At 58.0% G+C, this 57,671-nt stretch carries 46 protein-coding genes and 1 tRNA gene (2 of these 47 cut by a window edge); 19 read left to right on the top strand and 28 right to left on the bottom strand.

What is annotated here, in order from left to right:
• Window positions 1-385, bottom strand: partial view of an acyltransferase family protein gene (locus tag SELSP_RS00985; RefSeq protein ID WP_006192905.1) — the beginning only. The gene continues 1,448 nt to the left of window position 1, outside the view; the window shows 385 of its 1,833 coding nt (coding positions 1-385); the start codon lies at window positions 383-385; its stop codon lies off the left edge, out of view.
• Window positions 386-645: 260 nt separating this feature from the next.
• On the opposite strand from SELSP_RS00985, the gene thiT reads away from it, so the two are divergent.
• Entirely contained in the window at window positions 646-1,287 is a 642-nt protein-coding gene (gene thiT / locus SELSP_RS00980) for an energy-coupled thiamine transporter ThiT (RefSeq protein WP_013740519.1), read from the top strand.
• A 40-nt stretch (window positions 1,288-1,327) separates the two neighbouring features.
• Window positions 1,328-2,206: an EamA family transporter RarD gene (gene rarD, locus SELSP_RS00975; protein WP_006192902.1), complete on the top strand. Its 879-nt coding sequence runs from the start codon at window positions 1,328-1,330 to the stop codon at window positions 2,204-2,206.
• A 46-nt stretch (window positions 2,207-2,252) separates the two neighbouring features.
• On the opposite strand, the gene SELSP_RS00970 is transcribed toward rarD, so the two are convergent.
• From SELSP_RS00970 to SELSP_RS00945, 6 genes are all read right to left on the bottom strand, one after another.
• On the bottom strand, window positions 2,253-3,233 hold the full coding sequence (locus tag SELSP_RS00970) for a diaminopimelate dehydrogenase (RefSeq protein ID WP_006192901.1): 981 nt from the start codon (window positions 3,231-3,233) through the stop codon (window positions 2,253-2,255).
• Between the two features lie 20 nt (window positions 3,234-3,253).
• A complete protein-coding gene (pfkA, locus tag SELSP_RS00965) occupies window positions 3,254-4,213 on the bottom strand; it encodes a 6-phosphofructokinase (protein WP_006192900.1) in 960 nt (319 codons plus the stop codon).
• A gap of 29 nt (window positions 4,214-4,242) precedes the next feature.
• Window positions 4,243-4,656 carry a PTS sugar transporter subunit IIA gene (locus tag SELSP_RS00960; protein ID WP_013740518.1) on the bottom strand — a complete coding sequence of 138 codons (414 nt, stop codon included), beginning with the start codon at window positions 4,654-4,656 and terminating at the stop codon, window positions 4,243-4,245.
• A gap of 156 nt (window positions 4,657-4,812) precedes the next feature.
• Complete coding sequence (bioA, locus tag SELSP_RS00955) at window positions 4,813-6,159, bottom strand: adenosylmethionine--8-amino-7-oxononanoate transaminase (RefSeq protein WP_006192898.1); 1,347 nt, start codon at window positions 6,157-6,159, stop codon at window positions 4,813-4,815.
• A gap of 30 nt (window positions 6,160-6,189) precedes the next feature.
• Complete coding sequence (gene bioD / locus SELSP_RS00950) at window positions 6,190-6,873, bottom strand: dethiobiotin synthase (protein ID WP_006192897.1); 684 nt, start codon at window positions 6,871-6,873, stop codon at window positions 6,190-6,192.
• Window positions 6,874-6,915: 42 nt separating this feature from the next.
• Complete coding sequence (locus SELSP_RS00945; RefSeq protein ID WP_006192896.1) at window positions 6,916-7,452, bottom strand: biotin transporter BioY; 537 nt, start codon at window positions 7,450-7,452, stop codon at window positions 6,916-6,918.
• Here SELSP_RS00945 and SELSP_RS12135 point away from each other — a divergent pair.
• Genes SELSP_RS12135 through SELSP_RS00930 form a run of 4 tightly spaced genes read left to right on the top strand, consistent with a single transcriptional unit; the run spans window position 7,451 to window position 11,487 of the window.
• Window positions 7,451-7,639, top strand: a complete 189-nt coding sequence (locus SELSP_RS12135) for a hypothetical protein (protein WP_155813681.1) — start codon at window positions 7,451-7,453, stop codon at window positions 7,637-7,639. The genes SELSP_RS00945 and SELSP_RS12135 overlap by 2 nt on opposite strands.
• A 44-nt stretch (window positions 7,640-7,683) precedes the next feature.
• Window positions 7,684-8,460 carry a DeoR/GlpR family DNA-binding transcription regulator gene (locus SELSP_RS00940; RefSeq protein WP_013740517.1) on the top strand — a complete coding sequence of 259 codons (777 nt, stop codon included), beginning with the start codon at window positions 7,684-7,686 and terminating at the stop codon, window positions 8,458-8,460.
• Window positions 8,461-8,482: 22 nt separating this feature from the next.
• Window positions 8,483-10,492 (top strand): LTA synthase family protein, encoded by a 2,010-nt coding sequence (locus SELSP_RS00935; protein WP_006192893.1) that lies wholly within the window; start codon window positions 8,483-8,485, stop codon window positions 10,490-10,492.
• The gene (locus SELSP_RS00930) at window positions 10,489-11,487 is read left to right on the top strand and encodes a radical SAM protein (RefSeq protein WP_006192892.1); all 999 of its coding nucleotides are present in this window, start codon (window positions 10,489-10,491) and stop codon (window positions 11,485-11,487) included. The genes SELSP_RS00935 and SELSP_RS00930 overlap by 4 nt, the downstream gene beginning before the upstream one ends.
• A gap of 124 nt (window positions 11,488-11,611) precedes the next feature.
• Here SELSP_RS00930 and SELSP_RS00925 read toward each other — a convergent pair whose 3' ends face one another.
• The 4 genes from SELSP_RS00925 to SELSP_RS00910 form a co-directional block, all read right to left on the bottom strand.
• Entirely contained in the window at window positions 11,612-11,911 is a 300-nt protein-coding gene (locus SELSP_RS00925; protein WP_006192891.1) for a helix-turn-helix domain-containing protein, read from the bottom strand.
• 239 nt (window positions 11,912-12,150) lie between these two features.
• The gene (locus SELSP_RS00920; protein WP_013740516.1) at window positions 12,151-12,531 is read right to left on the bottom strand and encodes a hypothetical protein; all 381 of its coding nucleotides are present in this window, start codon (window positions 12,529-12,531) and stop codon (window positions 12,151-12,153) included.
• Between the two features lie 79 nt (window positions 12,532-12,610).
• A complete protein-coding gene (locus SELSP_RS00915; protein WP_006192889.1) occupies window positions 12,611-14,002 on the bottom strand; it encodes an aspartate ammonia-lyase in 1,392 nt (463 codons plus the stop codon).
• Window positions 14,003-14,308: 306 nt separating this feature from the next.
• Window positions 14,309-15,562, bottom strand: coding sequence for a hypothetical protein (locus tag SELSP_RS00910; protein WP_006192887.1), 1,254 nt, complete (start codon window positions 15,560-15,562; stop codon window positions 14,309-14,311).
• Window positions 15,563-15,917: 355 nt separating this feature from the next.
• Between SELSP_RS00910 and amrA the strand changes: the two genes are divergently transcribed.
• A complete protein-coding gene (amrA, locus tag SELSP_RS00905; protein WP_006192885.1) occupies window positions 15,918-17,303 on the top strand; it encodes an AmmeMemoRadiSam system protein A in 1,386 nt (461 codons plus the stop codon).
• Window positions 17,300-18,169 carry an AmmeMemoRadiSam system radical SAM enzyme gene (gene amrS, locus SELSP_RS00900; RefSeq protein ID WP_013740515.1) on the top strand — a complete coding sequence of 290 codons (870 nt, stop codon included), beginning with the start codon at window positions 17,300-17,302 and terminating at the stop codon, window positions 18,167-18,169. Before amrA ends, amrS begins: the two co-directional genes overlap by 4 nt.
• Before the next feature lie 153 nt (window positions 18,170-18,322).
• Here amrS and SELSP_RS00895 read toward each other — a convergent pair whose 3' ends face one another.
• The 8 genes from SELSP_RS00895 to SELSP_RS00860 form a co-directional block, all read right to left on the bottom strand.
• Window positions 18,323-20,272: a polysaccharide deacetylase family protein gene (locus SELSP_RS00895; RefSeq protein ID WP_013740514.1), complete on the bottom strand. Its 1,950-nt coding sequence runs from the start codon at window positions 20,270-20,272 to the stop codon at window positions 18,323-18,325.
• 13 nt (window positions 20,273-20,285) lie between these two features.
• The gene (locus tag SELSP_RS00890; protein WP_013740513.1) at window positions 20,286-21,308 is read right to left on the bottom strand and encodes a glycoside hydrolase family 18 protein; all 1,023 of its coding nucleotides are present in this window, start codon (window positions 21,306-21,308) and stop codon (window positions 20,286-20,288) included.
• 72 nt (window positions 21,309-21,380) lie between these two features.
• The gene (locus SELSP_RS00885; RefSeq protein WP_006192881.1) at window positions 21,381-24,002 is read right to left on the bottom strand and encodes a polysaccharide deacetylase family protein; all 2,622 of its coding nucleotides are present in this window, start codon (window positions 24,000-24,002) and stop codon (window positions 21,381-21,383) included.
• Complete coding sequence (locus SELSP_RS00880; protein ID WP_006192880.1) at window positions 23,999-25,927, bottom strand: glycosyltransferase; 1,929 nt, start codon at window positions 25,925-25,927, stop codon at window positions 23,999-24,001. The genes SELSP_RS00885 and SELSP_RS00880 overlap by 4 nt, the downstream gene beginning before the upstream one ends.
• 8 nt (window positions 25,928-25,935) lie before the next feature.
• Window positions 25,936-26,868, bottom strand: coding sequence for a polysaccharide deacetylase family protein (locus tag SELSP_RS00875; protein ID WP_006192879.1), 933 nt, complete (start codon window positions 26,866-26,868; stop codon window positions 25,936-25,938).
• Window positions 26,869-26,915: 47 nt separating this feature from the next.
• Window positions 26,916-28,217 carry a nucleotide sugar dehydrogenase gene (locus tag SELSP_RS00870; protein ID WP_006192878.1) on the bottom strand — a complete coding sequence of 434 codons (1,302 nt, stop codon included), beginning with the start codon at window positions 28,215-28,217 and terminating at the stop codon, window positions 26,916-26,918.
• A 35-nt stretch (window positions 28,218-28,252) separates the two neighbouring features.
• Window positions 28,253-29,995: a translation initiation factor IF-2 gene (locus SELSP_RS00865; protein ID WP_233275182.1), complete on the bottom strand. Its 1,743-nt coding sequence runs from the start codon at window positions 29,993-29,995 to the stop codon at window positions 28,253-28,255.
• Between the two features lie 365 nt (window positions 29,996-30,360).
• A complete protein-coding gene (locus tag SELSP_RS00860; RefSeq protein WP_006192875.1) occupies window positions 30,361-31,077 on the bottom strand; it encodes an SIMPL domain-containing protein in 717 nt (238 codons plus the stop codon).
• 205 nt (window positions 31,078-31,282) lie between these two features.
• Between SELSP_RS00860 and gltX the strand changes: the two genes are divergently transcribed.
• Window positions 31,283-32,743, top strand: a complete 1,461-nt coding sequence (gltX, locus tag SELSP_RS00855; RefSeq protein WP_013740512.1) for a glutamate--tRNA ligase — start codon at window positions 31,283-31,285, stop codon at window positions 32,741-32,743.
• Between the two features lie 21 nt (window positions 32,744-32,764).
• Window positions 32,765-32,839, top strand: a tRNA-Glu gene (locus SELSP_RS00850).
• A gap of 225 nt (window positions 32,840-33,064) precedes the next feature.
• Here SELSP_RS00850 and SELSP_RS00845 read toward each other — a convergent pair.
• Genes SELSP_RS00845 through SELSP_RS00820 form a run of 6 tightly spaced genes read right to left on the bottom strand, consistent with a single transcriptional unit; the run spans window position 33,065 to window position 40,881 of the window.
• Window positions 33,065-35,083: a TIGR03986 family type III CRISPR-associated RAMP protein gene (locus tag SELSP_RS00845; protein ID WP_013740511.1), complete on the bottom strand. Its 2,019-nt coding sequence runs from the start codon at window positions 35,081-35,083 to the stop codon at window positions 33,065-33,067.
• 2 nt (window positions 35,084-35,085) lie between these two features.
• The gene (gene csx19, locus SELSP_RS00840; RefSeq protein ID WP_006192871.1) at window positions 35,086-35,649 is read right to left on the bottom strand and encodes a type III-D CRISPR-associated protein Csx19; all 564 of its coding nucleotides are present in this window, start codon (window positions 35,647-35,649) and stop codon (window positions 35,086-35,088) included.
• Window positions 35,646-37,013, bottom strand: coding sequence for an RAMP superfamily CRISPR-associated protein (locus SELSP_RS00835; RefSeq protein ID WP_006192870.1), 1,368 nt, complete (start codon window positions 37,011-37,013; stop codon window positions 35,646-35,648). The genes csx19 and SELSP_RS00835 overlap by 4 nt, the downstream gene beginning before the upstream one ends.
• A complete protein-coding gene (locus SELSP_RS00830; protein ID WP_232362372.1) occupies window positions 37,013-38,590 on the bottom strand; it encodes a hypothetical protein in 1,578 nt (525 codons plus the stop codon). The genes SELSP_RS00835 and SELSP_RS00830 overlap by 1 nt, the downstream gene beginning before the upstream one ends.
• Window positions 38,591-38,599: 9 nt before the next feature.
• Window positions 38,600-39,256, bottom strand: a complete 657-nt coding sequence (locus SELSP_RS00825) for an RAMP superfamily CRISPR-associated protein (RefSeq protein ID WP_006192868.1) — start codon at window positions 39,254-39,256, stop codon at window positions 38,600-38,602.
• Window positions 39,253-40,881: an HD domain-containing protein gene (locus SELSP_RS00820; protein WP_013740509.1), complete on the bottom strand. Its 1,629-nt coding sequence runs from the start codon at window positions 40,879-40,881 to the stop codon at window positions 39,253-39,255. The genes SELSP_RS00825 and SELSP_RS00820 overlap by 4 nt, the downstream gene beginning before the upstream one ends.
• A gap of 570 nt (window positions 40,882-41,451) precedes the next feature.
• Between SELSP_RS00820 and SELSP_RS00815 the strand changes: the two genes are divergently transcribed.
• From SELSP_RS00815 to SELSP_RS00785, 7 genes are all read left to right on the top strand, one after another.
• Complete coding sequence (locus SELSP_RS00815) at window positions 41,452-42,189, top strand: Rpn family recombination-promoting nuclease/putative transposase (RefSeq protein WP_006192864.1); 738 nt, start codon at window positions 41,452-41,454, stop codon at window positions 42,187-42,189.
• A 31-nt stretch (window positions 42,190-42,220) separates the two neighbouring features.
• On the top strand, window positions 42,221-42,451 hold the full coding sequence (locus SELSP_RS00810; RefSeq protein WP_006192863.1) for a hypothetical protein: 231 nt from the start codon (window positions 42,221-42,223) through the stop codon (window positions 42,449-42,451).
• Between the two features lie 713 nt (window positions 42,452-43,164).
• Window positions 43,165-45,024 (top strand): TM1812 family CRISPR-associated protein, encoded by a 1,860-nt coding sequence (locus tag SELSP_RS00805; protein WP_013740508.1) that lies wholly within the window; start codon window positions 43,165-43,167, stop codon window positions 45,022-45,024.
• A gap of 10 nt (window positions 45,025-45,034) precedes the next feature.
• Window positions 45,035-45,397, top strand: a complete 363-nt coding sequence (locus SELSP_RS00800) for a hypothetical protein (protein ID WP_006192814.1) — start codon at window positions 45,035-45,037, stop codon at window positions 45,395-45,397.
• Between the two features lie 52 nt (window positions 45,398-45,449).
• Entirely contained in the window at window positions 45,450-47,330 is a 1,881-nt protein-coding gene (locus SELSP_RS00795) for a TM1812 family CRISPR-associated protein (protein ID WP_006192811.1), read from the top strand.
• 12 nt (window positions 47,331-47,342) lie between these two features.
• Entirely contained in the window at window positions 47,343-48,629 is a 1,287-nt protein-coding gene (locus SELSP_RS00790) for a helix-turn-helix transcriptional regulator (RefSeq protein WP_006192810.1), read from the top strand.
• Window positions 48,604-49,545, top strand: coding sequence for a WYL domain-containing protein (locus SELSP_RS00785; RefSeq protein ID WP_006192809.1), 942 nt, complete (start codon window positions 48,604-48,606; stop codon window positions 49,543-49,545). The genes SELSP_RS00790 and SELSP_RS00785 overlap by 26 nt, the downstream gene beginning before the upstream one ends.
• A gap of 359 nt (window positions 49,546-49,904) precedes the next feature.
• Here the strand turns inward: SELSP_RS00785 and SELSP_RS12130 are convergent, their stop codons facing one another.
• Complete coding sequence (locus SELSP_RS12130; RefSeq protein ID WP_006192808.1) at window positions 49,905-50,243, bottom strand: transposase family protein; 339 nt, start codon at window positions 50,241-50,243, stop codon at window positions 49,905-49,907.
• Between the two features lie 264 nt (window positions 50,244-50,507).
• On the opposite strand from SELSP_RS12130, the gene SELSP_RS00775 reads away from it, so the two are divergent.
• Entirely contained in the window at window positions 50,508-52,070 is a 1,563-nt protein-coding gene (locus SELSP_RS00775; RefSeq protein ID WP_324602869.1) for an IS1182 family transposase, read from the top strand.
• Window positions 52,071-52,180: 110 nt separating this feature from the next.
• Window positions 52,181-52,780 carry a hypothetical protein gene (locus tag SELSP_RS11815; protein WP_232362357.1) on the top strand — a complete coding sequence of 200 codons (600 nt, stop codon included), beginning with the start codon at window positions 52,181-52,183 and terminating at the stop codon, window positions 52,778-52,780.
• Between the two features lie 861 nt (window positions 52,781-53,641).
• On the opposite strand, the gene SELSP_RS00765 is transcribed toward SELSP_RS11815, so the two are convergent.
• Complete coding sequence (locus tag SELSP_RS00765; protein WP_006192803.1) at window positions 53,642-55,603, bottom strand: DUF2075 domain-containing protein; 1,962 nt, start codon at window positions 55,601-55,603, stop codon at window positions 53,642-53,644.
• 73 nt (window positions 55,604-55,676) lie between these two features.
• Window positions 55,677-57,671: the 3' portion of a hypothetical protein gene (locus SELSP_RS00760; RefSeq protein WP_013740506.1), read on the bottom strand. Its footprint extends 1,821 nt past the window's final position; only the last 1,995 of its 3,816 coding nucleotides appear in the window; its start codon lies off the right edge, out of view; the stop codon is at window positions 55,677-55,679.

The following is a 57,671-nucleotide window of genomic DNA, read 5'->3' as shown; positions in this document are numbered from 1 at the left end:
CGGCGTTCGCAGCAATCTGCCACCAGTTGTTATAGCCGAGCACGACGGAAAGAACCTCCTCGCGCATGTCCACGACCGTCTCGGGAAGCACGAAGGAATACACGCCGAGTGTCACGAGAATCACGACGACGAGAGCAGGATACATGCGCAAAAGGCGCTTCAAAAAATAACGTCCGAGAGAAAATTCGCCCGCGAGCCGTTCCCGCTCCGTCGTGTAGGCGAGAAGATACCCCGTCAAAACAAAAAACAAGGATACCCCGAGGTATCCCCCTTTCACCACATCGGGAAATATATGAAACAACGTGACCCCGACGATCGCCAAGGTGCGCAGAGCATCAAGCCCTTGAATCCGTGTCGTCGGCCTTCCTCCAACGTAATCTGCCATAAATCCACCATCCTTTGTGTGCCCTCCATTATCGCACAAACGAAAAGTCTCTTCAAGGGATTTTCGTTTGCTTTCGGAAGGGACGAATTGTATAATTAAGAAAGCGATGCTCCCTGCTCGGACTTTTGAAAGAGGCTCCTGCAGATCTAGATGCAGAGTCTATACGAAAGGAGCGTCTGCAGCGTCATGAAGGCTCTCTGTGATACAAATATCATCCTCGACGTACTGTTGGCAAGAGAACAATGAAAGGACGGATAAATATGGACACTCTGCTGCAAAACATCTCAGCCATTCTTGAGCACCCGGCGAGCCTCATCGCGCTTATCGCCGTGCTCTTCGCGATTCTCTCGCACCTCTACTTTAGGCGCGTACGGCTCACGACGCCGATGATCGTGACCATCGCCCTCATGCTCGCGATGACCGTCATCCTGCACCAGTTTCGCCTCTACCACATGCCGCAGGGCGGCAGCGTGACGCTCGGCGCGATGGTGCCCCTGCTCTTCGTTTCCTATCGCTACGGAGTCGGCACGGGCTGCCTCGCGGGCTTCCTCTACGGCATCTTCAACATGATGCAGGATCCGTATCTGCTGCACCCCGTGCAGGTGCTCTTCGACTACCCGCTGCCCTACATGGCGCTCTCGCTCGCCGCGCTCTTTCCCGCACACCGCATGGCGTCGACGGCGCTCGCCTTCCTCGCGCGCTTTTTCTGCCACATCGTGAGCGGCGTCGTATTCTTCGCGTCCTACGCTCCCGCAGGCACAAGTCCCCTCGTCTACTCGCTGACCTTCAACGCGACGTACCTCGTTCCCGAGTGCCTGATCTGCTTCGCCCTCTTGAAGGTCCTGCCCGTAGAAAGGCTCATGGCGGCGATGGATCGCCAAACGGCGCCGCACGCGCACTGATCATCCCATTCACACAAAACGGAAAGAAGTTTTTTATCCCATGGAACAAAAAAAGCGCGGCATGATCGCCGCCCTCTCCACCTATATCATCTGGGGTTTTCTGCCGCTCTACTGGAACCTCCTCACTGCGGCTTCCGCCGCTGAAATCCTCGCGCATCGCATCTCATGGTCGTTCGTCTTCATGCTGCTCGTCCTCGCCGTCTCCAAACGCTGGCAGAACTTCTGCCAGGATTGCAGCGCACTCCGTCAAAACCGACGGCGTGCGCTGCTCCTTTTCGGCGCTTCGATCCTCATCACCATCAACTGGTTGACCTATATATGGGCGGTCAATAACGGTCACGTCATCGACACGAGTCTCGGCTACTACAGCACCCCGCTGATGAACGTCGCGCTCGGCGTCGTGCTCTTCAAGGAACGGCTCACGCCGTCCGCACGCGTCAGCGTCCTCCTCGCCTTCTGCGGCGTCCTGCTCATGACCGTGCAGATCGGCAAACTGCCGTGGGTCGCGCTCGTGCTCGCCCTGACCTTCGGACTCTACGGCGCACTGAAAAAGAAGCTCGCGCTGCATCCCTTTTCGAGCATCACGCTCGAAACTCTGCTCGTACTGCCCGTATTCCTGCCTTACGCCATCTATCTGGCGGGCGAGCCGACGAGTCAGTTCAGCTTGGCGACGCCGCGCGAAATGCTGCTCCTTATCGGCTCCGGCGCCGCCACCGCCACGCCGCTCATCCTCTTCTCCTACGGCGCGAACCTCCTGCCATTGAACGTCCTCGGCTTCTTCCAATACCTGAGTCCGACGATCGCTCTCCTCCTCGGCGTATTCTTCTTTCACGAGCCTTTCGGCGCAGCGCAGCTCTCCGCCTGCGCCTGCATCTGGACGGCTCTTTTGATCTTCACGCTCTCCGAGCGCGTGCGGTGAAAGGGCGCCATCGGATCATGGCGCCCCTTGTGCTTCTATTCACTTCTCACAAAAGCTTCGCCCGAAGCTCCTCTGCCGAAAGCGGCGAGAGGTAGGCGGGGGCGATATCGAGGACGGTCTTGCATCCCGCGACGCCCTCCTGCGCAAGGCGGTATGCCGCCCTTGCATACGCGAGGAGGACGCTCGTCGTGAACTCGGGGTTCGAGTCGAGCTTCAAACTGTACTCGATCGCGTGCTTGTGCTCGCCATGAAGCCCCGTCGCACCCGTGCGGATGACGAAGCCGCCGTGCGCAAGGCCGCTGTGGCTTGCCTTCAGCTCCTCTTCCGTGATGAAGTGCACGGTCGTGTCGTAGTCGGCGAAGTAGTTCGGCATCTCCTTGATTTCCTTCTCGACCTTCGCAGCGTCCGCGCCCTCTTCGAGGACGACGAAGCATTCGCGCGTGTGCTTCTCGCGCGTCGTAAGCTCGGGATTGTCGCCGCGGCGCACGGCGGCGAGCGCCTTGACGACGGGGATGGTGTACTGCTTCGCATCCTTCACGCCTGCGATGCGGCGGATGGCGTCGGAGTGCCCCTGGCTGACGCCGCGCCCCCAGAAAGTGTACTCCTTGCCGTTCGGCAAGACGGCATTCGCATAGACGCGCGCGAGCGAGAAGAGCCCGGGGTCCCAGCCGACGGAAATGACGGCGACATGATTCGTCGCCTTTGCCGCCGCATCCACGGCAGCGAAGTGCGCAGGAATCTTCGCGTGCGTATCGAAACTGTCGACGACGTGGAAGAACTTCGCATACTGCGGCGTCTGCCCAGGCAAATCCGTCGCGCTGCCCCCGCAGAGGATCAGCACGTCGACCTTGTCCTTCCATGCCTCGATGTCCTCGACGCGGACGACGGGCACGCCCTCCGTCCGGATCTTCACATCTTTCGGATCGCGCCGCGTAAAGACGGCGACAAGCTCCATATCGCTGTTTTCGCGCACGGCGCACTCCACGCCGCGCCCGAGGTTTCCGTAGCCGAGAATGGCAATTTTCATATTTCTCTCTTCCTCCCAAATCAGGCGAGAACGCGTGCGAGGCGCACGATCTCGGGATCGAGCGTCTTGCGGTTCGTCACGGCGTCGTGCAGGTTGATGCTCACGACCTTGCCCATGTCAAATCCGAAGACGATGTCGCTCGCGCCCGACATCAGCGCGAGAGCCGCGCGTTCGCCGAGAAGCGACGCCTTCATGCGATCCTCGACCGTCGGCGCGCCGCCGCGCTGGATGTAGCCCAAGACGGATACGCGCGTATCGATCTTCGTCGTCTCGCCGATGAACTTGCCCATCTCGACGGCAGAGCCTGCACCCTGCGCCACGACGATGATGCTGTACTTTTTGCCCGCCTCGTAAGCGTCCATGATTTCCGTGCAGATCTCATCGAGATCGTACTTGACCTCGGGCACGAGGACGTATTCAGCGCCGCCCGCGACGCCCGCCATCATCGCGAGCCAGCCCGACTTCTTGCCCATGACCTCGATGAGGATGATGCGCCGATGCGCCGACGCCGTGTCGCGCAGCTTGTTGATGGCCTCCAGAACTGTGTTCGCCGCCGTGTCGGCGCCGATCGTGTAGTCCGTGCCCCAGACGTCGTTTTCAATCGTCGCCGGCAGACCGACGATCGGCATGCCGTGGCGCGAGAGATGCGCCGCGCCCGTAAGGCTGCCGTCGCCGCCGATGACGACGAGGCCTTCGATGCCATGCTCTTTGAGCTTTTCCATCGCCGCTTTGCGCCCCTCCTCCGTATGGAAGCGCTTGGAACGCCCCGTGCCGAGGAAAGTGCCGCCGCGCTGAATGAGGTCGCTGACGCTACGCGTCGAAAGCTCCTTGATGTCGCCGTCCAAAAGCCCCGTATAGCCGCCGTAGACGCCGAAAATCCTTACGCCCTCGGAAATCGCCGTGCGCACGACGGCGCGCGCCGCCGCATTCATGCCCGGGCTGTCACCGCCCGAAGTCACAACACCAATCGTACTGATCATGTATCTCTCTCCTATCCTATTGCCTTTTCTCAGCTGTTGACTGCACTCGCGTGGAAGAGCCGGATGCCCTTCTGCCCCACGCTCGCTGCCTTCTCCATCAGCGTACGAATGTCCGTCCCCTCGTCCATCGCCTGCGTGTTCGCCATGTCGACGAGCATCGGCATACTCACGCCCGTGACGATGCCGTACTGCTCGTTGTTGATGACGATGCGGCAGGCGGCATTGTATGGCGTGCCGCCGAAGATGTCGACGAGGAAGAGCACGCCGCCCGACGTATCGAGCTTTTCCAAGACGGCTTCGTACTTCGCCGTGATGTCTGCCGGCCCTTCGCCCGGCAGAAACGTGACCGCCGCCGTGTTCTGCACCTCGCCGAAGATCATCTCGACGGAAGAGAGCAGCTCTTCGGCCAGACGGCCGTGCGTGCCAACGATGATTGCAAACATATCCATACCCCCCAGCTGAGCTTTTGCCCAAGCATCAAATCCAGTGCTTATCGTTCTTATTATAGCAAATTTTTTCCTATATGTCTGTAAAAAAAGCCGCCTGTCGCATCTTCTGCGACGGCGGCTTTTTTTCCAATATTTGCGGCAGCTTTCACGCTACGCTTCCAAGACCTCGTCCATCGCCTGTTTCATGCGGCAGATCGCGGTATCGAGTTCTTCCTTCTCGATGTTGAGCGGCGGGTTGAAGTAGAGTACGTCGCCTAGAGGGCGCAGCAGGAGTCCGCTGCGAAGCGCCGCCCGGTAGATGGCATAGCCGAGGCGGCGGCTCGCGTCGAACGGGCGCTTCTCCCGCTTGTCCTCGACGAGCTCTGCGGCATGGATCAGGCCGATATGACGGATCTCGCCGACATTTCGGTGCGCACCGAAGACTTCCTCCATGCGTGCGGTCAGCCAAAGAGCTGTCTCTTCCGCTTTCTCCAGGACGTTTTCCTCGTCGAGGATGTCGAGCACGGCGAGTGCCGCCGCGCAGCCGAGCGGATTGCCCGCGTAGGTGTGGCTGTGCATGAACGCCTTCCCTTCGCTCCAGTCCGCGTAGAAGGCGTCGTAGATCTTCTCTTTGACGACGGTGATGGACATCGGCATGTAGCCGCCCGTCAAGCCCTTGGAAAGGCACATGATGTCGGACGTGATGCCCGCACGCTCCGTCGCGAATAGCCTGCCCGTCCGGCCGAAGCCCGTCGCGATCTCATCGGCAATGAGGAGCACGTCATGCTCGTCGCAGAGCGCACGCAGTTTCTTGAGATAAAGCTCCGGATAGATTCGCATGCCCGCGCTGCCCTGCAGAAGCGGCTCGACGATCATCGCCGCACACTCTTCGGCGTGCTCGGAAAACGCCTTTTCCGCATAGGAAAAACACTCGCAGGAGCACGTCTCGCGCGTCTTTTGAAAAGGACATCGGTAGCAGTCGGGCGCTTCGACGTGGATGTTGTCCATCATCATGGGCTTGTACATCTCGGCGAAGAGATCCATCGAGCCGACGGAGAGCGCACCGATCGTCTCGCCGTGGTAGCCCTCGGAAAGGCACAGGAAGCGCGTCTTCTTCGTGCGTCCCGTCTGCTGGCAGTATTGAAACGCCATCTTGAGCGCTGCTTCGACAGCGGACGAGCCGTTGTCGTTGAAGTGGAACTTCGTGAGCCCGGCGGGCACGAGCGCAGCGAGACGCTCCGCCAGCTCGATGGCGGGACGGTGCGAGAAATTCGCGAAGATGACGTGCTCCAGGCGGTCGAGCTGTGCCTTGATGCGCGCATTGATCTTCTCGTTCGCGTGCCCCAAGAGGTTCGCCCACCACGAGCTGACGATGTCGAGATAGGCTTTGCCGTGCACATCGTAGAGCCATGCGCCCTTCGCATGGTCGATGACCATGGGCAGGAGCTCCTCGTAGTCCTTCATCTGGGCGCACGGATGCCAGATATGGCGAAGGTCGCGTTCTTCAATCGTTGGCATGAAATCCTCTCCCTCTATGATTTCGGATGTTCAGTCGTACAGCGCGGCGAGCGCCGCCGCCGCGAGCGGCAATTCCTCTGCCCCCTTCGCGACGCACGCGACGACGGGCGCGCCCGTCATCTCCTCGACCATCTTCTTGTTGTCCTCCTGCATGACGTCTCCCGCCTGCCAGTTGTTGAAGATGAATCCCTTCAGTGGAATGGCTCGCATCTTCAAGTGCTCGGCGGTCAGGACAGCGGCGTTGATCGTGCCGAGTCCCGCATCGGCAACGACGAGAGCCGAAAGGCCGAGGCGCACGGCGAGGTCGTCGAGCACGACGTGTTCATGCTCGTCCCAGCGCAAAGGGCAGATGATGCCGCCGCTGCCCTCGACCGTCAGATAGTCGAAGCGCTCCTTCGCCGCGCGAAAATCACGCTCGACCTTGCCGAAGTCGATCGGACGGTTTTCGATTCTCGCGGCGAGATGCGGCGATACGGCATCCCGATAGATGTAAGAAACGATTGCCTCGTCTTCTGCCAGAGCCGCCGTGCGTGCGACATGAAGCGCATCGCCGGGCAGGAGCGAGCCGTCCGCGCTCGTCTCAGCGCCCGACAGCGCCGCCTTGTAGTAGCCCGTGCGAACTCCCGCCTCCTTCAGGCGCTTGACGATGAGTCCCGTCACATACGTCTTGCCGATGTCCGTTCCCGTTCCCGTGATGAACAATGCTTTTCCCATGAAAATTTTCTCCTTTGCAAAGACAGCATCGAGCGATGCATCTCAGAGCCAAAGTCCCGCCTTGCGGCAGCGAATGCCGATGAATGCGGCGGCGAGGCACAGCAAAAAGTCCGGCACGACCTGCAAAATGCCGCAGTACCAGAGCGCGAGCCACAGCGTGATGGGCGCGTCGACGATGTAGTTCGACGCGATGTAGAAGTAGGAAATGCCGAACAGATAGACGACCGCCATGCCCGCGAGGCACGCGCCGAGCACGCGCCCGAAGGTCGGCTCGCCGCCGCGCACGAGCGCCCCCGTGAGATACGCCTGACAGATGAAGCCGACGAGATAGCCGAAGGTCGGCTGCAGGACGTAGCTCGGGCCGCCGCCCGACGCAAAGACGGGGATGCCAACGAGTCCCATGAGCACATAAACGCCGACCGCCACAGCCCCGAGCCGCGCCCCGAGCAAGACGCCCGCCAAGAGCGTAAAGAGGAACTGCAGCGTGTAGACATCCGTGCCAACGGGGATGCGGATAAAGGCGCCGACGGCGACGAGCGCGATGAAGAGCGCACAGAGAACGATTTCTCTCACTTTCATGAAATTTGACTCCTCCCTTTGGGAAGCGCTGAATCCGCCAGCGCCCCTTCATATCTATCGTTCCATAAATCTTCCTTATCATACGCCCTTGTATGATTATTGTCAACTTAACATTTTTGAAAAGTTTACCTTGATGCGCTGGCATAAAGAAAATTTAGGGCTTGAAAAACTTTTTCCTTTCGGGTAAAATTGGAAAAAATACGATAAACCAATAGCAACGGAGGCGAGAATATGTTTCTTGTAGAACGCCATGATGCCATCCTTGACATCCTTGCACGCGACGGCAAGGTGCGCGTCAAGGATCTCAGTGACCGTTTTCATGTGACGGAGGACTGCATACGCAAGGATCTCGGTGCGCTCGAAAAACAGGGGCGGCTCAAGCGCACTTACGGCGGCGCCGTCATCCGGCGCGAGAATCCCCACACCATCGAGGTCAGCAAGCACCGCAACATCGACGTCGAGGCCAAGCGCCGCATCGCACGCGCCGCCATGCACCTCATCCATGAGCATGACATGGTCTTCCTCGACATCTCGACGAGCAACCTCGCAATCGCCGAGCTTCTCGTGCACGACGAGCGTGAGCTGACCGTCGTCACGAACATGATCGACATCCTCTCAATCCTCGCCCAGAACCCGAAGATCCGCGTCGTCTTCGTCGGCGGCGTCATCAACAAGAGCCGCGACGGCTTCTGGGGCGGCATGACGCTTGACCTCATCTCGCGCCTGAAGCCCGACATCGCCTTCGTCGGCGCCGTCGGCGTCGATGTCAAGGAAAACAGTGTATCGACCTACGACATCGAGGACGGCATCAACAAGGCGGCGATCATCCGCGTCTCCAAGCGTGCTTACGTCGTCGCCGAAGCGAGAAAGCTCAGCTCGGACGGCAACTACAACTATGTGACGCTCGACACGCTCTCGGGGCTCATCACCGACTCGCGCCCCGCCGCCGATATATGCCAGACGGCAGAGGACTACGGCGTGGACATCATCCTGCCGCAAATCGACTGAAAAAGGAAGGACTCCCTGCTCCATGCAAAACACATCTTTGCGCCTGCCTTCCTGGCAGGCGTTCTCTTCCGTTGCCGCAAAAGGACTCAAGGTGTTTCTTTTCTACCTTGCAGTCCTTTCTTTCTGCCGCGCCTTCTTCATCTTCTGGATGCACGACTACATGGCGGCGGCAACGGGCAGCGCGGACATCGCGCTCGCACTCTGGCGCGGCATGCGCCTGAGCTTTCAGACGGCGGGTCTTCTTGCGCTCTTTTCCCTCGTGCCAGCCGCGATCGCACGTCTTCTTCACACACCGCTTGAAAACCTCGCATGGCGCGTGACGAGCGCCCTTTCCCTCACGGTGCTCTCCATCCTCTACGCCGCAAGCTTCCCCTACTATCGCCAATATCACACGGGCTTTCATCAACTCATCTTCAACACGGTGAACGAGGACGTCTATGCGCTTTTCATATCGCTCGTGCAGGAATTCTACTTGCCCGTGCGGCTCGCGGGTGCACTCCTGCTCGCCTTCCTTCTCTATCGTGCGCTGTGCCTTCTGCTCGCGTGCGATTTTTCCGCTCTCGCCGAGCGACTGCTTCCCTGGCGGTCTCTTCGCCGCGCCCTCTTCCTCCTGATTCTCGCACTCGTCGCCCTGTTGAGCGCCTTCGGCGGCAGTCTGCGCTGGCAGGACGCCGTCAACTGGGAGAATGCCGGCGTCACGAACGACGCCTTCCTGAACGAAGCCATCCTCGACAATTTCCAGGCGCTCTATCGCGCCTATGTGCTGAACAGCCGCTTCCTCGCGTGCAACGGTCTCGACTTCACCGTCGAGGAGATCGAACGCCTCGCCGCGCTCCACGCAGGCCGTCCTGCCGATACGCGCGACCTCGACGTCTACCTCACGCGTGAAGCCGAAGGTGCACAGATCGAAAAGCCGCGCCACATCTTCCTCATCATCTCCGAAAGCTACGCCAACTGGCCACTCTTGGAAAAGTATGCGAGCCTGCACATCGCCGACCCCACGAAAGAACTGCTGGGCGCGGCTGATACCGTTTACTGTGATACCTTTCTGCCGAACGGTTCGAGCACGGTGTCCGCCGTCACGGGCGTTGTCACGGGATTCGCCGACGCCAACCTCTACCTCACGACGATGCCCGAATCTTTCGCTGCGCCCTATCCGACCGCCATCGCACCCACCTTCGCCCGCCTTGGCTACCACACGGATTTCTGGTATGCAGGTCCTGCGACATGGGAGCGCATCGAGCCGTTCTGCCGCGCGCAGGGATTCGAGCAATTCTACAGCCGCGGCGACTTCTCCTCCGACGAGGGAAGCGTCTGGGGCGTCGACGATGAAGTTCTCTACGGGGAAGTTCTCTCGCGCATCGATCCCGAACAGCCCGGGCTTCATGTGCTCCTCAACGTCTCGAACCATTCTCCGTACACGGTCGATCTCGCCGCCAAGGGTTTTCCCGCAGAAGCGGTACGTGCCGCGCTCCCCAAGGAGGCGCAGGGAGATGACGCCCTCCTCAAAGAACTCGGCCACTACTGGTACGCGACGCAGGAGCTCGCCGCCTTCCTCCGCGCGGCGAAGGAAAAATTCCCCGAAGCTCTCTTCGTCATCGTCGGCGACCATGCCGACCGCTACAACATCGAGAAGACGCCGTCGCTCTACGAGCGCTACGCCATCCCCTTCATCCTCACGGGACACGGCGTAAAGAAGGGTCTGCTCGACTCAGAAGCTGCGGGCAGTCAGATCGACATCGCGCCAACACTCATCGAGCTGATTGCGCCTCGGGGCTTTCGCTACGAAGCCGTAGGAAGAAGCCTCACGCGCGGCAACCGGCAGGGCGTCAACTACGGCTTTTGGATCACGCACAGCGCCATCGGCAGGACAGATACCGTTCCGCTCGTCGCCGAACCGATCAAAGACCGCCCGGCCGCTCTCGACGAAGAGGCGATGCAAGACTACATCAACGCCGTACGCGCCCTTTCATGGTGGCGACCGAAATATGGTCCCATGCTCGACGAGGCGAAGCTTGAAGGTCGCGAATGATGGCGGCGGAACGCGAAAAGAAAAGCGTCGCTGACGCGCCAAAAAGCCGTGCAGCAAAGAGCCGCACGGCAAAAATCATAGAGAAAACTCTCGCACCGCTCGCCGCCTGCCGCCTCTGTCCGCGCGGCTGCGGCGCGAACCGCCTGCACGATGCGCACGGCTTCTGCGGCGCTGGCCGATACGCGCGCGTCGGCCTCGTATCGCTTCATGCGTGGGAAGAGCCTTGCCTGGCTGGCGAAAAGGGCGCGGGAACGGTATTTTTCTCGGGCTGCAACATGCGCTGCGCCTTCTGCCAAAACTACGAGATCAGCCGCGAAAATTTCGGCATCGCCGTCACGGAAGAACGCCTTGCCGACATCTTCCTCGAACAAGAAGAGCGCGGCGCGACAACACTCGACCTCGTGACGCCGACACACTTCGCCCCCCAGATCGCCGCCGCGCTTCACCTCGCCAAGGCGCAGGGACTTTCCATACCCGTCGTTTACAACTCCTCCGCTTATGAGACCGTTGATACCATTAAAAGCCTGGCGGGACTCGTCGACATCTTCCTGCCGGACCTCAAATACATGGCGGAAGAGGCGGCTCTTCGCTACAGCACAGCCCCCGACTATTTCAAGACGGCGAGCGCCGCCATACGATGTATGCGCGAGATCGCGGGCCGTCCCATCTTCGATGATACCAATCGTATGCAGCGCGGCGTCCTCGTGCGCCACCTCGTTCTGCCGGGACAGCGCAAGGAAAGCATGAAGATCCTCGACTGGCTCTGGCAGAACTTCTCTGATACCATTTACATTAGCCTCATGAACCAATACACGCCTATAGGCGACCTCTCAAAACTCCCCGAACTCAACCGCCGTCTCACGACCTTCGAATACGAGAGCGTCGTCGACCACGCACGCAGTCTCGGCATCGAAAACTGCTACATCCAGCAAGGCGGCACCGTCTCCACCTCCTTCGTGCCAAAATTCGACGGACGAGGGGTGGAAAAATACTGAACTACACGCACAAACGTCCACTTTGTGGACATTGTGCGCCGCCCTTACATGAAAGAGCCAATCGGTCTGCGCCCTTCGGGCTTGACTTCTTGGACTTTCATAGTAAAAAAGAAGCCATGGCGGCTCACATTTGTGCCGCCATGGCTTCTTTTGGAAATCGCGCAATCGTTCTCAAATACGACACCGCCGTAGCATCGAGCTGCCTGCGTCCCTGCTCCCAATTCTGCAAGGTTGCCAAAGGAATCCCGAAGGCTCGCGAGAACTCTTGTTGTGACATCGCCAGACGCTTTCTCACCGCCTGAGGTTCTATGCGATATACGACGCTTTTTTTCAAGCCTTCCACGATACTGCCTTGCGCATCCAGCAGCGCCTCCTGCAAGCCTTCAAGAATTTCACTTGCCGCGTCTGACATCATCGGCTCCATGCTGCTCCTCCTTCCTGTGAAAAATCGCTTTCATCTCTTCTACAATATCCCGAAATACTCTTTTCTCGTCTTCGGTTAAATCAACCTATGGCATCGTTTCAACGAGCACTTGAGGAATCACTTCATTCTTCATATCTTTATTATACGTCAATGACGCATCTCATGCAATATTGCAATTCAAAAAATATCCCCTTTGTTTCTAGACTGCACCTTGTAGGCAAACAAAGGGGATACGATTTTCAGTTTCTGTTGTTCCTCAGCGTCTTCCACATGGTATCATAGACCGCCATGTAGTGTGCATATCTCTCTGGAACGCCGTCAAAATCTCCGCCGAGTCGGAAAAAGGCGCCGCCGTCGATCGACAGAAACACACCGTCTTCGCTCGCTTTGTACAAGTATTGCGCCGTGTTCTGCAGCGCATCGCCGTGCACGAACTTCACCATCCCGCGATAGCTGGTGGCATTGCCTGTCGGAATCCGCTCTTTCTCCAGGGTTTCCGTCACGACGTAGATGTCCTTGCCATCATAGGAGGTTGCCCAAATATCTTGGGCAAAGGTCTGCGGCATCCATAAGACTTGGGCGAACAAGGCAAAAACGACGGCCAGAAAAATCCGTTTCATGCAAACGCCTCCTTTACTGTACATCTCTCATATTATCGACACTTTCAGGCGACGGCATAAACCCATGTCCTTCCTTCCCTCATTCGTGCGTGATGCCCGGATGCGTCATCTGCTCGGGCGACATGATGTGGTCGAGCAGCTCTTTCGTCAAGAGCTGCTTTTCCAAGATGACCTCGCGAATCGGCCTGCCTGTCGTATAGGCTTCCTTCGCAAGAATCGCCGACTGCTCGTAGCCGATGTGCGGCAGGAGCGCCGTGACGACGCCCACGCTGCGATCGACCCACTGCTGACACTGCTCGCGATTCGGTTCAAGGCCGATGAGCAGCTTATCGACGAAGGTGCGCACGGCATTTGTCAGGTAGTTCATCGAGTTGAAAAGGTTGTACGCCATGATCGGCTCCATGACATTCAGCTCGAACTGCCCGTTCTCGACGCCGAACGATACGGCAAGATCGTTGCCTATGACCTGATAGCACGCCTGGTCGAGTACCTCGGCGATGACGGGATTGACCTTGCCTGGCATGATGGAGGAGCCGGGCTGGCGCTTCGGCAAGTTCAGCTCGTTGAGCCCGCAGCGCGGTCCTGACGCCATGAGACGGAAGTCGTTCGCCATCTTGATGAGCACGAGCGCGGTGTTCTTGAGCGCGGACGACACGTCAACGAAGCCGTCCGTATTGTTCGTCGCGTCGATGATGTTCGTCGACGTCTCGAAATTCTCACCCGTAATCTCGCGCAGCTTGCGCGCGACCGCCTTGATGTAGGCCGGCTCGGCATTGAGTCCCGTGCCGACCGCCGTGCCGCCCATATTGATGAGGCGGATGCTGTCCATCGACCAGCCGACGCGCTTGATGCTGCGGCGCACGGCGGACGCATAGGAGCCCATCTCCTGCCCCAGAGTGATCGGCACGGCATCCTGCAGGTGCGTGCGCGCCATCTTCAGGATGTCCTTGTACTCCTCTGCCTTCTTTTCCAGCTCCGTCGCCAGATAGTCGAGCGCCGCCGTCAGCTTGTGTCCCTTGTGCGTCAGACAGACCTTGATCGCCGTCGGAAAAGCGTCGTTCGTCGACTGCGCCATATTGGCATGATTATTCGGCGAGATGATATCATAGCTGCCCTTTGGCTCACCGAGGATCTCGAGTGCGCGGTTCGACAAAACCTCGTTCATGTTCATGTTGATCGATGTGCCCGCGCCGCCCTGAATCGGGTCGACGGGGAACTGGTCGATGAATTTGCCGTCGATGATCTCCTCCGCCGCCTCGACGAGCGCGTTGCCGATGCGCTTGTCGAGCCTTCCCGTCTCCATGTTCGCCTGTGCCGCCGCCTTCTTCACCTTCGCGAGCGCCTGTATGAAGTCGACGTCGAGCCGACTGCCCGTGATGCTGAAATTCTCTATGGCACGCAGCGTCTGCACGCCGTAATATGCCTCATCCGGCACCTCAAGTTCGCCGAGAAAATCATGTTCCTTGCGCATTGCAATCCCGCCCTTTCCTTTTGTCCGAACCGTCTATCTCTTGTATACATTATACAACTTTTCTGTCACTTTGTCTTACGGAAACAGGAATATCGTGGAAATTATTTTCGATGCGTCCATAGGCGGGCGAACGCCGTCAGCTTTATGGAAGCGCTGATAAAATGAGGTCGCCCAGATTTGCACAGATGTGCTGTATCTATCGAGGAGACAAACCACAGGCGTAGCGGTGCTACGTCGAGGATTTGTCGACGACGAGAGGACAGTGCAGATGTGTGAAGATGGGTGGCTGAATTTATCAGTGCTTCCTTATCCTTCCGTCGCCTCGGCAAGCGTCGTAACACGGTACAGGAACGGCGAACCGACGCGCTTCACCGCGACGGGCGACGTGCGGACGGTGTGCTCCGTCGACATCGGCTGCAGCCGGGAAGGTGCGTCCGCCACATAGCGCTCCTCTTGCCCATACCGATAGAAGAGCGCGGCAGCCTTTCCCGTCTGCCCGTTCACTGCGATGCGCACCTGCCGCGCACCTTCCCCGTCTTCTGCGCGTCGATCCAGAACGTAGACGGGCAGAAGGAAGTAGGCTCTTTCGTGCTTGCGGAAATCGTGTCCCCAGAGCGTGAGTGAAGCCGTCGTCAAATCGAATGTACTTTTTATATCGGAGACAAGCCGCTCTGCAAGGATGTTCTCAATCGTCTCCACACGCGAGACGTTGTTCGCCACCGCCGCGATGCGGAAAATCCCCTCGGCAAAGGCGGGATCGAACGGAATGACCGCGCCGAAATCCCATGGGTCGAGCCGATCGAGCAGACGGATGTCATAGAGCGTCGTATCGGGGCACGCCCAGTTGATGATTTCCTCGTAGGCCTCGAAACTTCTCCGCTTGCCGCGGACGCACATCTTGACACGGAGATCGGCAAGCGAGAACGGGATGTAGACCGCCGTCATATCCGCGCGGATGCGCCGCTCGATGTCCTGCCCCGAAAACTCCTGCGGAAATCTCCATGCGAGTTTTCGCACGGCATTCTGTGCCTGCAGCGGCGTCACAACAAACGGGATCGCCCTGCCCGGGACATTCTTTGCGCCGACTCCCATGATGAACTCCCGCCGATATGCACCAGGGCGCAGCAGCTCCTCATCGCCGAACGTATTGTTGCAGTAGCCGCAAGTGAAGAAATGCTGCGTCGAATCCCCCGAAAAATCTCCGCCGCAGAAGGGACAGCGGAACGTCAGCCGGCAGACCCCTGCAAATGCCGCCGTCGCCGTCTTGTCCCAGAGCGCGAGCTTCTCTTCGACGCTCTTTTGGCGGTAGTGCTGGCTGAGGCAGCCCTTGTCGTGCGCGTCGACCTCCCACATCACCTCCACCGCTCCGAGCTTCATCGCCCCATCCACGATCTGCACGGGCTTATGGCGGAACGCAATCGGCGACGCCCAGAAGACCGGTGCGTCCGTCCACGATACCTCCGTACCGCAGAAGGTGCAGACATACGCCGCCGCCTTCTGCTCGGAGTACATCGCCCCGCCGCAGTTATGGCACTGTATCGCCCGAACTCGCTCCAGCATGAAATGCACCCGCCTTTCTTACGATCTCCATTCACTTCGCCAGATGCCTGGCGACGAAGCAGCGATTCCTATAAACTATAGTTTGATTATATTCCTTTCAAGACATACAATCAAGTGCATGCAAAAAGCACAGTGTCAAGCTGCACTGCACGTTCTCTCTACATCGTGCTTTGTACAATGCCAATCATGCAATCTGCTATATCAATATCGTATAGCAAATCCTCCCCGACGCAACTTTTCCCCGCAGCACTGCAGAAAATCCGCCTTTCGAAAATTTCCTGCAAATAAAGGGCTTTTCCCTTCTCATATCGAATACATATTTTAATGAACACCGCACTTCGAGGAGGTCTTACCCATGGCAATTCTAGCTGCTTATGCTGTACCGCATCCGCCGATCATCCTGCCGGAAATCGGCAAGGGCGAGGAACGCAAGATTCAGCTGACGATAAACGCTTATGAACGGGCGATGAAGGAGGCGGCTTCCTTCGAGCCGGATACGGTCGTCGTCGCGAGTCCGCACGCCGTCATGTACGCCGACTACTTCCATATCTCGCCGGGCGACGAAGGCGCAGGAAGCTTCGCGCAGTTCGGCGCACCCGAGGTCGAAGTTCGCGCTGAGTACGACACGGCGTTCGCCAAGACGCTCGCGACCGTCGCAAGCGAAGCCGGACTCGATGCGGGGCCTTTGGGCGGACGCAATGCGGCGCTCGATCACGGCACGATGATCCCGCTGCGCTTCCTGCAGCCGCACACGGAGAACTTCCGTCTCGTGCGCGTCGGCCTTTCGGGGCTGACGCCGCTCGATCACTACCGCTTCGGCATGTGCATCGCACGCACCGCCGAGGAGCTTGACCGAAAGACCGTCTTCATCGCGAGCGGCGACCTCTCGCACAAGCTCACGCCCGACGGGCCTTACGGCTTCGCCGCCGAGGGACCACGTTTCGACAAGGCGTGCATGAAGTACCTCGAAGAGGGCACCTTCCTGAAGCTTCTGCAGATGGATCCCGCACTCGCCAAGAAGGCGGCGGAGTGCGGCCTGCGCTCCTTCTGGATCATGGCGGGAGCGCTCGACTGCCAGGCGCTGAAGATCAAGAAGCTTTCTTACCAAGGGCCTTTCGGCGTCGGCTACGGGCTTCTTTCCTTCGTCGTCAAGCGCGAGGACTTGAAACGCAACTTCGGCATGCGCTATGAGATTGCCCAAAGACGCGCCCTCGACGACATCAAGGCGGCGGAAGACGCCTATGTGAAGCTCGCGAGAGAGAGCGTGGAGAAATTCGTCGTGACGGGACAGTACGCGGCAATTCCCGACGATCTGCCCGAGGAAATGCAGGCGCGTGCGGGCGTCTTCGTATCTCTCAAGAAGGACGGCGAGCTCAGGGGCTGCATCGGCACCTTCCAGCCTGCGCAGAAGGACATCGCCGAAGAAATCCTCTACAACGCCGTCTCCGCCGCCCTTCACGATCCGCGCTTCTCGCCGCTCAAAGAAGACGAACTGCCCGACATCGTCTACAGCGTCGACGTGCTCACAGAGCCTGAGCTGATCCACGATGCCGCGAAGGATCTCGACCCGAAGCGCTACGGCGTCATCGTCGAGGCGCGAGGCCGCAAGGGGCTTCTGCTGCCCGACCTCGAAGGCGTCGACACGGTCGAGGACCAGATCAAGATCGCGCGCAAGAAGGGCGGCATCGCCCTCGACGACGATGTGCGCATCTGGCGCTTCGAAGTGGAGCGCCACCATTGAGCGCGGATAGCCGCACCGCAAAGACAGAGGGAGCAGACGAACGCATCGTCTGCTCCCTCTGTCCGCATCACTGCCGCCTCGCCGACGACGAGACGGGCTTCTGCCGCGCCCGCATGAATGAAGGCGGCACGATCCGCTGCCGGAGCTACGGCAGGCTGACCTCCGTCGCCCTCGATCCTATCGAGAAGAAGCCGCTCTATCACTTCCATCCCGGCAGCTTCATCCTCTCCGTCGGCAGCTTCGGCTGCAACCTACGCTGTCCCTTCTGCCAGAATTACACAATCTCCATGACGGACGGGCAAAGCGAGACGCAGGACGTCACGCCCGCAGAGCTTGCCGCACTCGCCCATGACCTCAGCCGCCGCCCGCACGGCAATATCGGCGTCGCTTTCACCTACAACGAGCCGCTTCTAAGCTATGAGTTCATCATGGATGTCGCGCCACTACTGCACGAGGCCGGCCTCTTCGTCGTCCTCGTGACAAACGGCACGATCGCGCCTGCGCCCTTGGAAGCGCTTCTCCCGCATGTCGACGCCATGAACATCGACCTCAAGGGTTGGCAGCCGGACTTCTACCGCCGTCTCGGCGGCGACCTCGCTGCGGTCAAGCATACGATCGCCCGCGCGGTAAAGAGCTGCCACGTCGAAGTCACGACGCTCATCATCCCCGGTCAGAACGACAGTGCAAGCGATATGGAAGAAGAGGCCCTCTGGCTCGCCTCGCTGCGTCCCGACCTGCCGCTCCACATCAGCCGCTACTTCCCGCGCTGGAAGGAATACGCTCCCGCGACGCCCGTCGAAACGATCGAGCGGCTCGCTGCAATCGCGGGGAAGCATCTGCGATTCGTGCATAAGGGGAACTGCTGAAAAAGCACGGCATAGAATATACTCCTCAACCACCCCCAAAATCATCACATCATACACAAAAAGACGCGCCGCCGGCAAAATGGCTGCGCGTCTTTTTGTGACCCAATGAAGCACGGGAGAAATAGAGGGAGCTCTGAATTAATCGGTGATTTCTTAAAACGGGCTGATCGTCTTCTCCTTCGCCGGCGGAATCTGCTTCATCCTCTGGTCGTAGTCTGCTGTCAGGTAGTCGCCCAAGAGGGCGACCTTGAACTTTCCCGGGTGGTCGTCGGGCAGGAGGTCGTTCGCCGTCAGCAGCATGTCGAGCGCGGGCGCGGTGCGCATAGCCGTCGCGCTCATGTGCATGACGAGGATCGCGCCGCGCTTCACCGAGCCGTCGTCTTCGTGCGTCAGTCTGTGCAGAATGCCGACGAGGGATTCGAGGGAGACGGCATTGTAGTCCTCCGTGCTGCCGCTGCCGTTGACGACGTAATCGAAGCCGTTATGCAGAATGCTCGCGACGCCCGTGCGGCTCACGGCGAGCGTCGGCGGGCGCAGGATGCGCGTCAGGGCGTATCTTCCCGACGGCAGGCGCATGTCGCCCATGGTCAGCGCGAGCTTTTCGTAGGAGGAGCGCACGTCGAGTTCGTACGTCTCCTCGTCCATGATGGCCTTGTTCCTGCCGCCCTTGTCCTGCACGCACATGGGCGTGTGCGTATCCGTATGACTGCCGACCTCGTTGCCATTCGCCACGATGGCACGCACGAGATTCGGATTGTTGTGGATGTTCTTCGTGATGATGAAGAACGTGCCATGCACGCGATGCTTGTTCAAGACGGCGAGCAGATGGTTGATGGAATCGTCGCTTCCCCAGTCGTCAAAGGTGAAGAACACGGTTCGCGCGGGCGCCGTCTTGACGATCCCCGTCCTGTCTGCGCGGCGCATCTCCATGCGCGAAAAGCCGAGCATGCGATCCGTCTCGCCGACTTCGGGCGCACCGACGTAGCGCTTGTAGAACTCCTGCGAAAACGCGCTGCCCGTGAGCTTCTCCTTGCGGATATACGGGCGGATTTCCTCGGGCAATGTCGCCAAATCGACGGGATATGTATAAAGAGCCGATGTATCGCCGAGAACATCGAGGACAGATGTGCAGGCATAGCCCGAGGCCGCCCGCTCCCGCTCTCGCTCCTCGGGCAGGGCGTGCGTCGTGTAGGCGATGTTGTCGACCTTCTCCCGCTTCAAGGTGCGCAGAAGCTCAACGGCGAGCGAGGAGTGCGTGTAATAGTCCGTGCGCATGTAGATGATCTCGCCGCGATTGAACGACGTCGTCCAGCGTCCAAAGAGATCGGGCATGACTTCTGCGGGCGACTGCGCGTCCTTGTGCTTCGACTGCACGGCGTTGAATCCCTGTCCGACGAGGATGCAGCCCATCGCCGAAACGGCCTCGCCGATGGCCGGCTCGTCCGTGCCCGACATCTGGCGCACGACATTCGTTTCCTGACCGTAGGCTCGAAGCCCTTCGCGGATGCGCTCGATCTGCGCACAATAGTCGTCGAAGCCCGCGCCCTCCTCGGGACGCAGGCCGATGCCAAGTTCCTGCCCATATGCGCGAATCAGCTCGATATTCTTTCGATTCCTCGAAAGCTCGCGCTCCGTGACGAAGAAGGTACCGCGCATCCCCTCTGCCTTCATTTCCTCCAATATTTCAAGAAGCGGCGCTTCCTTCGACAAGCCGCCGAACGTAAAGATGACGGCGGGCTTCGTGCTGCAGATAAAGCGCTGTTTCTCGGCGATATGCCCGCGATTCTTCCTGCGCAACGCGGCATAGGCGCTCTCCGCGGTGCTCTCCTGCATCGTCTGTCCGCGCAAGCCCTGCACTTCTTCCGCCTCGTCCGGCAGTTCCAAAGCCTTCCCCGCCTCTTCCTGCCGCGCAGAAGCTTCCGTGCCCGCGAGCGCCGCGAGTCTCGACGCTTCGAAGGCGGCAGCGGCATCGGCTCTTTCAGCCGCAGGCGCGGCGGCTGACGCGGTGCTGCAAAGGGCGGCGACCACGAAGGCCAGGGCGCAGAGCGCGCCCTTCTTCCCGCTTCTTTTCTTTATCTTCCCATCGCGCATGACTGTTCCCATCTCTTCCTTTCCTCTACTCGCATCGTACATCGGCGAGGGTTTCGCTGCCGCCGAGCCGCCAGAGGCTCACCGCCTCGACGCCGTTTTCCGCCGCGAGCGTGATCCATGCGTTCAGCGTCTCTGCATCCGCATACCAGACTTCTCCATCGTGCCCGTCCGCCGAGAATGTGAAGTGAAGCGCCGCGCTCTCGGCATCGCGCTCAGGCGTCCTGCCGTGCTTCTTCGCCAAGGCGGCCGCCTCCTTCTCCGTGAGGAAACGCGCCTCGCCCTTCTTGCTTCCGAGGAAACCGTAATCCTGCCACAGGCAGCCGCCCGTCGCAAAGGCCGCCGCTTTCCTTCCGGGCAGGGCTTCCATCTTCTTCAGCGTTTTTTCGATGAAGTCGCGGTCCGCCTTCGGTCCCGGGCCGCTGTGCTTGCCGTGGAGGTTGTAGAACATCACGACGTATTCGGCTTCTGCAGGAAGCCCCTCAAAAGCCATCGCGGGTTCGAGCACGACGCGAAGCTTCAGGCCGCGCTCTTTCGTGGCCTCGGCGAGCTTCTGAAGGAAGGCGCGGTAGCGCGTCATGATTTCTTCGTCCTTGCGGAAGTTCTCGTAGTCGAGTTCCACGCCCTCCATGCCGAACTTCTCTGCCGTCTCCGCCATCAGACGCGCCTCTTTTTCGATTCCCTCGTCCGTCGCGAGCAGGCGGCGCAGAAGTTCCCTGTCCTTTTCCACATGTTTTTTCCCTAGGATGTCATTCGTGAAGCTCAAGTACCGCTCGACCTTGCGAATGCTGTAGGCGTTTACGAGCGCCTGCACCTCCTGCGGCACATAAAGCTCGTCCTTCTCGTCGTAGCAAGCGGCGAAGATGACGACCTTCGAGAGCTTGCCGCGCATCGCGCGATAGTCGGCATCGCCGGCCGCCGCATCCCAGCGAACATGCCAGGAGGAAAGCTCCACGGGCGCGTGCGGCGCACTCTGCAGCGGCTCCGCCTGTGCGCATCCCCCGAGGGAAAGCCCTGCGGCAAGAAACAGTCCCAACATCCACCAACGCATAAAAACAGCCCCTCCTATACACCACGCAGGGCGCGCAAGCTTCTCTCACGCGCCCTCTCTTCGGCATACAAATCATACGTATTCGAGGAACCAGCGCAGGACAGCGTCCCAGATTTCCCCTGCCCTGTGCTTCGCCTTTTCCCATCCCTTATATTCGCTCGTGTAAAGGACGCGCTCCTCCTTGCTCTCGCGCCCCGTTTCCGTCAGGACGCGCACCTTCTTGAAGACGCCGTCGTAAACGTCATCGGCGAGATTGCGCTGACTCCATGCCTCACCCTGCCAGGAAGCGCCTAGGAAGACTGCGCCGCGCTCCGTGCGGGAGACGGCGAGATCCTCAGGACCCGTATGTCCGTCCACCTCGACGCTCAGGCGGTCGCCCGAAAGATGAATCACGAGCCTGCACTTGCCGCGGCGATGGAAACTCTCGCGCCCCTCGTAGGGAGCGGCGCCGTCCTCGACGGCAGCGGCGTACGTCTCGCGAACCGCATTCGCGCGTCCCATGTACTCGTTGGCTGCGGCGGGCGATGGCGCATAACGCGCGAAGGCCTCGTTTTCGGCGATTTTCGCCTCCTTGCGCGCCTCCTCGACAGAAAGGATCTTCTCGCCGAGAATCACGGGCAGCTTTTCCCGGTAAAGCTCGCGCTTCGCGCCGCCCGCGATTTCTGTCACAACGAGTTGATCGTTGACGAGTGTGACGCAGACGGCGTCCGAAAGATCGGCGGAGCTTCTGAGGAAGATCTGCTGCGAGCCGAAGGCGTTGCCCTCAAGCTCCGCTTCCAAGCGGAGGTCGCGCAGATTTTCGACATCCGCGAGGCGGGCGAGCGCCTTGCCTTCGGGCAGCGTCGTCAAGATCAACGTCTCCTCACGGGCTTCGAGCGCCCCTTCCTTGAGTTCCCAGGCGCGGCGTCCTTCCTCACGCCCCTCGACGAAAGAGAGGGCGCCGTCCGTATCGTAGTTGATGCGCATGAGCAGGTGGTTGATCGGCCAATAGGGCTGCGGCTGCATGCGTGTGAGATCGTAGAGGCTGCTCGTGCGCTTGTTGAGCACGAAGCCCTCGCGGTTGAAGTTCATCGGGAAGGAATCGCGAATCTCACGCTCGTTGACGGCGCTGACGCGCGGATTGTTGCCGAAGCGTCCCGTATTCGCGTGCATGAGCACATGCGCCTTGGGCACATAGCCGAGTTCCTCACCGTAGATGTCGCGAAGACGCGCATAGTCGTAGGCGACGCGCCGCTCCATCTGGCGCTCGCTCTCCGTCGGCACGCCGTCCTTGTCGCGGATGTAGTCCATCAAGTAGTGGTTGTAGCGGCGGCCAAGACAGCCGCGCACCATATCAAAGCGCAGCGGGTCAAGCTCGCCGAGAAAGTCGTCGTAGCGGTCGAAAACATTGATGTAGGCGAGACGGTAGCCGTTCGATCCCATCTCCCAGAATGTCGAGCTTTCCATCTCGTGCAAGTCCTTGGGACTCAGGAACTTCGTGTCCTTCTTGGCAAATTTCTCGGGGTACGTCATCATCGTCGCCTTGAAGTTCAAATCCTCCATGATCTCCTGCGCGAAGATCGCCGTGTCGCGCCGCCCGTCTTCAAACATGAGGAAGAGCGAGCGCTCGGGCAGATTCTTTCCCTCGCGGTAGTAGTCGAGGACGTCCTGCTGCGAGATGGTCACATAGCCTTGGCTCTTGAGCTCGGCGAGATGGCGGCGCAGCTCTTCCTTGCCGATGAGCGTCGATGTATCGCCGTTTCGGTCGACGCCGAAGTAGGAGAGGGCGATGAAGCCCTTGTCTTGTGCGCCCGCCGCTGCAGCAGCCGCCGGGTCGTACGTCTTGAGTGTGAAAAAAAGCTCCAGGAGCACGAAGAGCGCGGCGGCAATGCAGATGAATTCCATGGCGGTGCGCACCTTCTTGCGGCGGTTCTTGCGCCGCGTGAAGGCAGCGTCCGCAAGTGCGGGCTGCGCTTTCGGACGCTCATTCTGCGCTTTCGGCTGCTGCTGCGTCGCTGGCGGTTGTTGCTGCGCCGGCTGCTGCGCTTGCGGCTGCTGCGGCGGCACTGGCGGCTGCTGTGTTTGCTGCTGCGCTTTCGGCGCGGACTGTGCTGCCGGCGGCTGTTCCTGCGCTTGCGGCGGCACGGGCTGTATCGGCGGCTGCGCTGTCGACGGCGTCTGCGTAGGCTGCATTGACGACTGCACTGTCGATGGCTGCTGCGCGGACTGTGCAGCCGGAGGCGGCTCTTGCCGGGGCGCAGGCTGCATTGACGGCGGCGCTTGCGGCGGCGCGGGCTGTATTGGCGGCTGCACCTGCGGCGGTGCAGCAAACGGCATGACGGGAACCCACTGCGGACGTCCCTGTATGTCGGGCACGCACATCAAAAACGGCACGCCCTGCACGCTCGGCATACCGCGCACATTCGACATATTCGGCAAGCTCGACGCAAACTGCGCCCCGCCATCGGCAACGGGCGGCTGCATATACGGCATATACAGCGGCTGCATATAGAGCGACGCCCCCTGCTCATGCGGCGGAATGCCCTGCCCGGGGGACGGCGCACTTTCTAGCGGAGGCGCAGCGTCCTGTATAGGCAACGCCCCCTGTGCAGTCGGAGCTTCCTGTCGAGCGACGACCTTCTTCGCTTCTGCCTGCGCCTCCTTGACGCGAGACAAGCCCTGCCCCAAGCGCACAAATACACGTTTCTTTTTCATGCTGCCCTCTCCGCCGCCTTGTCGAGTATGACGCGGCCGTCCTTCTCCTTGTTCTTTTTCTTATTCAGCGCGGCGATGTCGGCAAGCGTCATGCGCGTGCCCCACGTCGTCTTCCAGAACGTGACCCAGGCGACGGGCATCTGCCACAGGAGCACCGCCTCATAGTAGATGCAGAACCACATGGCATAGATCCACGTCGTGCTGCGCCGGATGAGAAGCTGCGCCATGCTCATGAGGAGCGCCATCATCAGCATGCCGACGACGAAGCTCACGGGGAAGACCCGATGCATGATCGGCACGTAGAGAAGGTTGTAGATGACGACGACAGGCGCGGCGATGGGTACGAGAACGCCCATGTAGAAGCCGAGCGACATGAAAGGCTCCTTCTTCCACATGAAGCGGCTCGCGATCAGTGACTCGCGCAGCCAAGAGCGCTTCCAGCGCATCTGCTGGCGCAAAAACACGGAATAGGAGCGCGGCACGATCGTCATGCAGACAGCGGAATCCTGATACGTCGTGCGATTGTGGCGCAGGATGAAGTTCGTCATGCTGCGGTCGTCGCCAAACGTCGCCTTCTGTCCGAGGAAGCGCTGGTTGAGCCACGCATCCATGTATTTCAAAACGAGATCCTTGCGGTAGCAGGACAGAGGCCCCGAGAGGCACGTCGCCGCATCGAAGTACCCCTCCGCCGCCTTCATGACGCGGAAGGCGATGGAGTAGCGCACCGCCTGCATCTTCGTCAAGGCGTTCGTGTACGTGTTCGCAACGTCCGTGCGCCCCGATACGCCGCCCATCTCCTCGTCCCTGAATGGCTGCACGATGTTGCGGATGGCGAAGGGATCGAGGAAACTGTCCGAATCCACGAAAACGAGCAGCTCGTGCTTCGCCTCCCTGGCGCCGCGCGCCATGGCGTCGCGCTTGCCAAGGTTCTGCGGCTGCTGCAGGAAGCGGATGCGATCGGCGACGCTGTAGGCGTTGTCGCTCGTATCCGCCGCCTTCAGCTCGGCGATCATCTCCTGCACGCGCTCGGCGGATCGGTCGTTGGAACAGTCGTCGACGACGATGACTTCGAGCTTATCCACGGGATAGTCCTGGTTGATGCAGCTGTGGATCGTGCGCTGAATCCATTCCTCCTCATCGAAGCACGGAATGATGATCGTCACGCCGGGCGTATAGTCGGGATCGATGGGCACGGGGCGGTAGAACATCGCAAACAGGTAGCGCGTCAGAAGGAACGTCGCGGCAATGATGCTGTAGAGATAAAGCCAGCGGTTGAACTTGAAATAGATGACGGATTCGGCTCGCATGAGCACGATGATGAGCGTGATGACGGCGAGGAAGAAGATCGCCAGCGTGAACATGTAGCCCTGTCTGCGTGCGGCGGCGTACTGAGCGAGCGACTTCTTGAACTCGATGCCGTAAAGTTTCTCCTCCTGCCCGAAGCTGCGCACGACCGTCGCCGGCAGCTTCTTCACCTTCATCTCGTAGCCCTCGGGCATCGTGCCCGGCTCGATCTCGAAGGTCAGCTTTACCTCGCCCGAAAGATCCGCCCCGCACGCATCCTTTTCCAGCCGCACGAGGATGCCCGTCGTCGAGATGTCCACGGCGCGCGCCGCAAGCGTCCCCGCCGCCCCCTCGATCTTCACGGGATAGTCGACGAGATAGCGCTGCCCGTTCTTCGCATCCTGCTCATAGAGAACGTAGTCGTCGGACTCCATGGCGGCGGACGCGCCGCGCCGGCTGCGGTTGCTGCGATGTCCCGTCGCGTCCGGCACATGCGAGAGCAGACGGCGGTCCTCCTTCACCGTGTAGAGAACCTCGTCTTCTTGAGCCGCGCCTGTCGCCCGATTCACCCTTGCGCCGCGCTCGGCAGCATCCATATCTTTTCCAGCGCCGTCTGCGGACGCATATCCCTCGTTTGCCATTTCTTCACCTACTTGCCTTGCACTGCCGCCGATGGCGCGGCGGGAACGTATCGAATTTTACGAAAATCATGAATATTGCCCGGCGTCTTTCCCGTGCTCTCCAGCGCCGTCAGCAGCCAGTCCAGTTCGTCGGCAGCGTCGACAGGCGCAGCCTTGCGTTCTTCGGCGGGCTTGTCCTCCACGGTCGGCTGCTTGTCCACGGCCGGCCGTGCATCCTCGATGGCCACATCCTGCGCGGGGGCTTCGACGGGCACGGCGATGTCAATCGCGATGATGCTGCCCGCAGGCACCGTCGCCGCATAGGCGGCCGCGCCCGCCTCGTCCTTGAGCCAGCCCGGCGCGTAATGCGCGCTCTCCTTCACGGCGCACTCGACGCCTGCGGCGCGCAAGGCGCGCAGAAGCTCCTCGTCATAGACGGTGCGCGGCGCCCGAAAGAACTTCGGCTTCGTCGCGGCAAGAACCTCGACGACCCTCTGCGTGCGGCAGATCTCGGCGAGCAGACGCTCCTGCGGCAATTCTTGCGCCGCCGCGATCCCCACGAAGGTGTAGTTGCCGATCTCCTGTCCCGCCTCGCGAATGAGCTCGATCGTCTCCGGCTGATTCGCCGCATTCTGTCCTTCGACGAAGAACACGGCGCTCGCGCCATGCTTCTTCAAGACATCGAGCAGACGCGCCGTCGTCGTGCGGTCGGGCAATCCGTCGATGACGATGGCGACGTGAGGCTTCTCATCCTTCGTCACGATCTCCGCCGGCTCCATGCCCTTTTGAAACTGCTCCTTGGCCGCCGCAATCTCCTCCGTCGCCTCGTAAAGACTGCCGAGATCCGCAAGCTCCGCCTGCGCGTTCTTCGTGCCGATCACATGATCACGGAAGACGATGAGAGCGCCCGCGACGATCAATATGCCCGCTATGGCGAGAAGCCCCATCTTTTTCAGGCTCATGCTCCGCCCCCTTCCTCAAAAACCGGCTTGCAAACCTCGCCCCGAACTCAAAGACGCCAATAGCAAAAGCCCTCGCGCTCCGCTTCCTCGCGCGAGTACATCCCCTTCACATCGACGAGCAGATGCGGCCCGTCCGCGCGGCACATCGCACGCAGTTCCTCCCACGACAGACGGGCGAAGGCTTCATGCGCCACGAGAAAGACGAGGGCGTCCGCCTCCTGCACATCGTGCAGCGACTCCAGGCTGAAGCCGTATTCCACGCGGAAAGCTGCCGCATCAACCTCAGGATCGACGGCGGCGAGCGTCAGATCGTACTCCTGCAAGATGCGATATACGTCGGCGGCGCGCGAATTGCGCGTGTCGGGGCAGTTCTCCTTGAACGCCATGCCGAAAAGATGGACGCGCGCCTTGGCGAGATCGATCTTTGCACGCACAAGCTCGCGCACGACGGCATGGGCGACGAAGCCGCTCATGTCGTCATTGATGCGCCGCCCCGTCGAGATGAGCGGCGAATAATAGCCGAGATTCTGCGCCTGATAGATGAAGTAGTACGGATCGACGCCGATGCAGTGACCGCCGACGAGTCCCGGACGGAAGCCCAGCGCATTCCACTTCGTATCCATCGCATCCGCCACAGCCGAAGTGTCGATGTCCATGCGGTGAAAGACGAGAGCCAGCTCGTTCATAAAGGCGATGTTGATGTCGCGCTGCGCGTTCTCCGCGACCTTCGCCGCCTCCGCCACGCGAATCGACGGCGCACGATGCAGCGTCTCGACGACCGTGCCGTAAACTCCGGCGATCGTTTCAAGCGTCTCTTCGTCCATGCCCGAAACGATCTTGACGATGTTCTCCAAGCGATGCACCTTGTCGCCGGGATTGATGCGCTCGGGCGAATAGCCGATCTTGAACTCGCCGCGCCGCATGCCCGATTCCCTTTCCAGTATGGTGCAGCAGATGTCCTCCGTCACGCCCGGGTACACGGTAGACTCGTAGACGACGATGCTGCCCGGCTGCAGATGCCTGCCGATGACGCGCGTCGCCTTCTTCAGCGGCTTGAGATTGGGCGTCTTGTCGCCCTTGATCGGCGTCGGCACAGCGACGACGATGAACGACGCCATGCGCAGACGCGCCGCATCCGCCGTAAAGTCAATGCGCTCCGCCGCGCCTTCTTCCGCGGCAAGCTCGCCCATCGGATCTTTGCCCGCGCGGCAGTCCGCGATCTTCTCCTCGTCGCTGTCATAGCCGATGACGCTGAAATGCCTCGAAAACGCCACGGCGAGCGGCAGCCCGACATAGCCCAGTCCCACGACGGCGATCTTCGCCCTGCCATCGTGCAAAAGCTCCAACATGCGTTTGCCTCCTTCTTTCCGCACTGCGTACTTGTTCAATCCTCATAATTTTTGAAATATCCCGTAAGCGACGCCCAAACGGTACGGCTGCGCCTCGCAGTATCGAGGTCAAAGAGATCGTAATACTCAAGCCCGAACATGAGATCCTTCTGCAGCGTGTAGGAGAGGCCCGCGCCCCAGCCGCGGAAGCCGCCGCGTCTCGGGCCGTCACCCGTCGCATCGTAGCTCATGTAATCTGCCATGCCGTTCATCGTGTGGCTGACGTAGGTGGCGCTCGGCTGCCGGTAGTACTTGAGCCAGTAGGACATCGACCCGGGACGCCAGCCGTCGCCTTTCTTCGCGAGCGTCAACACATAGCCCGTGCCGTTTCCCGCCCTGTGATCCGTGCCATGGAGAAGCATCGCGCCGAAATCGAAATCTCCCAGAGGTGCGCGGAAATTTCCCATGTAGATGTTGCGCGCCGCACCGTTGATCTTGTCGAAGCGGTACATGCCGGCGTCGACGCCGTAGAAAGGCGTATCGTAGCTTGCCGAAAGTGCCGCCACCTCGTGCACCCGCTCGATCTTGCCGTAATGCAGCGTATAGCGGACGGGGCTTCCCATCGAGAGCCGCAGACCGCGGAACTTGCTGTCGTAGATGTTTCCCTCGGCAAAATCTGCGCTAAACACGCCGACGGTCGTATCAAAGACGCCGCTCCTGCCGGTCAGATAATAGCGGTCAAGACGGAGCTTGCCGTCGTCCGTGCCGCCGTTCAAGTACTTCTCATACTCGATCATGCCCGCCGCATGCCAGTTGCCGTCGATGTTGTAATCGGGGAAGACGCGAAGGCGCAGCCGCGCACGGCTGTCGCCGCGCTCAATGCCGCCTGAGCGCGAAGCATCGGCACGCACCTCGGCGTCAACCTTGAGTCTCGGCTCAGGCTTCTCGGGCAGGAGCACCGACGAATAGAGCTGCTGCTCGGCATTCTCCTCGTCCGCATAGCCCATGAGCGCGAGATCTTCAGCGAAAGCCGCCCGAAGACGCATCGCCTCATCCATGACGCCCGGCTCGACAAGCGGCTCGCCGTAAGAATACGCATCGCCCTCGCCTGCGGGGAAGGAGTCCGGTGCAGCCGGGACAGCAACGGCCACGGGCGAGGCAGGCGCACCTGCCGCAGCGTCTGCCTGCACCGCGCCTTCTCTTGGCGTCATGCGCGAGAAGACTTCCTGCCTGCGCTCCGAAACCTTCGCCAAAGCAAGCTCGCGCTTCTCGCGCCGCATCGTGGCAAGCGCGTAGTCGCGCGCCGCGAACTGCAGACGAAGACGCGCCTTCGACGCCTTTTCCTGCAGCGGCTGCATGATCTCCAAGCGGTTCGTGCCGCGCAAAGACTCGCGCACGAGGCGCTCCTCCGCCTGTTTCGCCGCCGCCTCGGCATCGGCAAGCGCCCTCTTCGCCAGGCGCTCCTGCTCTCGGTAGAGCTTGACATGCACCTCGTCGCGCACGGCGAGACTCGAAAGACGCCCATATTCGTCCGCGAGCGTTCCCTGCTGTATGCGGTCAACCTCGTGCAGCCCCTGCGCCACAATGCGGACAAGCTCCTCGCGCGAACACTCCTGCGGCATCTTGCCCGCAAGATCGACGTACCCTTGCGCATCGAGCTGCCCGACCGCTTCATAGACCCAGTCGGGCACAGCCTCCGCGGCAGAAGCCGCTGTCGGCAGAATGCCGAAGATCGCGGCACAGAAAATGCTTGCGCGGCAGGCATGTCCCCAAAACAAAGACTTTTTTTCCATTTCCATCATATCAGGTTATTTTCCCCTTATTCTTTCTTTTTAATAATTATTACTCATAAGTTATATATTCAAAAAATTATGGTAGGTTTCGGGAAATTCTACAATATTTCACCCGGACGCATTAGGTCTTTCTCTCTATTGATTATACAATATAGCATAAAGCGAGCAATTTTGCAAGGAATTATTCTCGCATTTCTTCTTTTTAGGACTTATAGTCTGAAAATATATGCTAGATATTTTTCCTATAAATATAGAGTGCATAGCGTTTTTATAGGGAGAAACCTCCTATCATATAAAACACAAAAGAGGAGGAGACTCTCATCTCCCCCTCTTGCACGCCTTTGTCTTCCGTCAAGCTTTCTTTGCCAACCTCACTCGCTCAAGTAATACTCGATATGCACCTCGGCACTCATCTCCAACATGCCCGGCGCGATCGGCGTCGGAGCTGCATCGGCGGCCATGAGCATCTTTGCGCCCGCGCTGCGCTCAGCAAACGGATAGGTGTTCTCCGATACGGCCTTCAGTCCGACGACGCGCCTGCCCAGAGCGGCGGCAAGCTCGTCCGCCTTCTTTCGTGCGTCATTGACAGCGGCAGTCAAGGCAATCTTGCGAACCTTGTCTGCATTCTTCACGCCGAAATCCAGCGAAGATATGCTGTTCGCGCCATTCTTGAGCGCGAGGTCGATGACGCGGCTGACATCGGCGAGATTGTCGACGCGCACCGTCACATTGTTCTCCGCGCGATAGCCGGTGATCTCATTCTCGCGCGCCTCGCGCTCATAAAGCGGCTGGAAGTAGTAGCCGCGCGTCTGGATGTTCGCCTCGGGGATGCCGGCTGCGACGAGCGCCCGCTGCACCGCCTGCGCCTTCTTCGCATTCTCCTCCTGCGCCGTCTTCGCGTCCGCCGCCTGCGTGACGACGCCGACCGAGATCGTCGCGCAGTCGGGTGCCGCCTCCGCCCTGCCCGTGCCGTCGACCATGAGGACGGGCGGCTCTGAAGTCTGCGGCGCTGCTGCCTCTGCCGCCTGCGGTGCGCACAGGAAGAGTCCCGCTGCGATCGCAGCGAGGAAGGATTTCATCTTGTTCATCTCGATCTCTCCTTTTCTTTCCTAAATAGAAAATTTTCCCTCGGTGTGTTTTTCCTCCGTGGATATGTCCATTATAGCATGACTCCTGAGAAATACGAGTTAGAACTCTCTCACGCCCGCATGTAGTTTGCACATCGCCTGCATTGCTGATATACTACAACAAGAAACTCGAATAGATACAAAAAGAGCATCGGGAGGAATCATCTTGAGCAATCGTATACGCACGCGCTTCGCGCCCAGTCCCACGGGCTACATGCACATCGGCAATCTGCGCACGGCGCTTTACGGCTATCTCTTCGCGAAGTCCCAGGGCGGCGACTTCATCCTGCGCATCGAGGACACGGATCAGGAACGCTTCGTCGAAGGCGCACGCGAAGTCATCAACGAGAGCCTTGCCGCCGCGCACATCATCGCCGATGAAAGCCCCGAAAAGGGCGGCGCTTTCGGCCCCTATGTGCAGAGCGAGCGCAAGGCGATCTACAAGGAATATGCCGAAAAGCTCGTCGCCAGCGGCCACGCCTATCGCTGCTTCTGCTCGGCGAAAGTTCATGCGCACGAGTCGGAATCCGAAAAGTTCGGCGGCTATGACCGCCACTGCCGCGACCTCGCGCCTGAGGAAATCGAGCGCCGGCTTGCGGCGGGAACGCCCTACGTCATCCGCCAGAAGATGCCGCTCACCGGCTCGACGACGTACCGCGATCTGATCCTCGGCAGCATCACGATCGAGAACAGCGAACTCGAAGACCAGATTCTCTTGAAGAGCGACGGCATGCCGACGTACAACTTCGCCAACGTCGTAGACGATCACCTCATGGAGATCACGCACGTCATCCGCGGCAACGAGTACATCACCTCGACGCCCAAGCATGTGCTGCTCTACGAATTCTTCGGCTGGCAGCTGCCCGAGTTCATCCACCTGCCGCCCGTCATGGGAAAGAGCGAAGACGGCACGGTGTCGAAGCTCTCGAAACGCCACGGCGCAGCGAGTTTCGGCCAGCTTCTCGACGAAGGCTACCTCGCCGAAGCCGTCACGAACTACGTCGCGCTCCTCGGCTGGTCGCCCAAGGACACGAATCAGGAAATCTTCACGATGGAAGAGCTCATCGGGGCGTTCTCCCTCGACGGCATCAGCAAGTCGCCCGCCATCTTCGACTACAAGAAGCTCGACTGGATGAACGGCGAATACTTCAAGTCGATGGATCCCGCCGCCTTCGCCAAACTTGCGCGCCCCTTCACCGGCGACCTGCCGACAGAACTCGCCGAGAAGTGGGACTATGCCGCCGAAGTCCTGCGCCCGCGCCTCAGCCGCCTCGGCGAAATCAAAGAGCAGATCCATTTCCTCATCGAGATGCCCGACTACGACCTCGACTGCTATACGAACAAGCGCAACAAGACGAACCCGGAAAAGGCGCGCGCCCTTCTTCCCGAAGCACTGCCGATGCTCGACAGCCTAGAGCCGTGGACGCCCGATACCATCAACGCGGCGCTCGACGCTTTCGCAGAACAACGAGGCGAAAAGAAGGGTGCCGTCATGTGGCCGCTTCGCATCGCCGTCTCAGGGCAGAAAGTCACACCGGGCGGCCTCACGGAAGTACTCTTCCTGCTCGGCAAAAAAAATTCTCTCGATCGGCTCAAAAAAAGTCTTGCCAAACTGCAGGATATGTAATATAATAAATCGTGTTCATGCGGCTCCTTCGTCAAGTGGTTAAGACACCGCCCTCTCACGGCGGGTTCATGGGTTCGAATCCCATAGGAGTCACCAAGAAATTTCAGGTCTGAAGCCATTGGCTTCAGACCTTTTGCTATGCGCTCTCTTTTGTCTCATATCATAGTGACAGCCCGGATCGTGCAGGAGGCTGTCCTTGGCTTTCTCATCGCTGAAGTCTGCTGCATAGTTAGGTTCTATGAGTTGCATGACCATGCTTTTTATGTACAAAAAGGGGCTGCCGCACACGATTCAAGTGCGACAGCCCCTTTTCTTGCCTTCTCAGCGTGCGAAGTCGAGCGCGCGCTTCAAGATCACACGATCCTTGAAGCGCGTGTCGCTTTTGTCGCCGATGCGCATCATGGCGGTCTTTTTCTGCCACTTGGGAAGGCTCGTCTTGTTCCAGTCGAGCAGGCAGCGAAGCTCTTTCATGCTCTTCTCGAAGGATTCTTTTCCTTCACCCAGATGCTCTTCGCGCCACTGGCGGAAGGCGGCGAGGCATTCTTCGCCCGTGCTCTCTTCGAGGCTTTCGCGCCACGCGCCGTCCGTGAAGAGTCCCGCGAACTGCTCTTTGGTGTCTTCGAGCAGGAGACGCGCCTTGAGGCGCACCGAGCCGAGGCCGAGGGATTTTCCCTGCCCGATCTTGAAGCATATATCCTCGCCCGACTCGCCGAGGGAGAAGACTTCGAGCAGAGCGCCGAGTTCTTCGGGGCGCAGGTTCTTGAAGCGGATAGAGCCGGAAAAATGTGCGCCGGCGGCGATGGGGCGGATTTCCTGCGTGCCCTTGACGACCTTGTCACGCTCGGGGTCGAGCCGCCACGAGTCGGCGCTCGCCTTCTGATGCCAGTAGAGCTTATAACCGCGGATCGGCGCATCACTGTCCCAATGCTGCGGCTCTTTTCCCGTCTGCTCCAAGTAGAGCTGGAAGGAGGTGGGGTTCGGCGTCATCAGCGGATGGGAGCGCGACGGCGCGAGTTGGTCGGCTGCGCCTTGGAGCACGGCGTCTTCGAAGATGACGCGCCCCGCCCAAAGCGCCTTGCAGCCGAAGATGGCGTCGGCGAAGTCGATCGTATCCTTTTGAAGCGCCGCAGGCACATGGTCAGCGATGGATTTCTCGTAGGGGATGCGGTAGTAGCGCCCGTGACCGAAGTGCTGCACGACGCCGTCTTCCGCCATGTAGAAGCATGGGGCGCAGAAGCTGATTTCGGCGTCGTGCGTGAAGCCTGCCGCTTCCCTGCGCTTGAGTCCGTTGGCAAGGAGGTCGAAGCGTCCGCGGCTCTTGTCCTCGCGGTAGCCTTTGAGGACGCTTTCGGGCACGGGCAGACGGCGCTCCTTGCTCCAATCCGCCTTGCTTATGCGGAAGTAGATGTACTTCTTCTGCGGCGAGCGTCCCGTGATGACATCGGCGCTCTGCTCCTTGTGATGCCAGCGAATCTCGGCGCGGTTCTGCTCTTCGCCACGCGGAATCTTCAGGCTCTCCTTGTCGGCGGGGCAAACGTAGTATTTGCCCTGCACGGCGATGAGAAAGCCCGCATTCGCCTTGGAAACGGATTTTGCGACCTCGATGGTTCTGCCGTCATCGGTCTTTTTCGACACGGTGATGTTTTCCACCATGCGCTCCTTGTAGTAGTCGCGGAAGCTGGCGAGGCTGTCGGCGAGCGCGCGCGAGTACAGGTGGCGCTCGGTGAATTCCGCGCCCGGGCGCATCGCGCCGCCCGATACCATGCGCACCATGTGCTTGATGAAGCCGCGCAGCGTGCTGCCCGGCACGATCGGCTCGCCCGTCGGCGAGAAGAATTCGTTCGTATCGCCGCTGCTGCCGCTGCCGATGAAGAGCGGGGTCAGCGTCTCAAGGGAAAGTTCGATGCGTCCGCTCTTCGCGCCGTCGGCGCATACATAGTCGCGGTAGTGCGTGAGTCGTTTATCCTCCTCCATCTTGTGCCAGTCGAGTCCCTGGTCGAGCGGCGCGGGCACAATGGCCTCGGGCAGTGACACGAAGTTGTAGGGTGCGCTCGCAGGCTCCGTCGTCTTGGGGCGCGGCGATGCGCCGCCGCCCTGTCCGCGATAACCGCCGCGTCCGCCGTAGCCGCCTTGCCCGCGATAGCCGCCGCCCTGTCTGCCGTAGCCGCCGCCTTGGTTCCCGCGTCCGCCGCCATAGCCGCCGCTTCTTTCGCCGCCGCGTCTCGGTCGGCGGCTTTCCGCCTTCTCATAGGCGGCGCCCCAGTCCTTCTTTTCCTCTTTTTCCTCGGGGACGTCCCTGCCGAATCCTTTGGCAAGTTTTTCTCTCCAATCGTCTGCCATCGTTATCCCTCCTCCAGCGGCACGACCGCCTTGTAGCGCATATCCTCGTAGCCCGCCTGCTGCGTCTCGGGGTCGTAGCCGATGTAGCAGCGCGTGACGAGAGCGAAGCGCTCCCCCTCTTCTTCGGCGGGAACGGTCAGAGAGAGGCCGCGCCCCGCATCGGCGAGCGTCACATAGCCGCCCGCACACGCCGTGCGCTCGCCCCAGAGCGGCGCGGCGCTGTCGACGGCTTCCGTGCCTTCGCCGTCCTTGTCAAAGATGTAGCGGCCGCGGAACTTGCCGCGCTTTTTCACAAGATGCAGTTCCTCCGTCTCGTTGAAGGCGCGCATTTCCCCGATGAGCGAGGTGTCGAGTGCGCCGTCGTCGGCGAGATGGATCGCGCCCGCCTGCCAACGCCCCCAGACGATGCGGTGGAATTGCCAGACGATGAGAAGCGCGTCCTCCTTCATGTGCGTTCTGAGCGCTTCTTCAAGCGCCTGCTCGGAAAGGTCGACGCAAAGTCCCGCCGTCTTTTCGGAGGAGAGGCCGACGATCTTGAGCGGAGCGCTGAAATCCGTGTTCTTCATGCTTTTTTCGCCTCCTCTTCCATGTCGCGCAGAGCTTTGGCGAAGGCTTCGAGCTTTTCTGCAGCTGCTTTTTCCACCGCGCCCGCCGCGCCGATTTCAAGGACTTCATCATCGAACGAGACGGTCGCCGCTATGCCTTCCAAGAGTCCGCGCCCGACGGAGCTTTCGCCGCCGAGGGGGATCGCGCCCTGCCAGAGGTCGCGCAGCAGGTAGAGGGCGAGTCCCGCCTCCCACGGCGCATAGTTCTCGATTTCGTAGTGCAGACGGAGCGTCGCCTCGCCCGGCTTCTCCTGCCAGACAGGTTCATCGGTGAAGAGGACGCTGTCGACCGTGCCGCCCGTGAAGCAGTCGAGGCGGTTTCGCGCGTGCGCTTGAGGCTTGACGCCCTTTCGGAAGTAGGCCTCGTCGACGAGGAAGCGGCTCTTCTGCCGCCGCGCGTCCGTGCTGCAGCCCATGAGTCCGTTGAGCGCGGCGGCGGGCTTCTTGAGAATCGTCAGGATTTCGAGGGCGCGGTGGCGAAGAGCGCCCTTGATGCTCGTGCCCGGAATGAGGAAATCCGTGCCGCTCTTCTTCTGTTGCGACTTGACCTTGCGTTCTGCCGCTTTTTCATCGACGTCGTTTTCGCGCACGATGAGCGAGCGGCGGATGGCGAAGGCGGCGTCGACGGAGAAGACGCCCGCACGCTTTTTTCCCGCCGCTTTGCTGCCGTGAGCGATGCATTTGGCGTCCTCGCGGAAGAGCCAGCGGCGCACGTCGTCGAAGTCGCTGAAATCGTAGGTGGAAATGCGGACGTCCGCCGCCGAGACCTTGCCGAATCCCTTGGCGGTCAGCGCACCGAGGCGCACGCCTGCGGCGAGGCGGTCGGCGAGCGTCTGCACCGCTTCTTCCAGCCCCTTTTCCGCATGGGCGCGGCGCACGGTGACGGTCATGCGCAGCCGTCCCTTCGCGCCGCGCTCGACGGCTTCGTAGTTGTACTTGCGCCCTGCAATACTCGTGCGTGCGAAGTCCGCGATTCCCACGCCGTCGCGCACGGCGATGGCAGCGTCTTCGAGGAGCACGTCCTCGACGTCGATGGCGCTCTGTGCGCCGCCTGCCTTCTCGCCGCGCTCTGCCGAGCCGAAGAGGAGCGCCGCCTCTTCATCTTCGAGCAGCGTGCGCAGCACGCCCGCGAGCGATGTGCCGGGAATGAAGGGGCGTCCCTTTTTATCTTTCAAAACCTGCATGTCGGTTTCCTGCCGGACCGCGCGAGCCGTCAGCCCCGTGCCGATGAGCAGCGGGGAGTCGAGCGAGAGCGTGCCTTCGAGGAGGATCTTCTTCGTGACGCACGCCATCTGGCCGTTTGTTGAAACACTTGCCTCTGCCATCAGTCAGCCGCCTCCTTTCGCTGCTGCACGGCTCTCTTTCGCGCGTGGCGGAAGAACCAGAGCCAGTAATCGTAGAAGATTTCCCCGTCGTCTTTCAGCGCGGGACGCGAAAAGCCTGCATCTTCGGCAAGCTCTTGCGGCACTTCCGCCGAAAGGTCGAGCGAAGCGTAGGGCGAAAGTTCAGGACGCTCGCCTCGGAGGATGTCGCGCAGCTCCGCCGCGCCGAGCTTCACGCCTTCGAGATGGCGAGCGAGCGGCGTGCGCTTTGCGCCGACCTCGGCGGCGAATTTCGCGCGAAAGCGTGCCGGTGCGCCTTCGAGGTCTTCACGCGGCCCGAGCATCGCTTCAAGACGCGCGAAAGCGTGGGTCATGCCCGCGAGCCTTCCCGTGAGGGCAGAGGCGTCCTTGTACGCCGCGAGGCGAACGCTCTGGGCGATGCGCCGGCGCAGGACGGCGCGGACGATGGCGCGCGCGCGTTCGCTCTTGACGGTGCGGCGCTCGGGCCTTTCCTGCGTCGATTCAAAGAGCGTCGGCGCATCGACCGTCCACAGGGCGAGTCTGCCGAAGCCCTCCTCCGTGCGAGAGCCTGCGCCCTCGGCGAGGATGGCGGCAAGAGCCGCCGCGTCGCGGCTCGTCCACGGCGAAGCCTTCTTCAACTCGAAGATGGAGCCTGCGTCCAGCCCGAACTGCGTGGGACGGCGCATGTTCCATACGCCGACGAAGTTCGACGCCGAGGCGGAAGCCGCGAAGATGCGCCCGAGGGAGAAGTCGTCGGATTCGGCGCTTTCTTTGAGCGGTGCGAGAATTTCCTCGTCGAGCACCTCGCGTGCGTTCCTCGAGAATGCGGCGTCCGAGAGGAGCGGCGTCGCGAGGCGCAGGCGCAGAGTGCTCGAAAGGAGCGATTGGGCAAGGGGTTCGAGCGGTGCGGGCGCATTGAGCGCGATGCGGCACAGTCCATACTGCGTGGAGCGCGACTTGCCGATCTGGCTGAGGAAAGCGCCGTCCTCGCAGTCGATGCTCGTCAAAAGCTCTTGAATGTCCGCCGCTTCGCCGACGATTTCGCCGCAGAACGCTTGCCCCGGAAGCAGCGACTCGTAGCTGTAGATGCCGCCCTCCGTGCTCTTTCCCGCGAGACGTTCGCCGTCCTCGTCGCGGCTCATGTGGAGAGAGATGTTCTTCTTCGTCTCCACGCGCTCGATTGCCGCGCCGCGCACGATGCCGCAGCCCTTGAGCGGCTTGTAGCCCTTGAGCGCCGTGCCGTCCGACGCTGAGAGGTCGGCGAGGGCGGGGGAAAGCTTGTCCTTTTGCAGCGAGAGCGGCAGGCGCATGGCGCTTTCGCCGCCTTTCGACGGATAGGCGGCGGAGAATTTCAGCGCCCCCGCGAAAAGGCGGCGGAAGGCTTCGGACTCGTGGGCGGCTCTGCCGAGGTTCTGCGCCTCGATGAAGCGCGCGGCGATCATGCCGCGCACGATCGAGCCGCTGATGGCGTCGCCCGATTCTGTCAGGATCGCGCCTTGGCTGCCCGCCGTGAGGACGAGCGGCGAAAGCGCCTCGATCGTCAAGGAAATTTTTCGCATCTCTTTCAATCAGCCCACATCCTTTCCGAGCGCTGCCAAGAGAAGTTCCTCGCCGCCCGAGAGCGTGCAGCGGATCTTGCCGAAGCCGCGGTTGCGCTTGAGTCCCGCCGTGCGCAGGTTGGCGCAGGCGAGCGCGAGCGCTTCAGCGTGGCGCGCCTCGCCGCCCGTCAGCGTGATCTCGCCGCAGAAGACGAGGTCGTCGGCGAGCGCGGCCTGCATGTTGTGCAGCGAATTGTCGCGAGCCGTGCCGCTCTCCTTGTCGATCTCCGTCTGGAAGCGCACGGTAGTGTACTCTTCGAGGACATCGAGCGGCGAGAGCGCCGCCTCGTAACGTGCCATCAGATAGGCGAGATCCGCGCTCAGTTCCTCGTAGCCCTCGGGATGAAGGTCGTGCAGCGAGAGGCGCACGAGAGAGTCTTGACCTTCGACGTGGCGGAAAAGCTCCGCGACCGTCCGGCGCGTGAGGAAACCGCGTCCCGAAAGCTCCGCCATCTCCGTGACCTCGACGGCGCTCTCATAGAGAAGCCCGCGAAGCCGCTTGGCCGGGAAGAACGGGATGCCGTACTTGTCATGCACGATGGCGGAGTCGAGCGTCACGTCCGCCTTGCCCGAGGTCAGGGCGAGCGGCGAGAGCGCTTCGATGCGCAGGGTGTAGCGAGTCATCATGACGCCTCCTTTCCATCATGCGCGCTCTTCGGCGGCAAAAATTCCAACAGCTCGATCGCCTCGACAAACGGCGTTCGCATGCGGCCGCCGTGCTCCTGCCAAAGATGCGCGGCGTAGGCTTCCCAGCCCGCAGGCTGCGGCAGAGCGTAGCCGTCGTGGCGAATCTGTTCGAGGTATTTTTTTGCCTCGTGCTCCCCGTGCTGCAAGACGGCGCGCAGATCCTTGAGCTTGCCGCTCGGCAGACTCTTCGAGAGGCCTTCGGCGAGCTCGCGCAGCCGGGCGAAAGCGTAGTGGGATTCGCCGTCGATGCGATACGGGCCGAAGTGCAGGCTGCCGAGTGCCGCGCGGTACTCTTGGCGGCGAATCTCATCGAGCGTCGGCGCCTGCTCGCCGTGCAGACGCAGGAAATCGAGCCAGCAGCTCGCCTCCTCGCGCAGGCCTTCGCGTTCATTCGCGAGCTTTCTCATGCGCCCCTTTGCCGAGTCGCAAAGCTGCTCGGCGATCTCGTAGCCGCGGAAGAAAGGATAGGCGGTCGGCAAGATCGCGACGCCCGCGCATGTGTCGACACCCTTTGCCAGCAGCGACTTCATGATGAACGCCGTGCAGTCGAAGGCGACCTTCGCCGCGCAGACGAAGGTCATGTCGTCACCGCCGAGGATTAGCGGGCGCACGGGCAGATAGCGGCGCTTTTCGCCGTCCTTCCTCTGCGCGAGGAAGGGGAAGCTGTCCTCTTTCATGGAGAGGACAAGCTCGGCAAAGGCGCGGATCGTCGCCGTGCGGATCTCCTGTGACTTGTTTTTGTAGGCGGAAAGCGTCGTGAGATCGGCGAACTTCTTCCCCATGTTGTTGCCGTCAATGTGGACGACAGCGATGTAATTTTCTGTCTCTTTCTGCCCGAGCTTGTCCAATTCGCTCGGAAACACCGCGTTTTCCATGAAGCGCGATTTCTCCTCGTCCGTGAGGACGCTCGTGAGCTTCTCCAAAAGCGCCTTCTCCGCTCTGGCCGGCTGCAGTTCGCCGCCCTCGTGACGCGGCGTCGCGACGCGAAGCTTCGCGGCCTCGCTCTCTGCAATATAGCGCTCGCGGCTCGTATCGTAGGAGGTCGCCGTCTCGTCCGCGCCGTCGGCGGCGAGCGTCAAACCCGTGTATGGAATCGTCGTCCGAGGAAATGCGGTGTTCTGCTGCTCCTTGAGCTTTAAGACGAGCGCGGTGCGGTTCGCCGTCTCGGACAGCCAACTGCCGTCGGATGCGAGATCGACCGTGCCGATGGCGGCTCCCGTCTGCAGTCCCGGGCAGCGCACGAGAAGCTCCTTCGAGAAGCGGCGCACGATCTCCGCCGCCGCCTCGCCTGCATCGGCTCGCAGCAGAATCATCGCGTTGCCGCCGCCGATATAGGCGACACGCGCCTTCTGCGGCATCGACGTCCAGTCGGGCGAGGCGACCTCGCGCCAAGTCGCATCGTCAAGCTCCGCCGCGCCGCAGACCTCGCAGATGACGGGAAGCAGCACATCGTCAAAGACGCGGTCGACGAGATAGGAAGCGCCGATCTGCGTCTTGAGACGGCTGCTGGAAAAGATGTACTTCTGAATCGAGCGTGTGTCGAAAAGCAGTGCTTTCAGCTCCATCAAAAAGCCTCCTTTGCGGAATTTATTTACTTTTAACATTCGACTAATTGAGGAAGATTCCTGCTAAAATGAGAAGAACAATTTCTCCAGTGATAGAAAGCACGATGGAAATGAATACTCGGATTTGACAAAGAAGCGGAGTCGTGCTACATTACGGGAAATGAAAAACCGCATTTGAACCTTCTGTTCCTGCGGTTTCCCAGACACAGAGGCACATGTGATCGCATACCGCTTGCGGTATTGAAACAGCGAATCATGGTATTTGTAGACAAACTGTAGACAAATATCACATGTGACCTCATACCGCTTGCGGTTTGGCATACAAAAAGGGAGCCGTTCGGCTCTCTTTTTGTATGCCTGCTTCGAAGCAGGCATCGCTTTCAATGGTCGCACTTTTTTGACACGCAGAAGTGTCTCCTCTCTACTATAATAGACTCAAAGAGGCCGCTCACGAAAGTACGCGCCTCGTCCTGCATCCGTGCAGGGCATTTTTTATTGCAGCCGAAGCCGCCGACATTCCTTGTCGCGATGGCTCGGCTTATAGTATAATATGACAAAGGGGGCAGTTCTATGAGGAAACCGCAGCGTGCATATCGGGACTCTCTTTTCCGCGACATCTTCAACAACGCAGACAGACTGCCGGAAATTTATGAGGCTCTTCTGGGGATTAGAACGACAGCCAGCGATATAACGCTCGCCACGATCAATGAAACTCTTTTCTCAGGCGTCAAGAATGACGTAGGTTTTATCGTCGGCGGTCAGCATGTTCTCCTGACCGAGCATCAAAGCACGACCAATGCGAACATGCCATTGAGAATGCTCATGTATTTGGCAGAAGTCTATCGTCGCTATGTGGATGCCGATGCGGTCTATCGGAAAAGATTGATCCCCTTGCCTGCACCGAAGTTTTATGTATTCTACAACGGAATCGAAAAGATGCCCGATACGTGGTCGCTTCATCTTTCTGATGCTTTCGAGGGAAGAAAAGCTGATTTGGAGCTTGCAGTTGAGATCATTAACATCAACAATCAGCCAGGTCGCCCCATCCTGGAGAAGTGCCACGCACTAAAAAGCTACAGTGTCTTCGTCGCCAAAGTGCGAGAAAGTGTCAAGAATGGAAATGCGCTCGAAGTTGCAATAAGCGAAGCCGTGAGATACTGTATCGCAAATAATTATCTGGAAGATTATTTCCGTCAAAAGCAAAAAGAGCGGTCAACGTCAGCCAATTACGCTTCACCTTCGGTTCGCGTTCTTGGGACGTTTTCGCATACGACCTATTGCCCAATCATCAGCGCCCTGTGGGCTTGATTCTTGGATAGGTCAGCAGGAGGTCTTTGATATGCTGAATTTTGCTTGGAATCAAGAGCGTGCCTTAGAGGTTCGCGCTGAAGAGGCGAGAGCGGATGGGAGACAGGAGGGACGACAGGAGGGACGACAGGAGGGCTTGACTGCTTCCATCCGCAACGTAATGCACAGCATGAACTTTTCCGTAGAAAAGGCGATGGATGTGCTGCAGATTCCGGCCGACGAACGTGCGAAGTATGCGGCTCTGGTTGGCCAACATGTTTGACAAATGTGAAAAAGCATGGTAGAGTAAAAATTGGAAAACCTCCCGGAGGAGAAAAAACGGGGTAGGTTTTCCGATTTTCCTCGAATCGCCGCAAGCCTTGCTGTATAAGGCTTGGCAGGGTCATTACATACTCGCGGGGTATGTAATGACAGCTGAAAAAGTGCGATCGCACGTTCGGTTTCGAGGAGGTTTTCCAAAACCGTGATTTGAGCCTTCTGTTTCTGCGGCCTCCCAGACACAGAGTCGCATGTGACCTCATACCGCTTGCGGTATTGAAACTCATTCTGGCAGAGTTCTTCATCGTCGCCCTTCCCTGTCACATGTGACCTCATACCGCTTGCGGTTTGGCATACAAAAAGAGAGCCGTTCGGCTCTCTTTTTGTATGCCAGCTTTGAAGCAGGTATCACTTATCATGGTCGCACTTTTTTTGATACGCAGAAGCGTCTCCTCGCGACTATAATAGACTCAAAGAAGCCGCTCGCGGGAGTATGCGCCTCGTCCTGCATCCGTGCAGGGCATTTTTACTGCAGCCGAAGCCGCCGGCATTCCTTGTCGCGTTGGCGCGGCTTATAGTATAATGTGACAAAGGGGGCAGTTCTATGAGGAAACCGCAGCGTGCATACCGGGACTCTCTTTTCCGTGACATTTTCAACAATGTAGACAGACTGCTGGAAATACACTTGCGGACGGGCTTTTTGGGGAGATGGATTCAATGACGAAAAATGTTCATGTGATGGTGGCCTTCGTGAGCCAGTTGACGCAGAAGCCATCGAACGTCGAATATCGGAGCGTCGATGGAAAAGAGATATTTTCATGCATGCAGACGAACGAGGCCGCCGTTTGCCAGCTGCAGTCTCTGCTGCAGGAGGAAGGCGGCCTTGCGAAGATCATTCTGATCGAGACGGATCAGGCTCGCGAGAGAGTGCAGCGGGATACGGCGGACTGGCTGGCGCTGATGGAGAAATACCGTTCTGAGTCGATGTCCGCCGTCGAGCTTTTGAAGGCGCAGAGCGTGTGCAAATATTCGGAGCTTTCACAGGTATTCGAAGACATCGAATATTCGAAGATGGGCATCGAGGACTCGATGCGCAGCATTGCGGGCATCGCGGAGCGTGTCCGCGCCTTTGCCGAGCGCGTGCGCGAAGAAGAGCCTGAGGCAGAGGTCGTTCTTCATGCCGATATGACGGGCGGCTTTCGCTATGCGGCGCTGATGCTGCTCGTCGTCATGCAGTTGTCGAAGTATATGGGCATCCGCATGGGGCATGTCGTATATTCGGACTTCGTTCGAGGCGGAGAGAGCCGCGTTCATCTGACCGACGATATTCGACGCATGTTCGATCTCGTCACGGGTGCGGACGAGTTCCAGAAGTACGGCAGCGTGCAGGCGCTGGAGGAGTATTTCAGCCGCAGTTCGCGCCACAGCGAGGATTTTTCCGCACTTTTTGCCGCCATGCGTCGCTTTTCCGATGCCATACGCATCTGCCGCACGAGCGTCATTGAAGACGAGATGACCGATCTCGCCGAGAAAATTCGCGCCTTTCGGCAGGCGAAGCCCGTCTCCATCGAGGAGGAGATGTTCTCGCACATCCTCGGCGTCATCGAGGGGGAATACGGCTCTGTCATCAAGAATGCGTCGGGTGAGAAATCGGATCGCCGTCTCGACATCATCGCATGGTGCGTGCAGAAGAAATTCCTGCAGCAGGCAATGACGCTCTGCACGGAGTGGATTCCAGCGATCTTGGTGGAGAAGAAGATCTGCTATACGGAGGATGAGGAGGTCATTGAGCAATGCCAAGAGCGCGGGGATTCTGGCGCGGGAATGCGGAGCTGGCAGCAGGAGTTCATCAATTCGTATGGCCAGGTGACGGAGAGCAAAGAAGTGAAACCGCCGACGATACCTGTTCCAGAAGGAGATTTCCGCAACGCTTCCTTCAAGGAAATGACGAACCTCCTTCGCACGATACTGAGCAGCGGAGTTCGCACAAGGGTCGAGGACTTGCCGCCGGAGATGAAACAAGGCGTGCAAAGTTTTTTTGCCGCTTACGATGAAATCGCCTCCAAATGGCAGAACTATGACTTGCGGCAGATGGGATTCCGCACGCGCAATACCATCATCGACCGTGCCATCACCCTTTTACATCCATCTCCAAAAAAGAAGTTTTTTCATGAAGAGATTTTGCGGCGCTTGGCAGGCAAATCGAATGAGGATATTTTCACGGCGCTGGGCATAGACGGCAGGAAGTGTGAAGAGGCGTGCGCCGGAAAAGAGCCGCCGTCTAAAAAGAGACGCACCGCGAAGAAGCAGGAATCTCCCGAAGAGAAATGGCTGCGCCGGGAAGCTTGCTATCGCAGGATGCTGTCAGGCCACGGGAAACTTTTGATGTATACGCAGAAGACGACGGAGGAAGCCGTCGAGTTTTTGCGCGGCTTCTATTTCATCCGTCAAGGCCGCAACGATACGAACCACGCGGCTGAAAACGCGCCTACATCTCGCAGAAATCAAGGCGCGTTGGAAAATGACCGACTGGAAGAAGAGATCGCCGCCTACATCGAAAAACTTAGAAAAGCATAGGGGGAGCAGCATGTTCATCAACCATACGAATCATGCTTCGGCGAAGTGGCCGGCGGCGCAGAAAGAGGCGGCGCACGTCTGGGGCGAGATCGTGGATCTGCCGTTTCCAGACATCGGAGCGGATTGGGACGAGGAGCGCGTCGCGAAGCTCGCTGAGGAGAACGCCGCGAAGATCTTGGCGAAGAAGCCTCGCGCCGTATTGTGTCAAGGCGAATTCACTTACATCTACCATCTCGTGAACCTCCTGCGTGCGGCGGGCGTGACCGTCCTCGCGGCAGCAAGCCGGAGAGAGGCGGTCGAGGAGCAGGCAGAGGACGGATCGGTGCGAAAAATCAGCCGCTTCGTCTTCACGCGGTTTCGCGAGTATCGGTAGGCATCTTGGCGGGTCTTTGTCCGTAGGAAAACAGCATGGAGGAGGAAGAAATATGCGGCATCATATCATGCTTCTTATGTTGAGCGACGTAAAGACGGATCGAAAAAACCCTAAACGGGTGTCGATGGTGGAATATGCGGGCGCTATTGGCGATTGCGGCGTGACGAACGAATCGGCGGTGCGTCATCTCCTGCTTTCAAAGGATGGTGACAGGAACATCTCGCTGGACAAGATGTTCCTCTTTGCAACGGAAAAGGTTCAAGAACCCATCGAGATTGAACAGCCTTCGCCGGATGTCGATGCAGGCGTCACGCATTTCGGCTATTTCAAGAAGCGTCTGACGGATGTTCTGCCTTGCATTGAGGAATCGGGATTTATCGAAGTTGTTCCCTATGATGCGAAAATGCCGATTTCTGCAACGAGGCGCTTCGTATTGGAAATGGCAGAGCGCATCATGGACTATGCGCAGGCGAAAAGGGCACAGGGCGATACGGTAGTGCTCCATGCTGACCTCACGGGAGGCCCGCGCCATGCCGTCATGCTGATGTTCGCCGTCATGCGCCTTTTGCAGTACAACGGCATTGAGATCGGCAAGGTTCTGTACTCAAATATGGGCTTGAAAATCGTGGAAGAGGTGAACGACGTCTACGGTATCTTCGACCTTATCGCGGGCGCGGACGAGTTCGCGCAGTTCGGCAGCGTTTCCGCCATCCTGCGCTACTTCGGCTACGACAAGAAGATTCTCGCAAGGCCGCCGCATATTTCCGAGCGTCTGCACCGACTGCTTCTCGCTATGCATGGCTTCGCGGAGGAGATCAAGGTCTGCCACTACGGCGCGTTCGCTCATGCCGTCGAGGAGCTTTTCAAGGCGCTGAAGGAGTTCCGCGAAGGCAGTGAAGCAGACGGCGCGGACATCAACGAGGGCATGATCGCACAGCTTCGCTTCCGCGTCGAGGAAGAGTACAGGGAAATTCTCGGCGAGAAGATCGACGATGTGAAACTCCTGCGCTGGTGCGTAAATCACGGCTACCTGCAGCAGGCGCTGACGCTCTTCACCGAGCGCGTGCCCGCGATCCTCACGGAGCGCAAGATCCTGCAGTTCACGGAGGATTTTGCTGCGAAGGTACAAGCCAGTATGCGGGAGACCGATAAGCGCAGTTGGGTGTTCTACCTTTTCGCCGATTACAAGGACAGCAAAGGCGTGGGGCAGGTAGACGCTTTTCTGGAGAATGCGAAGAAGGCATATCGGCGGATCATGCAGACCATCATGGCGGACGCACTGGACGGCAAGGAGGCGGCATTTTCAGGGGAGGAAGGCTGGGCGGCGCAGCTGCACAGGAGTGTCGCCAAAGATCCTGCCGTGAAGTCTTGGCCGGAGAGGGCACATGAAAGCCTTGTTTTGGAAAACGAGGAAGATGTGCGCCAGATTTATGAGAAACTTCTTGCATGGGGCAGGAATCCGCAGGATTTTCAGGGAAAAGCTCCTGCAGATTCCTTGTGGGACTCCTTGGCAGACGCCTTGTGCGAGAAGCAGCTCGACATGCCGGAGGAAGCGGATGAAACTGCGCGAGAAGCCTTGAAGAAGGAGTGGCACGAGAAATTCTGCGCACAGCGATATGGCAAGACAAAGCTCAAGGCGCTCGAAAAATTCGTCCGCGGCAACATGAAGGCGAGCACAGCGGATAAAATCTTTTCCAATGTTTCTCTCGTTCCAGGCACGAAGGAGCTGTTTTCCTTTCGCTATTGTCTCGAACAAGGCGGCATTTCCTGCCGCATCCCGCACGAGGATTTCTATGCCCTGCTCGATATTTACTACAGGCTCAAGGAGGAGCGCAACCAGAGCAACCATGCACGCGAGGACAGTGCGCCCGGCGGGGCGAAGGAGCTGAGGTCGCTTTTCGAGGAGGCGCTGCCGCTGCTCGAAAGATTTTGATGGAGGGCGGCCATGCGTACAGAGAGCAAGACAAAAAACCGCCGGGAAAGCACCGCCGCCAACCGCTTCATCGGCGACTACGACACCGTGCGGCCGCTCCTTCGCTACATCTCCTACGGCTGCTATCACAAGTCGTTCCTCGTCGAGCGTCTGGGGCAGAGTGCGCGCGCCTATGAGGAGAACATGGCGCGTCTGCGCTTCTTCCTGCCCGAGGGAAGCCTCAAATCCTCGCGCCAAGGGCGGCGCGAGGTCTACCGCTTCGAAGGCGATTCCTACCGCATCACCGATGATTTTCTCGCCTACACCTACCGCATCAAGGCGTTGAAGAATACGACCGCCTTCTGCCTCATCGGCTTGCTGCAGATTCTCGGCGCGGCGAAAGAGGCGCTCGATGTGACGACGATCTTCGAGTATGAGATGATGTCGGGAAAGGCGATTCCGGAAGGCTTGGAGGATCTCAGCCGCAGGACGGTGCAGCGCTATCTGCAGGATCTCGAAGAGCAGGGCGTCGTCTGCAAGGCGGAGGAAAACGGACGCTTCCTCTATCGCCTGGCGGACGACCCTCTGGAGCGGCTCTCGTCCGAAGATGTGGCGTCACTCTGCCGCGCCGCTTCGTTCTATCGCGCCATGACGCAGTTTTCCTTGCCTGGCTGCTTCCTTGAGGACGCTTTGCAGCACGACGGCCAGGAAAAAGAGACAAAACCGCTCGCTCAGTTCAAGCATAGGGCGACGGCGCACCTTCTCGACGACGAGGTTGTCTTTCAATGTCTGACATGCTTGGAGGAGCGGCGCGAGATGACGTTCGTTTACGGCAGGGAAAGGCGCAAGCTGCGCGTCGTGCCGCTTCGCCTCGTCAGCGATATGTATGCGGGACGCCGCTATGTGCTGGCGGCGCGTCTGCCCGCGAAAGGCGGCAGGCGCGCGCAGGGCAGTCAGATGTTTCGGCTCGACCTCATGCAGAAGGTGCGCACGGGCAGGGTGTGGACGGGCGCTCTGCCGAAGATCGCCGTGAAGGAGCCTGAACTTTGCATCGACTTCTTCCCGAAGGGAGAGACGGCAGGCGCAGCGGTGAAGGGACGCATCCTCGCGCGATTTTCCGAAGCGGTGCTCGAAGAGGCGGACGGGCGGATCGGCGTACGGCTCAAGATCGCGGATGCACGAAGCCTCTTGCCGTGGCTGCGCACCTTCTGGCCGCTCGCGCACGTCTCGCTGCCGCAGTCGCCGCATCTTGCGGAGAGACTCAAAGAGGATTTGGAGGAGGCACTGGAAAATTATGGCGAACACCTCACTCTTTCATGAGCTTCATTCGGCGCTCTTTCATTCGCTCGTCGAAGTCATCAAGGAGATTCACGCGGGGGCGAAGCTGACACGCAAAGATATCTTGCGCCGTCTGCAGCCGCTCGATCCCGTGGATACTTCGCGCCATGAGGAAATCATCGAGACGATGTTCTCCTTCTCGCCGAACGGCGAAGCGGAGCTTTTTCTGGAAAAGCCTGTGCGTCTGCCGCCGACAAGAGCTGAACTTCGCTGGCTCAAGACCATGCTCGAAGACGAAAGTGCCGCCTTTCTCGTGGCGGACGAACTGCGCGGGAAACTGCTCTCGCGCCTTGCTGAGGTTCGCGCCTATCCGCAGGAGGTCTGGCGCGTCCTGCGCGGCAGGGGCGATGACGTGCGCCTCGTGGAAGAGCCTCTCGGCGAGTTCTGGCGTGCGCTTGCAGAGGGGCGCATGGTCTTCTGCCGCAACGTCGATGCGCGGGGCGCACGCCATGAGAGCAAGGCCGCGCCGTGCCGCCTCGAATACGACGCCGAGGAGAACCGCTGCCGCGCCATCGTCTGGCTCGTGGACGAGGGACGAGCCGTCAAGATGAACTTTTCGCGCATCGAGGAGATTCGCGTGTTGGAAGAGCCTGTGCCGCGCGATACAGAAGAGAAATTCCGCGCCTTCCTCGCGGCGAGGCGGCGCTCCGTGACCTTGCGCCTCGCGCCGAAGAACAACGCCGTCGAGCGTGCATTCTGCCTCTTCGCGCCCTACGACAAGGAAGCGGCGTTCGACGAGGAGAGCGGCGTCTACACGCTCACGGTTTTCTACTACGACTTCGACGAGCAGGAGATGATCGGACAGATTCTCTCGCTCGGCTCCGCCGCTCGCGTCCTCGCACCTGAGAAGATGCGCCAGGCAGTCATCGAGATCCTGCAGGACGAATGCTCAGAGTGATTTTTTGCACGAGATTCCGATTTGACAAAGAGCCTAAATCATGGTACATTAGGGGAAGTGGAAAACCTCCCAGAGGCGAAAAAACGGGGCAGGTTTTCCGATTTTCCGCGAATCGCTGCAAGCCTTGCTATATAAGGCTTGGCGGTGTCATTACATACTCGAGGGGTATGTAATGACAGCCGAAAAAGTGCGAGCACATGTTCGGATTCGAGGAGGTTTTCCAAAACCACCTTTTGAGCCTTCTGTTTCTGCGGCCTCCCAGACACAGAGTCACATGTGACCTCATACCACTTGCGGTTTGTTACTATGAAAGTCCAAGAAGTCAAGCCCGAAGGGCCAGACTGATTGGGTACCTTTCATTAAGAAGTGGAAAGCATACCATGCTCCACGATGAGCTGGCAGATGAGTGTCTTCGTCATGCGCTGATAGCGGGAAAGGAAGGGCGCCTGTTCGGGGAATACCTTGCCGCAGGAGGTGCAGACATAGCGACGTTTGTGATACCGAACGGTGTGTGCGACGAGACTAGTCGCTTTGATGGTTTGGACGCGATAGTCGTGCACCTTATCCGTAGAGTTATGGCAACGCGGGCATTGGTGATTGGTTCGAGGAAGTTTCAATTCCCAAATATTAGCTTCTACTTTTTTTAGATATTCACTTGGCAGATCGAAACAGTTTGTGGTATTCTTTTCGTAAGACATGGCAAGTCCTCCTTGATATTGGTTTAGCGGTTAATATTATAGCAGATGCTTGCCGTGTCTTTTGTTATGCATAAAAATAAATGTTGCAATTCTCCCCACACGGCTAGGGGGAGAACCACAACATTTATTATAGAGCCGATTTTCATGCACAAAAAAAGCCTCCACCCTAGCAAAAGGGCGGAGGCAGGTGTAAAATAGATTTATGCAAAAAAACTAATTTTACAACCAGATTATACCGCATGAGGCGAAACTTATCAACCCTGCCTGCCCCTGAATTTTGAAATGCAGATTCCCAAGAATGACCCAGTTCGCCTGCTGCGCCAATGTATCGGAGGGATGAATCTGACCGCGCTCTATCGCACCTATGGACGTATCGACAAAAAGCTGGCGTCCCCCAGGCAACTGCTCGCCATTCTCATCTATTCCGGCATGAACCATCTCTTCAGCTCCCGAAGAATCGAGACGGCTTGTCGGCGCGACGTGAACTTCCTCTATCTTTTGGAGGGAAAACCCGCGCCCGATCACGCAACCATCTCGCGCTTTCGCTCAAAACACCTGGCATCTTGCATCAAGGAACTGTTCGCGCAAATGGACATCCTCCTGCAAACGCTCGGCGTCATATCGCTTGAGCACATCTTCATCGACGGAACCAAGATCGAGTCTATCGCCAACAAATACAAGTTCGTCTGGAAGAAGACCGTCCTGAAAAATCAAGCGAAACTGCTGGAAAAACTGCTCGTCTTCATCGAGCAAGCAGAACAGCAGCTTTCCATATCCGTCCGACATGGAAAGGATCTCCGCTTGCGCCACCTCAAGAAAATGCGAAAGCAGCTGAAACGTCTGCAGAAAAAGCAAGGCCTCGTCTTCGTGCATGGGAGCGGACGGCGAAAAAGCGTGCTGCAAAAGGCGTTGGAGAAACTGGACGAGTTCATCGCTCGCTGGAAAGACTACCAGAAAAAGCTCCGCATCATGGGCACGCGCAACAGCTTTGCCAAGACGGATCACGATGCGACCTTCATGCGAATGAAGGAAGATGCGATGAAGAACGGACAACTGAAACCAGCCTACAACATCCAATGCGGCGTCGATGCAGAATTCATCACATGGGCAACGGTGGGGTCGCAACCGACGGACACCGCAACGCTCATCCCGTTCCTAGAGGATTTCCATGCACATGTGAAGGAACGCTATGCCAAGGTCATTGCCGACGCTGGATATGAAAGCGAAGAAAACTACGTCTATCTCAAGGCTAACGGGCAGGCGGCCTACATCAAGCCGAACAACTACGAGCGAGCAAAGACCCGCGCTTGGAAGAATGACATCGGGCGTTTCGAGAACATGACCTATCTCGGCGACGAAGACGCCTATCTCTGTGCCAACGGCAGGAAACTCAAGGTTACGGGCACGAAGACGGTGAGAAACAAGACCGGCTATACGAGTGTCAAGACCTGCTACACGGCAGAAGATTGCAACGGCTGTGAAAGGAAAGCTGAGTGCATACGGAGCAAATCAAAACTGCCGTTAGAAGAGCGGCCGAAGAGCTTGGAAGTGGCGAAAACATTCCCTGAGGAACGAGCGGCCTCGAAGGCGCGACTGACATCGGATGAAGGAATATGGCTGAGAGTCAATCGAAGCATCCAAGCGGAAGACGCTTTTGCCAACATCAAGGCGGACATGGGCTTTCGCCGCTTCCTCAGCCGGGGCAATGCCAATGTGCTTGTGGAAACGATGCTTCTGGCGATGGCACATAACTTCGGGAAACTGCATCAAAAGATCCAACGAGGATGCGGCGGGCAACATCTCTTCCCCGTAGACGTTGCAGCATAAAAATACGCAGGAAAAAAGCTGGCATGGTACAGCGTTCTTTCCTGCGCATTTTTTTCGAGAGTCTTTTCATCGAAATGAATATTTGATTCACGCAATAAAAAAGAGAGGCTGTGCATAAGTCAAATTCGACTCATGCGACAGCCCCAACACCGAAGTTTTATGTGTTCTATAATGGTGAGGCGGAAATGCCAGATATGTGGGTGTTGCGCTTATCGGATGCTTTTGAACGGTGCCAGGGAGATATAGAGCTTGCAGTCAAAGTTCTCAATATCAATGATAAGCGGAATCGTCCGATACTAGAAAAAAGCCATGCGCTCAGAAGCTACAGCGTTTTCGTCGCCAAGGTGCGAGAAAGTGTCAAGAGCGGAAATGCGCTCGAAGTCGCAATAAGCGAAGCCACGCGATACTGTATCGCGCATAATTATCTGGAAGATTATTTCCGTCAGAAGCAGGAGGAGGAGGTTTTCGATATGCTGAATTTTGCTTGGAATCAAGAGCGTGCATTAGAGGTTCGCGCTGAAGAGGCGAGAGCAGAAGGCTTGTCGCAAGGTTTGTCGCAAGGCCTGTCGCAAGGTGTGCTTGAAACGACGATTACAGCCATCCGCAACGTGATGCAAAGCATGAACTTCTCCGTGGAAAAAGCGATGGACGTGCTGCAGATTCCAGCTGACGAGCGTGCGAAGTATGCGGCTCTGGTTGGTCAACGTTGAACGCCGCCCCTTGGGATTGCTTCCGGGATCGCCCTTTGCCGCCCTTGTGGCTGTTTTGAAACGTATTCGTTCCCCATTGCGATGCGGAGGGTGGCGACGAGCTAGTGAAGCGCTGATAAAATGAAGTTGCCTGGATTTTCACAGATGCACTGTATCTATCGCGGTCAACGTCGGACAATCATGTGGTGCTGTATCAAGGGTTTGTCGACGATGACAGGACAGATGTATGAAGACGGGTGACTGAATTTATCAGCGCTTCTTATGATATGCCCAATCATCTGCGCCCTGCAGGTTTGCTTCTTGGATATGTTTGACAAATGTGAAAAACCATGTTGAGTATGAAAAGTAGAAAACCTCTCAGAGGCGAAAAAACGGGGTAGGTTTTCCGATTTTCCTCGAATCGCCGCAAGCCTTGCTATATAAGGCTTGGCGCTGTCATTACATACTCGCGGGGTATGTAATGACAGCCGAAAAAGTGCGATCATACGTTCGGTTTCGAGGAGGTTTTCCAAAACCACCTTTTGAGCCTTCTGTTTCTGCAGCCTCCCAGACACAGTCACATGTGACCTCATACCGCTTGCGGTATTGAAACTACAATAGCTTCATTTCCGGCGGCGCCACGCTGTTGGGGTCACATGTGACCTCATACCGCTTGCGGTTTGTTACTATGACAGTCCAAGAAGTCAAGCCCGAAGGGCGCAGATTGATTGGGTACCTTTCATTAAGGGCGGCGCACAATGTCCACAAAGTGGACGTTTGTGCGTGTAGCTTGTCTCCTCGATAGATACAGCGCATCTGCGCAAATCTGGGCGACTTCATTTTATCAGCGTTTCCTTAAGCGTTAAACAGATTGGCGCGGAATCAATGAATCTCTGCAATCCCAATCCTACGCAAATACTCGTATGTTCCATCATAATATTCCGCTTTACGCGTAGCATCATCCGCATCACCCTCAGGAACGAAAATAACAAGCCCCTGCCGTGCTCTCGTCAATAGCACTCGATATGCATTCTTCAAATATTTCTTTCGCTGCTCCTGGCGAATGTGATTCCATTGTGTTCCGCGAAAGCGATAATAATCAAAAGTACCATGAACGTATCGGAAGTCGGCATCCCAGGCCAAAAGAGCGTAGTCGATCTCTAGACCTTGAATTTCAAATTCAGAAGCTGGGACTTCAAGATAATAAGAAGAATTTACATGCTCTTTCTCATTTAAGAACCAGCCAACATGATCCATTTCGGCGGACACGGATATTCCAAGACCACGAAGACGCTTCCCCTCTGCCGATGCCAGCAAGCCATAACGCTCCGTTCCTCTTGCCTTTTCTTTCACCCATGCTTTGGCTTGTGCCAGATTTCGTGTCAAAACGATGGGATAATCCGTGCAAAGTTCCATATATATTCGCTGCGCCGCAACAACATCATTATCAAGTAAAGCCTTGACGAATCCCGATAGCTTTTCACTACGAAAGGAGCGCAATGAAACCCCTAAATGAAGTGATGGTGCAATCGTATAGTTGCGATCACCGAGGATAGCTTTCATGCCACCATTTCCACCCATATATTCGGAATCTGTCATCTGATCAGAAAGATAAATATCCCAAAAAGTATACTCATGCTGTAGCGCTTCCAACCATTCAGATATTCCGGCCTCACCTGTATGTATCTCCTGGCCACCACCGACAAGGCATACGATCACTGCCCAATCCGCATGGCGATCCATAATACTAATGAGAAATTCCGGTTCCGATTGAACGAAATTGGGATTCCCCTTTTTTCGCGCCATGAAAGCACTAAGAGCATGTGCATCCCATGCACGTTGCGCCTCATCGAAAATAGCCACTTTTTCAATAGGCGGTCGTTCTGACGTTAGCGCCTCGTCACGGAACTTGTGAATCGCTTGAATAAAAGCCTTCGTTTCACGCTTCGCCTCCGCCTTGGTCACTCCTTTTACTTTTGCGCGATCACGTGCAAGTGCCTCCTGCAAAACTTCTACGAGAGGGCCGTTACCTGAAAGAAACACAGCGTGTTCATCCGCATCAAATCGATGACGTTCATTAGCAATATTTAGGCCAGCTAATGTTTTGCCGGCGCCAGGGACCCCGGTGACGAAGCAAATAGCTTTTCGATGGTTGGTCTTGCAATCATCGATAATTTGATTGATCGTTGCGGTCGTCTCAGTTAAATTTTCCGCCCCTGCATCATTTCGAGAAATCTCATGTACCGAGTGGTTTCGATAGAGTGCCTGCGCCGCTTCGATGATGGTCGGCGTCGGTGCATAACGAGCATTTAGCCAAAACTCCATCGACAAAGGAGATGCATGCATTTGAGATAAACTGCGATGAATAGTGCTACCTATATTATGTCGATTGCAATGCAACACCTCACCGATACCGTCCTCCAATAAAGATGGCGTACAGATCTCTTCAACAGCTTCCGTTGCCACAATCATCGGCATGAGTATGCGCGTTTTACTCGCCTCATGAAAATATTTTAGATCAAGTGCATAATCCATCACTTGGTCTTCGGTCGCTTTTCTATACTCCTTGTCTCCCACTTTAAATTCTAACAGAAAAAGGATTCCTGCAATGATAATTACAACATCAAGCCGATGTCCCATGCGCGGAATTGTAAACTCAAAGATAATTCCTCCATCCTCAAATGCAATTAGTTGCTCTTTCAAAATAAGTATCTCCTCACGCCAAGCGTGTTTCTGAAAATCCTCCGTTTTGAACACATCATGAATCAGCAACTGTCCAAGAATCTGTTCTACTTCAGTATCCAGAAAGCTTTGAATCGAGCTAGAATAATATGCTCTTGCCAATTTAGTCCCCTTTCCATGCTATAACCAGAATCATAATAGGAATGACCACAAAGTAAAACAAGCCCTTGTTTGGTCAAGAATATTCCTCTAAAGGATCTCTATTCTCGTCCCGCTCGGCATCCTCATCATACCGATCTGCTAACTCACGCATTGTCGTAGCAAAGCGGACAAAGCCTGCCTTTTCAGCAGCCTCGGCTTTTTCTCTGTATCCTCGCGCCAATTCCCTCTCTTGAACACCATGCGAAAAGCTGTAAACACCACGCTGATTCATAAGCGCAATCATAAAGTCACGCCTCATTATCTTTGAATCTCGTCTATTCAAAACATCAGCAACCGATTTGTGAATCCACAAACCACTAGGATCTGCCGACGCATGGGTTAGTACCTTCCCAATTTCCACTTGCGCAATTTCATCATGTCCACTTTCTTCTGTGAGACGACGCACTTCGGTAATCCAAGCACGAAAGACCTCTTCGTTGAACGAACCATCCTTTTGCATCCCCGGACAGGTGCTCCAACGATTCAAGAGTGTATATGCATGTTCAGAAAGTGATTGTTTCTTCTCATCCAGTCTTTCGACGGAATCAGCAGAATCATTCTTGGAGCGAAATGCATATTTTATCATCTCTGCAAAGAATGCCGGCTCTGAAGCAAGACGTTCCTCAAGAGTAAGTGGAATATCTTCTGAAAGGCGGTCAAACCAAGGGAGAAAATTCCATTCAATCTGATACAGCGCTTCTATATCGACAGAAGTTGATGATTGAAGCTGTTTAATTAACTCAATTGTATCGTAACGCTCCAATTGTTTGATCTCTTGAGGATTCGCTAGTACCGCTATCAGCGCACGTGTCACAATGTCCGAATCAAAGCCCTCCTCATCATCAAGCACATAGGTAAGACAGTTAACGGCTGCACCTGCACGACCATATGCAATAAGTTTCTCTATGACAAATACAGCCTCCCATTTCCAGATTCCCGTTCGCACATCTACATGCTTCCAGTATAGCTCCTCATGTGATTCACCCAGATACGACGATACACGTTCCCAAATCTCCTCTTGAAATGGTAAAAGTAGGAGAAACTCTGCACAGCGTGGCGGCTCCCAATTTCGCTGAAGCAAATTATCGACCCATTGAATCCCCCGTTGCCAAAATCGAGCCCAGACAAATCCTGCAACAACACGTTTTACCACTTCATCATCAGCAGTCAGCTGACTTGGCAATATCTCAGCTTCAACGCGATCAGATGCAATCGCCCCCATCGTTTGGCCAACTTTATACGGCATCGCTGTCGTCCGCGCAAACTCCAAACATTGAGCAAAATCTCCTCCATCGCCCATAATTTTAGCAAGGGCTGAACGACGCTTTTCATCAAGGTGCTCCCTCTGTTCTTCATACTTTCCTTTCTCATCAAACAGATCATGATCACTCTCTGAAAAAAGATAGCGGTATCGCAGCATTGGGTCGGCAGGCGTGATATTGTTTGCAATCTGCTCAATTTTTGTAATTGTTTCTTTAGGGAGAGCCCACTGTGCATCCGAAAATTTTCGATGGCGGCGTACAAGCTCATCCAGTTTCTCCCAGATAATGACTCGCTTCGGTTCAGGCATTTGGAGGATATGATCTGACATCAAATGCTTCAAAACAACCTCTTGCGTCTCATGAGGCAAGTCAGAAAGACGATCCATCAGTTCCATAAGTCTTTCAACATCCGAATGCGTCATCTCTGCGGCAAGTTCTGCCAACATATGGATTTGTGCCCAGTACTCACTGACAAGCACATCATCTTCCCAATCCGATGGAATAAAGTTGCGCCATACGGGACGATAGCAGCCACTGGTAGACCCAAGGTTGTTGGGCAGTAACGAAAGCAGTAGCTTCCAGCCAACATTGGGCTGCTCTTTCAAAATCTTTTTGATTGCTGCTTCCCTCTGCTCAAATGATGCCGTCGTTTGTATATGCCAAGGCAAAAAAATATCTGCAAGTGACTGTTCAGGTCTATTGCTATACCTTCCTCCCGGATCAATCGAGGCAAGCTCTGCCAAAACGACTACTGTTCTCGCAAGATA

This window comes from Selenomonas sputigena ATCC 35185 (assembly GCF_000208405.1).
Classification (GTDB): Bacteria; Bacillota; Negativicutes; order Selenomonadales; family Selenomonadaceae; genus Selenomonas; species Selenomonas sputigena.
This window is presented reverse-complemented; position numbering and strand designations above follow the sequence as displayed.

What these genes read in the sequence shown, in the direction of transcription:
- SELSP_RS00875 (WP_006192879.1), bottom strand. Translation starts at nt 26,868, where the DNA reads ATGAGCCTGAAAAAGATGGGGCTTCTCGCCATAGCGGGCATATTGATC.
- SELSP_RS00825 (WP_006192868.1), bottom strand. Translation starts at nt 39,256, where the DNA reads ATGATGACTCGCTACACCCTGCGCATCGAAGCGCTCTCGCCGCTCGCC.
- SELSP_RS00795 (WP_006192811.1), top strand. Translation starts at nt 45,450, where the DNA reads ATGCGGCATCATATCATGCTTCTTATGTTGAGCGACGTAAAGACGGAT.
- csx19 (WP_006192871.1), bottom strand. Translation starts at nt 35,649, where the DNA reads ATGAAGAACACGGATTTCAGCGCTCCGCTCAAGATCGTCGGCCTCTCC.
- SELSP_RS00860 (WP_006192875.1), bottom strand. Translation starts at nt 31,077, where the DNA reads ATGAACAAGATGAAATCCTTCCTCGCTGCGATCGCAGCGGGACTCTTC.
- bioA (WP_006192898.1), bottom strand. Translation starts at nt 6,159, where the DNA reads ATGCCAACGATTGAAGAACGCGACCTTCGCCATATCTGGCATCCGTGC.
- SELSP_RS00870 (WP_006192878.1), bottom strand. Translation starts at nt 28,217, where the DNA reads ATGTTGGAGCTTTTGCACGATGGCAGGGCGAAGATCGCCGTCGTGGGA.
- amrA (WP_006192885.1), top strand. Translation starts at nt 15,918, where the DNA reads ATGGCAATTCTAGCTGCTTATGCTGTACCGCATCCGCCGATCATCCTG.
- SELSP_RS00805 (WP_013740508.1), top strand. Translation starts at nt 43,165, where the DNA reads ATGACGAAAAATGTTCATGTGATGGTGGCCTTCGTGAGCCAGTTGACG.
- SELSP_RS00810 (WP_006192863.1), top strand. Translation starts at nt 42,221, where the DNA reads ATGCTGAATTTTGCTTGGAATCAAGAGCGTGCCTTAGAGGTTCGCGCT.
- pfkA (WP_006192900.1), bottom strand. Translation starts at nt 4,213, where the DNA reads ATGATCAGTACGATTGGTGTTGTGACTTCGGGCGGTGACAGCCCGGGC.
- SELSP_RS00935 (WP_006192893.1), top strand. Translation starts at nt 8,483, where the DNA reads ATGCAAAACACATCTTTGCGCCTGCCTTCCTGGCAGGCGTTCTCTTCC.
- SELSP_RS00920 (WP_013740516.1), bottom strand. Translation starts at nt 12,531, where the DNA reads ATGAAACGGATTTTTCTGGCCGTCGTTTTTGCCTTGTTCGCCCAAGTC.
- SELSP_RS00885 (WP_006192881.1), bottom strand. Translation starts at nt 24,002, where the DNA reads ATGAAAAAGAAACGTGTATTTGTGCGCTTGGGGCAGGGCTTGTCTCGC.
- SELSP_RS00910 (WP_006192887.1), bottom strand. Translation starts at nt 15,562, where the DNA reads ATGCTGGAGCGAGTTCGGGCGATACAGTGCCATAACTGCGGCGGGGCG.
- SELSP_RS12130 (WP_006192808.1), bottom strand. Translation starts at nt 50,243, where the DNA reads ATGTCTTACGAAAAGAATACCACAAACTGTTTCGATCTGCCAAGTGAA.
- SELSP_RS00925 (WP_006192891.1), bottom strand. Translation starts at nt 11,911, where the DNA reads ATGGAGCCGATGATGTCAGACGCGGCAAGTGAAATTCTTGAAGGCTTG.
- SELSP_RS00945 (WP_006192896.1), bottom strand. Translation starts at nt 7,452, where the DNA reads ATGAAAGTGAGAGAAATCGTTCTCTGTGCGCTCTTCATCGCGCTCGTC.
- SELSP_RS00845 (WP_013740511.1), bottom strand. Translation starts at nt 35,083, where the DNA reads ATGGCAGACGATTGGAGAGAAAAACTTGCCAAAGGATTCGGCAGGGAC.
- rarD (WP_006192902.1), top strand. Translation starts at nt 1,328, where the DNA reads ATGGAACAAAAAAAGCGCGGCATGATCGCCGCCCTCTCCACCTATATC.
- SELSP_RS00895 (WP_013740514.1), bottom strand. Translation starts at nt 20,272, where the DNA reads ATGGGAACAGTCATGCGCGATGGGAAGATAAAGAAAAGAAGCGGGAAG.
- SELSP_RS00960 (WP_013740518.1), bottom strand. Translation starts at nt 4,656, where the DNA reads ATGTTTGCAATCATCGTTGGCACGCACGGCCGTCTGGCCGAAGAGCTG.
- thiT (WP_013740519.1), top strand. Translation starts at nt 646, where the DNA reads ATGGACACTCTGCTGCAAAACATCTCAGCCATTCTTGAGCACCCGGCG.
- SELSP_RS00820 (WP_013740509.1), bottom strand. Translation starts at nt 40,881, where the DNA reads ATGGAGCTGAAAGCACTGCTTTTCGACACACGCTCGATTCAGAAGTAC.
- SELSP_RS00865 (WP_233275182.1), bottom strand. Translation starts at nt 29,995, where the DNA reads ATGGAAATGGAAAAAAAGTCTTTGTTTTGGGGACATGCCTGCCGCGCA.
- SELSP_RS00970 (WP_006192901.1), bottom strand. Translation starts at nt 3,233, where the DNA reads ATGAAAATTGCCATTCTCGGCTACGGAAACCTCGGGCGCGGCGTGGAG.
- SELSP_RS00915 (WP_006192889.1), bottom strand. Translation starts at nt 14,002, where the DNA reads ATGCGCAAGGAACATGATTTTCTCGGCGAACTTGAGGTGCCGGATGAG.
- SELSP_RS00785 (WP_006192809.1), top strand. Translation starts at nt 48,604, where the DNA reads ATGGCGAACACCTCACTCTTTCATGAGCTTCATTCGGCGCTCTTTCAT.
- bioD (WP_006192897.1), bottom strand. Translation starts at nt 6,873, where the DNA reads ATGGGAAAAGCATTGTTCATCACGGGAACGGGAACGGACATCGGCAAG.
- SELSP_RS00800 (WP_006192814.1), top strand. Translation starts at nt 45,035, where the DNA reads ATGTTCATCAACCATACGAATCATGCTTCGGCGAAGTGGCCGGCGGCG.
- SELSP_RS12135 (WP_155813681.1), top strand. Translation starts at nt 7,451, where the DNA reads ATGAAATTTGACTCCTCCCTTTGGGAAGCGCTGAATCCGCCAGCGCCC.
- SELSP_RS00830 (WP_232362372.1), bottom strand. Translation starts at nt 38,590, where the DNA reads ATGCGAAAAATTTCCTTGACGATCGAGGCGCTTTCGCCGCTCGTCCTC.
- SELSP_RS00940 (WP_013740517.1), top strand. Translation starts at nt 7,684, where the DNA reads ATGTTTCTTGTAGAACGCCATGATGCCATCCTTGACATCCTTGCACGC.
- SELSP_RS00930 (WP_006192892.1), top strand. Translation starts at nt 10,489, where the DNA reads ATGATGGCGGCGGAACGCGAAAAGAAAAGCGTCGCTGACGCGCCAAAA.
- SELSP_RS00835 (WP_006192870.1), bottom strand. Translation starts at nt 37,013, where the DNA reads ATGGCAGAGGCAAGTGTTTCAACAAACGGCCAGATGGCGTGCGTCACG.
- SELSP_RS00890 (WP_013740513.1), bottom strand. Translation starts at nt 21,308, where the DNA reads ATGCGTTGGTGGATGTTGGGACTGTTTCTTGCCGCAGGGCTTTCCCTC.
- SELSP_RS00790 (WP_006192810.1), top strand. Translation starts at nt 47,343, where the DNA reads ATGCGTACAGAGAGCAAGACAAAAAACCGCCGGGAAAGCACCGCCGCC.
- SELSP_RS00880 (WP_006192880.1), bottom strand. Translation starts at nt 25,927, where the DNA reads ATGGCAAACGAGGGATATGCGTCCGCAGACGGCGCTGGAAAAGATATG.
- SELSP_RS00815 (WP_006192864.1), top strand. Translation starts at nt 41,452, where the DNA reads ATGAGGAAACCGCAGCGTGCATATCGGGACTCTCTTTTCCGCGACATC.